Origin of the sequence: Pantoea sp. EKM21T (assembly GCF_011800405.1) — a bacterium.
Classification (GTDB): Bacteria; Pseudomonadota; Gammaproteobacteria; order Enterobacterales; family Enterobacteriaceae; genus Pantoea; species Pantoea agglomerans.
The window spans coordinates 230,687-288,357 of record NZ_JAALFV010000007.1 but is presented as its reverse complement, the minus strand read 5'-3'; the positions used below and the strand labels follow the sequence as shown (position 1 = coordinate 288,357).

Genomic DNA, 57,671 nt, shown 5'->3' with positions numbered 1-57,671 from the left:
TTCACCCGCACGATTTCGCCGTTGCTCGGGTTCTTCACCGCCAGATCCAGCGCGCTGATAATGGCGGTCGCCACCATCAGCACCACGATCAGATAGACAAACAGTAAAAACGGGTTGGGGACTTTATTCCCCACGCGCTCGATCCAGCTGAAGAGCCGGCCAGGACTGCGGTTCTCTGATGTTGCTTCCATGGTATTGGTTCTCGTCTTGTGTCCCTTTTATCGGCGGTCGCAAGGCCTGACGCCGGTCGCGTTGTGCGACAGGCGGTGAGTTCAGTTCCGGCACCGCTGAATCGGGGAAGTGTTTGCAATATTTTTTTATAGTGGTCCGCGTCAGAGACACGGCCGTTGGCTCATTCGGCCAGTTTTGTTGGTGTGATCCCCGCCGGGATCGGGCAGTGATAGGGCTGCGCGGCGCGTACCCGATCAAACTCGGCCCGGCAGCCAGCCAGCGCCTGCCGATCCGTTAACAGCGTTAACACCGTGGCCGCCATCACTTTGCCCGCCAGAAACATCCCCTTATGCCCGATACTGGTGCGTCCCTGCGCCACCAGTTGCCAGGTGTGCAGCGGCGTGCCGAAGGTAAAGCAGGGCGCAAAACACTGTGCAGTCGGCGTCACCCAGCTAACATCGCCGACGTCGGTGGAGCCATAAAGCAGTTCACGTGTGACCGCATAGGGCGCGACCTCATCCATAAACAGCTTGTCGCCCAGTTTTTCAGCCCAGGCGTGACCGGCTTCACCACCGGTTCGGGCGGCATTGAGCCGGGCATTGCGCAGATCGTCATCAGTGAGCGTGGCACGCAGTTCAGCCGCAAACGCGCGTTCTTCGTCGCTGTAGTCGGGCAAACCAAACTGATGCAAATAACGCTCCATGACCGCTTCCAGCGCGCGATTCGGGACGTAATCCGAGCAGGCTTTGTCAAAACGTACAGTCAGCGTGGTGTCGGTCATCAGCGCTGCACCCCTGGCGATATTGATCACCCGTTCATAAATCGCCTGCGCCTGTGGCAGTTCCGGGGCGCGGATCAGGTAGAGCACCTCCGCATCCGCCTGCACCACGTTTGGCGATACACCGCCGCTGTTGGTGATGGCGTAGTGCAGACGTGCCTCCTGAACAATATGCTCGCGCAGAAAGTTGGCCCCGGTATTCATCAGCGTGACGGCATCCAGGGCGCTTCGGCCCAGATGGGGAGAATTGGCCGCGTGCGCCGCAACCCCTTTGAAGCTGAACGCCGCCTGAATATTGGCGAGGGTGCGCAGATTGAACATGCCGCTGAACCCCTCCGGATGCCAGGTCACGGCGGCATCAACGTCGTCAAACAGCCCTTCGCGCACCATAAAAGTCTTGCCCGAACCGCCTTCTTCGCCAGGGCAGCCGTAAAAGCGAACCGTGCCACCCGTGTGATGCTGTTCCATCCAGGCTTTCACGGCGCAGGCCGCCGCAACACCTGCCGTGCCGAGCAGGTTGTGACCGCAGCCGTGTCCGTTGCCGTTGGCTTCCAGAGGTTGTGGCCGGGCGCAGCCCGCCTGCTGACTCAGGCCCGCCAGCGCATCGAACTCGCCAAGGATGGCAATCACCGGCTTGCCGCTGCCCGCACTGGCGATAAACGCTGTATCGATGCCACCCACGCCGCGTTCCACTCTGAATCCCTCTTCTGCCAGCGCATCAGAAAGCAGGGCTGACGAGCGGGTTTCAGCAAAGCGGGTCTCCGGTGTGTCCCAGATGGCGTCACTGAGCGTGCTGAAACGAAGCTGATGACGAGCGATATAGTCGGCAATAAAGTCTTCCATCATCGTGAGCCCCCATACTGCGCCTGGTTCAGCGCCAGCGTCGCCAGCAGCGTGATGGCGTCCGGCATCACCCGCTCATCAAAGTCGAATTTCGCATTGTGGTGACCCGCCGCCAGCTCACAGCCAAAAATGACGTAAGAGGCCTGACCGCCGCGCTGCTTTACCCGTTCCATCATGTAGGTCGCATCTTCCGAACCCGCCGCCTGCGCTTTACGATCGACCACGGAGTTGAAGATACCGAGCACGTCCGCCTGCTGATGGATGAAATCAACCCATGGCTGCGTCGGGGTACAGCTGCGCGCGGCCCCCATCAGCGAGACCTGCTGCTCAACGCCATACATCGCCGCCGCACCGGCAATCACCCGCAGCGCCTGCTGATAGATGTCGTCGTTGACCTGATTGGTCACGCCACGGGTTTCGACTTTCAGCAGGGCGCAGTCGGCTACCACGTTGCGGCCGGTTCCCGCCTGCAGCACGCCCACGTTGACCCGTGCCACGCCGCCGCTGTGCTGGGTTAAACCATGCAGCGCCAGCGTTGCCTGTGCGGCGGCCAGCAGGGCATTGCGCCCCTCTTCAGGACGACCGCCCGCATGGGCACCGACGCCGGTAAAGTGAACATCCAGCTTGGTAGTGGCGAGGAAGCTGTCGCTGCCGCACACCACTTCGCCTGCCGGCACGCCGGTGCCGATATGAATGGCGGTGAAGCGATCAACGTCATCGACCACGCCCGCCGCCACCATCGCTTTTGCGCCGCGCACACCCTCTTCGGCGGGCTGGAAGATCAGTTTAATCGTGCCGCTGAGCTGATCTTTCATCGCCATCAGCACCGAGGCGAGACCCAGCCCGATGGTGGTGTGGCCGTCATGTCCGCAGGCGTGCATCATGCCTGCGTTGCAGGAGGCGAACCCTTCACGCTGCGGCAGATGATCGTCAGCCTGGCTCTCGTTGAGATCCAGGGCATCCATATCGACGCGGAAGCCCATCACCGGGCCAGGACGGCCGGTCTCGAGCGTTGCCACGATGCCGCAGAATCCGCCGGAGAAGTGGCTGATCCACTGCGGCAGCGCGCCCTGTTGCAGCGCGCGCGCTTCCTGCTGCTTCAGCACCGCCTCGTCGGGCAAGCCCATCCGCGCGTCGGCGTCGATGACCTCACGGCCCAGCTTCAGTTGATAACCGAGCTTATGCAGCTCTTCAGCGACGAAGGTGGCGGTGCGGAACTCCAGCCAGCCCGATTCGGCATAGTGATGGAAGTCGCGACGCCACTGTTGCAGCTGTGGCAGCCGGGCACTGACGTGGTCTGAAAGGGGTTTCATCGGCTCTCTCCTCGTTGTTGATTTTTTATGCACTGTTCCGAATCTACACAATGGTATTGACCGGCATAAGATGCGAATATCTTGTGACTGATAAACAACGGTTATCGCAAAATTATGTCTGCCAATCTCAAGCTCCATCAGCTGCGCGCCTTCGTTGACGTGGCGCGACAGGGCAGTATCCGGGCGGCAAGCCGTCTTTCCGGGCTGTCACAACCGGCGTTAACCAAAGCGATTCAGGAACTGGAGCGCGAGCTGGGGGCAAAGCTGTTTATCCGCCGTCAGCAGGGCGTGGTGTTAACCGATATCGGTGATAACTTTTTTCGGCATGCCAGCCTGGTGCTGGCAGAACTGCGGGTCGCCGAAGAGGATATCCAGCAGCGGCTGGGACTGGGTGGCGGTCAGGTGAATATCGGCGTCGGTGGCAGCGTGGCGCGCACCATTATGCCGCAGGTGATTAACCAGTTTCATCGCGAATACCCGCTGGTGAAGGTGCGCATCGTCGAAGGCCAGCTGGTGTCGATGGTGCATGAACTGCGCCAGGGCGCGCTCGATTTCACCATTAATACCTACGATCAGAGCCATCTCGATCAGGAGCTGATGTATGAGCGGATGATGGAGCGCGAGTACAAGGTGGTGGTGCGCAAAGGCCATCCGCTGGAAAAGGCGCGTTCTCTGGCGGAGTTACAGCAGGCGGACTGGACGATGCCAACGCCTAAAGGCAGTTACTACCGCTTGTTGCACGATCTGTTTGGCGAGCGCGGCATGGCCCCGAAAATTGTGGTGACCTGTGAAACCTTTATGGCCTGCACCAGCCTGGTCGCGCAAAGCGATTTCATCAGTATTCTGTCGGTCGACGTCATTGACGACCCGATTCTGGGTCGGTCGCTGGTGGCGCTGACGCTCGACGAACCCCTGCCGAAAGCGATCTTCTATCTGATCCAGCGCAAAGACACGACGCTGACCCCAATGAGCAGTTATATGGCACAACTCTTTCGCCGTTATTGCCAGTAAAATCAGCGAGTAAAGTCGATCGTCTACACTGTTAAGGTACTGAAAAAAATCCACCCGACAAATATAGAGGTTACGATGCAAGTCAGTCCTTATCTGTTTCTCTATGGCCGTTGCGAAGAGGCTATCGACTTTTACCTGCAGGCGACCGGGGGAGAGTTGCTCTCTAAAATGAAATTCGGTGATATGCCGGATCAGGGTGAGCAGGTCGGCGATCAGTCTGCCGCGCCGCAGCCGCCAGAAAAGATCATGCATGCCCAGCTGCGTATTGGTGACGGTGAGCTAATGCTGAGCGATGGCAACACCGATCAGCCGCCAGCGTCTGAGCATGCCGGTTACGCGGTCAGTCTCTCAACTAACGATGTCGAAAAGGGTAAAGCCTGGTTTGAGAAACTGTCGGCAGGCGGCAAGGTGACAACTGAGTGGCAGGAGACGTTCTGGTCGAACGGATTCGCGATGTTCATTGATAAGTTCAACATTCCATGGCGCATCAACGTCGAGAAGCCGCAGGAATAATCGGGCCAGCCGGCGTCGCAATTTGCGGCGCCGTATTAATTAATGGCAACTGCCCGGATTAAAGCGCGGCGGCGCTATTCAGGCCGCCGCACGTAATCAGAAGTTATAACCCGCCACCAGGTAGTAACCCCAGCCAGTCGATTTCACTTCAAACGGCCCATTGCCGAAGTTCAGCTCCTGACCATCCGCCCACTGTCCGCCGTTGTGGAAGTAACGCGCCACCGCAGAGAAGTGCCAGTGATCGTAACCCAGTGACAGAATATGGCTGGAGGCGATGGAGTTGCTGGTGCGTGATGAACCGCCTTTATCGCGGAGATCGGAACCCCAGTCGAAGTTGGTGAAGCCCACATAGCCCAGATTACCGCCCCACAGCGTGGTGATTGGCACAAAGTATTTCACCTTGAAGCGATAGCCATCCCAGCTGTTTTCATTCGCCGCACCGTAGTTTTCCCACTGATATTTGGCGTAGACGTTCAGCGACAGGCCGACATCGCTGTGCGTATCGATATCGGTGCCCAGACCCATATACCAGGTGTTCTGGCGGCTATCGCTGTTGCGGCCCATGTCGTAGATGTAGTTGTTAGCGAAATACCACTCTTTGAACGGACCAAAGGCCAGGCTGGTGCCGGTCAGTTTGTCGATAGAGAAGCGCGGTTCAATCTCCATAAACATCGGTGAACCGTGATCAAAAATGCCGTTGGCGTTGCTGTTGCCTGCGCCGAAGAAGTTGGTCAGGTCGAGGTAGCCATAAAAATCGAACCAGTCCTTCTTCGCAAACGCTTCATATTCCAGATAAACGTCGTTGTTAAACTGCGGTCCGAAACGGGTGTGGTAGCTGCCTACCACGTTAACGCTCTGATGCCACCAGTCGGAGACATACTGCGGATCGCTTTCAGCGGCCTGCGCAGCGCCACTCAATGAACATGCCAGCACGGCACCTGCTATCAACGTTTTAAATTTCATTATTATCAGCCACATGCTTTTGACCGCCGCACAGCAGACGCAGTCAGAGAGAAATCGGTCCCTTGATGGGAATGAGGGTTTCACAGCAAATAACAGCCAGTTCTTCAGCCCGCGTAGCGTGCCTGTAACAGATCGATAGAAAATAGATTTTGCTCACGTTTGTCAAAAAGTGTTGCATTACAATTCAGCTAAAATGTGATGCGCTTCACAATAATGACCAGGATCGAACGGAACCAGGCAACCGTTTACGTTGTCTGGTTCGTGATCAAACGGGCGGGATCAGGGAAGGGTGACGCGAACCTGCAAACCACAAATGGCACCCTGTGGCGTCAGGCAATTGGAAAGGGCGACGTGAATCTGATGCTTCTGTGCGACGTTGCGCACAATGGATAATCCCAGCCCGCTGCCCTGGGCTTTAACGTCAGGCGAACGGGTAAAACGGTCAAACGCGCGTTCGATAAAGGATTCCGGCATGCCTGGCCCGTTATCGACAATATCGACCACTGTTTTACCTGCGACCCGATGCAGCAGCACATCGACCAGGCTGCCCTCCGGCGTGTGCAACATGGCGTTACCAATCAGGTTGTCGAACAGGCTGCGCAGCTCGGAACGGCTGGCCTGCAAACGATACTGCGTGGAGCCATTAAAGCCGATATCGATGCCGCGTTTATCTGCCACCACCATCAGCTGCTCAATGCTCTCTTTCAGCAGATCGTCCAGTTCGATATGCTCGACGCTGGCGACCACGCTCTGGTCATCCTGACGCGAGACATTGAGTAACTGCGTGACCAGATGACGGGTGCGTGTGACGCCCGCTTCCAGCTGGCTGAACTGTCGGCTCGCTTCGCCTGGCTGGATGTGCTGACGCAGATTTTCCAGCTGCAAGGTCACCGCCGTTACCGGCGTGCGCAGCTCATGCGCCGCATCTTCCAGGAACTGACGCTGCGACGACCAGGCATCACGCAGCTTACTCAGCAGCGAGTTGTAGGCGGCCACCAGCGGCAGGATCTCATCCGGCAAGCCTTCGGGTGAGACATTGTGCGGATGGTGCGTCTCCTGCGCGGCAATCTGACGCGAAGCGACCTGCAAATCCCGGGTGATCTTGCGCACCACCAGCCAGATCACCAGCAGTGAAAGCGGCATCATCAGGATCAACGGAATGATCGCTGACAGCGCCCGCTTGACCATCAATGCCTTCATGTAGCTGAGGTTGTGCATCACCTGGATAGTTTTTATCTCGCTGCCAGGTAAGCCGGGCCGGGTATAGATGCGCCATTCGCAGTCGTCGCACTGACCCACATGCACGTCGCGATAGCCCCGTTGATTTTGCAGCGGAGCCTGCAGCTCCGGCCATGAGCTGGCCCGTAACTGGCCCCGATCGTCCCACAGTTGCACCACAAAGGCGCTCTTCGCCTTGTCAGGCGCAATAAGCATCGGCATCAGGGCGGGCATCTGTTTATTAGTGGACCAGGCATCAGCGATTTTTGCCAGCTGATCGTCCTTCATGGTGCCGACCATATCGCCGTAGCAGCTGAAGAAATACCAGGTGACGCCGCCGATCATCAGCAGATGAATAATCAGCAGCGTAGAGAGTAATTTGTTGCGTAATGAACGCATAAAGGTGAAGGGTTTCATATTGCCGGTACCCGCCAGCCCAGTCCGCGCACATTGCGGATCACGTCGTTATCCAGCTTGCGGCGCATCCCGTGGATCAGAACATCCACCGCGTTGCTGCTGACTTCATCGCCCCAGCCATAGATGCGATTTTCCAGCTGCTCGCGCGACAGAATAGCGCCTGGCCGCTCCAGCAGGGCGTAGAGCAGGGCATATTCGCGCGCCGTAAGCTGCTCGCGCTGTCCTTTGTAGAGCACTTCGCGGGTCATCATATCCAGCTGCACATCGCCGCTGCCCAGCACTGAGTCTGCTGCGCCGTGGCTGCGTCGGGTAATCGCGCGCATCCGGGCCATGACTTCCTGTAAATCGAACGGTTTAAGCAGGTAGTCGTCAGCGCCGCTGTCGAGTCCCTGAATCCGCTGCGCCACCGTGTCGCGTGCGGTAAGAATCAGCACCGGCGTGGCGTCGCCGCGCCCGCGCGCCCGGCGCAGTACCTGCAGGCCATCATCGCGCGGTAAGCCGAGATCGAGCAGCACGCAGCTGTAGCCGCCTTCGCTCCAGGCATTCTGGGCATAGATGCCATCACGCACCCAGTCCACCGACCAGCCCGCGCCCTCCAGTGCCTGCTGCAGGTTCGCGCCGATCATTTCATCATCTTCAACCAGTAACACGCGCATGGCTGATCTCCTTCAGAAAGATGAGGGGAGTTTACTCACCAATTGTTAGGCCAGAATTATCCGCCGTCATACTTCGCACTGTGGCGGCGTTGGCTGCTTTTGCTCACCCCAGTCACTGACTTATGTCAGCTCCCGGGGACTCGCGCATTTGCCGCCTTGCCACAGCACGGATTATTTTGGCGGACTTCTGCCGTCATACTTCACACTAAAGCCCCGCTGGCCGCGCGATTCCGCCTCCGTTTCCGCCGTTGCTAATTCTGCGCTAATTTTCTGCTAATTAAGGGATAAATTTTAGCAGGTAGAGTGGCTCCACTGCACATCAGCATCAACAGGAGGAACCATGAATCAGCGCGAGTTTATTCGGAGTTTGCTGGACTGGATTGAGAACAACTTAGGACACGATCTGCATCTGGATGAGGTGGCGCGCCGCTCGGGCTATTCGCGCTGGCATCTGCAACGGCTGTTTCGCCAGCATACCGGCTTTTCACTGGCAGAATATATCCGTCAGCGCCGTTTAACCGAGTCTGCGCTCACGTTGCTGAGCAGCAACGAAGCGATACTGCAGGTGGCGATGAACTATGGCTTTGATACCCAGCAGGCCTATACCCGCACGTTTAAAAACTACTTTATGGTGACGCCTGGCCAGTTGCGCCGTCAGCGTCGCGTCGAGCCGGATCGGCTGCTATTCCCTCTGGCGATGGCCAGCTGATGCCTGATAAGACCTTCCCGTCACAGCCTGCGGACGGGAAGGTCGGCCCGCGCTTTGCGCTTCTCTCCACTTGTTCTTCGCCTCGCCTTTTTTTACCCATCAGCCACAGTGACCCCGCCCGAACGTGTTAGTTTGTTGCCAGCATCCCTTTACTGTCGGAGTCGGGAAACATGGAAAACGGCGCGAATTTAACCGCCATGTTGGTATTTGCACGGGTTGTGGAATTACAGAGTTTCAGTGAGGCGGCACGCGCACTCGGCTTGTCCAAATCCCATGTCAGCCGGGAGATTGCCCGTCTGGAGCTGCGGCTCGGTATCCGGCTGCTGCAACGCACCACCCGGCGGCTGGCGCTGACCGAGCTGGGCCAGGCGTACTATCCCTACTGTGTGCGGATGCTGGCCGAAGTGCAGCGCGCCGAAGCCTTTGTGCAGCAGGTGCATCAGCAGCCCGCCGGCCATGTCAGGCTGCAGGCACCCGTCACGTTCGGCTGCCAGTGCATAGTCCCTGTTCTTAATCGCTTTCTGCGTCGGCATCTGCATATCAATGTCGATCTTGATCTGACCGATCGCAGTCACGATCGGCTGGATGATCAGGCGGATCTGGCGATTGTGATCCGATCCCGATCGCCACAGCAGGGCAATTTTCGGGTACTGAGCGAAATCGAGTGGGGGCTCTATGCCGCGCCCGCCTACCTGGCGCAGCGACCCGCCATCACGCATCCTGAGATGCTGCCACGCCACGACCTGCTGATGTTTCATGGTCCGGCGCACACCGCCGCACTGCCGTTCCGCCGTGATAAACAGCGGCTGGCACTGGATGTACGTAGCCGTTTTCGCGCCAATAACAGCATGGCGCTGCTCAATGCGGCACTGGCAGGGAGCGGCATCGCCTATCTGCCCTCCTACATGGCCCAGGAGGCGATGGCGCGCGGGGATATTCAGCAACTGCTGCCGGAGTGGCAGATGGATCGTCTGCAAAGCTATCTGCTGCTGCACGACACGCCCGAACCGGCGTCGCCCGTGACGCTGCTGTGCGATGCCCTGGTTGCGGCGCTGAATACAGGCTGATTGTTGCCTGCTGACAACAATCAGCGCCACAGAGTAACTATCCCGCCGCGACTGTTGTTACTCCGCTACGCCGGTTAGCCTGTATCCCTGATTACTCACCGGATATCATCATGCAACAGTCACCCGAAACTGCAGAGTTTCAGCACTGGCGACGTAACTTAGGGGTCTGCGTCGTCGGCTCTTTTACCACTATCGTGGCGATGACGCTGCTGCTGCCGTTCCTGCCGCTCTATGTGCAGCAACTCGGCGTTGAGCAGCCTGCCGCTATTGCCCGCTGGTCCGGCCTTGCCTACGGCGCGACCTTTTTCAGCGCCGCACTGACGGCGCCGTTGTGGGGCAGGCTGGCTGACCGCTATGGTCGTAAGCTGATGCTGATTCGGGCCAGTCTCGGGATGGCGATTGCGATGTCGCTGATTGGCATGGCGACCGCGCCCTGGCAACTGGTGGCGCTGCGCCTGCTGGCGGGGCTGCTGGGCGGCTACGCATCGGGATCGACCATTCTGGTGGCGGCACAAACGCCGAAAGCGCAGACCGGCTGGGCGCTGGGGGTATTATCTTCCGGTATTATGGCCGGTAACGTGGTCGGGCCGCTGCTGGGCGGTGTGCTACCGCCACTGATCGGGATTCGTCAGACTTTCTGGCTGACCGGCGCCGTGATTTTTCTCGCCTTCCTCGCCACTACCTTTTTACTCAAAGAGCAGCCACGTGCTCCCGCTACATCGCGCGCCAGCCAGCAACCGCATCCTGAAGCCGGGCCGGTTAATCACAGCCTGATACGGCTGATGTGGCTCTCTGGCATGTTGCTGATCTTCGCCAGCATGTCGATTGAGCCGATTATTACGCTTTACGTGGGCGAGTTTGTGCAGGGCGACCACCAGATCACCCTGATAGCCGGACTGGTGATGTCCGCGGCGGCGCTGGGCACGGTCCTGGCGGCACCACGACTGGGTCGGCTGGCCGATCGGGTAGGGCACTGGCGGGTGCTGACCGGCGGTTTAGTCGTTAGCGGGCTGCTGCTGATACCCCAGGCATTTATCACGGCGGCCTGGCAACTGGTGCTGCTGCGTTTTCTGATGGGGATGGCGCTGGGCGGGTTGATGCCGTGCATCACGGCGATTATTCGTCATAACGTGCCGGGTTCTCAGGTTGGGCGGATGCTGGGATATTCGACATCGGCACAATATATCGGCCAGGTCAGCGGCCCGCTGTTTGGTGGGCTGGTGGGCGGTGCATTCGGGATGCGGCCGGTGTTTCTGGCAACCTGCGTGGTGATGCTGTTTTGCGCCTGGCTCAACTGGCGTGGCATGAAAAAGTAGTGCGATCAAAAAAGGCGGACCGGAGTCCGCCTTAGTTTATTCACAGCTGCGTGAATTACTTCTGGTCTGGCAGCGCGTAGGCAATCACATAATCGCCCAGCCTGGTACCAAACGAGCCGTGACCCCCTGCCGCGATGACAACGTACTGCTTGCCATCCACTTCATAGGTCATTGGTGTCGCCTGGCCGCCTGCTGGCAGACGTGCCTGCCATAACAGTTCGCCGGTATCAGTGCTGAAAGCACGCAGGTAGTTATCTGCGGTCGCACCAATGAAGAACACCTTACCTGCGGTGGTGATAGGACCACCCAGCATCGGCATACCCATTTTGAACGGCAGCGGAACCGGTGCGCTATCGCGAACGGTACCGATACGCTGTTTCCACACCACGTTGTTGGTCTTCAGATCCACCGCGGAGATGTAACCCCAGGCAGGCTGTTTGCATGGCAGACCAAACGGTGACAGGAACGGGTTCAGCTCGACGCCATACGGCACGCCATACTGTGGCTGAATACCGGTTTCAGTACCTGAACCACCTTCAGCGCCTTTCGGCGGCTCAATCGGGTTGCCTGGGCCACGTGGAATCAGCTTAGAGACAAACGGCAGCGCCATTGGGTTAGCAATCGCGATCTGACGATGAGGATCGACTGCGATGCCGCCCCATTCGAACATACCGAGGTTACCCGGGAACACCAGCGTACCCTGCTCAGATGGCGGGGTGAACGGACCTTCATAGCGCAGGCGCTTGAAGATCACGCGGCACACCAGCTGGTCAAACATCGTTGCGCCCCACATATCCTTGTCCGTGAGATTCTGTTTCGGACGGAAGGTCAGCTCAGAGTAGGGCTGAGTGGCGGCAACGTGATCGCCTTTAGCAGCACCCTGTGGCACTGGCGTTTCTGGCGCAGGCACGACTGGCTTGCCGGTACGGCGATCCAGTACAAAGATGTTGCCGGTTTTCGCTGGCGCGTAGACAACCGGTACGGTGTTGCCATCTTTGTCGGTGATGTCAGCCAGCGTAGGCTGCGACGGCAGGTCCATATCCCACAGATCGTGATGCACAGTCTGATAAGACCAGACCAGCTTACCGGTGGTGGCGTTCAGGGCCAGCACGCTGCTCGCATAACGCTCCTGCTCTGGTGTGCGGTTACCGCCCCAGATATCCGGTGTGCTCACGCCCATCGGCAGGTAAACGGTATCCAGTTTCGGATCGTAAACTGCCGGTGCCCATGAGTTCGGAGAGTTCATGGTGAAGGTGTGTTCATCAGCCGGAATGGCATTAGGATCTTTTGCGCCTGGATCAAACACCCACAGCAGTTTGCCGGTATTCACATCAAAGCCACGAATCACGCCTGACGGCTCGCGGGTTGAGTAGTTATCGGTAACCGCACCCGCCATCACGATGGTGGTGTTAGTAATCACCGGCGGTGAGGTCGGCTCATACTGACCCGCAGTGGTGACAGGCTGTTTGTGTTGCAGATCCAGCTCGCCGTTGACGCCAAATGCCGGGCAGCGTTCGCCGGTCTCTGCGTCCAGTGCAAACAGACGACCATCGTTGACCGGCAGATAGATACGACGTGAACACAGCGCAGGCTGAGTGTTCGCTGCATCGGCGGCTGCCGGCACTTCGTGGTAAGAAACACCGCGACAGGTCACGTGCTGGAAGGTCGGGTTGACCTTCATGCCCGGATCAAACTTCCACTTCTGCTTACCGGTGGCCGCATCCAGTGCAAACAGGATCTGGTGTGGCGAACAGAGGTAAAGCGTGTCGCGGATTTTAATCGGCGTGACTTCGTCGGTAATTTCACCCGGATCGTTAGGGGTTTTCATGTCGCCAGTCTGGAACTGCCAGGCAACCTGCAACTCTTTCACGTTCTGGTGATTAATCTGCTTCAGCGGAGAGAAACGGGTTCCCTGCTGATCACGCGCATAAGCGGGCCAGTCAGCGTCCGGGATGTTGCTCAGCGGCGCAGCCTGCGGGGCGTTGTCAGCGGTTTCTGGTACTGACCCGTTGATGACCTGCGGATCGTTGAATACCGCATAGGCCAGCACAATGGCACTGGCAATCAGCGCCACAGCCATGGTACCCAGCGCGGCTTTGCTGCCCGCGTTGAAGCTGCGATAAACAAACGGCAGGATCAGCCAGACACCGAAGATCACCAGCACATCGGTGCGTGGTGCCAGTGCCCAGAAGTCGGTGCCCACTTCCCATACACCCCAGATCAGGGTGCCGATCAGCAGCAGCGCATAGAGAACCAGCGCAGTGCTTTTACGACGGGAAAGCAGATAAGCGGTGATAAGCATCACCACACCGCCAAAAACGTAATACCAGGAACCACCAATGGCGGCTAACCAGCCACCGCCAATCAGCATAAACGCGCCCGTCAGCACTGCGAACAGCACCGTCAGGAAACGAATTACGCCAAAAGATGAGGAGTTTTTCCCCATAATATCGACCTCGTTTCGTTGCCATAAAACACACGAAAACAACCAGATAGGCTGTTTCCAGTTATCAAGTACAAATGATTAGGGTGTTCTGAAGTATCTCTTCCGTTAAGACAGACGATCCCTTTGTGTTAAATGTTATAGCAAAATCAGATCGAGGTTTGATTTTTTTGGCTTAAACCGCTTAACAACTGGAATAAAACGACATTTTATGGGGGATTAAAGGACGTTAAGCGCACCGCCGTGTGCCCTTAACGCCGGAAGGCAGGATTTGTGAATCAGCAGCTAATAAGATCGCCGTCCGAGCGTTGCTGTTGCCAGCCGCTGATATTTATCTCAGCAAACTGCTCAGCGGTTAAGGGCGGCGTATGACTTCGTACGATTACCTCTGCCCCTTTTTCACGAAACGTCGCCATAAAAAAGGGAAAGGTAAACTTCTCATAATTATCATTAAAGAAAGATTCGGTTAAAACAATTCCTGAAAAAGGAAAAGATTCCAGCAGTCGCCAGTCTGCACCCGGCGGCGCAAAATCATAAAGCCAGAAATCAAATTTCTTTGTTAATTCAAGCAGTGACGTACTGTGTGCTGCCAGACTGGAATAATTAATTCCAATCCGGACACGCGCATTTTGTAAATGCGTATAGGCATCCGGAACCGCGATCATTCCCCGTAATCGAATATCTTCCACCGGCACAACCATTAATGCTGCTTCAGTAGCAATTTGATTGTGTAATGAAATAATGTTGTTTGTATTAAGTATATTGCCGCTATCCTGGTTTTGCTGAAGATAAGGCACGCTATAGCAAATGCCAGTGACATTACGCTTAACGTGATGGATTGGTTCAGTAACATAGGGGTTATATAAACTGTTTTTCATTATCTCTATGAAATTCAATAGAAAGGATTTGTTGTTAATTAAGCATATAAAAAGTCGCATTTTTCTAAACGCGTGAATAAATATAGATCACATGCTTAATCCAAATCATCCTTTTGTTGCCTGAGAAAGTAAATAAACCTGTTAGCAAAGAAACGATAATTCCTTTGGCGTCTGATGATGTGCTGGAATATATTCAATAGTCGGGACCAATAGGCTGGTAATAATCATGAGGGGTCTGACGCGCCTCGGCCGGACAGGGACGCTGCTTATCGCGCAGGGAGGCTGCGCTGGAGCCGCAGGCCTTCTGCTCGCATCCGGTCTGCTATCGTGAAGCCGACAATCACCACACCAATAACACCGCGCAACGACGCGGGTTTCCTCACCTGATTTGGGATAAGACATGGGATTTATGGCATCGGCGGCGGAAGAGTCGCTGTGGCGACATCGGACATTTGTCGCCTTCTGGGTGGCGCGTACCTGCTCATCATTTGGTTTTCAGATGTTCTCGGTCGCAATCAGCTGGCAGATCTATGCGCTGACCAACAGCGCAATGGCGTTAGGGATGATTGGCTTAATGCAGTTTCTGCCGTCGGTGTTGCTGGCGCTGCCAGCGGGTCATCTGGCGGATCAATATGACCGGCGGCGGATCGTGCTGTTGGGTCAGCTGGTGGAATTTGCCGCACTGCTGGCATTAGTGGTGCTTACCTTATTCCATACCCCCGATAAGACCGCCTTGTGGGGGCTGGTGTTTATGATTGCGGTGGCGAAAGCGCTGGAGTGGCCTGCGATGTCTTCGATGCTGCCGTCGCTGGTGCCGCCTTCGATTCTGGCGCGTGCGATGGCGATGAACTCCGTGGGCGGTCAGGCAGCGGTTATCGTCGGGCCGACGATTGGCGGGCTGCTTTATGTCGCCGGGCCGCATGTGGTGTATGGCGTTTCCGGTCTATTTTATCTGGTTTCGCTGACGCTGGTGAGTCTGCTGCGTTATGAACGCCCGGTGCAGGCTCGTCTGCCGATGAATATGAAGAATCTGTTTGCCGGGATTCACTTTATCCGTGAGCGCAAAGATGTGCTTGGGGTAATTTCGCTCGATCTGTTTGCGGTGCTTTTGGGCGGTGCAACGGCGCTGCTGCCGATTTTTGCCAAAGATATTCTGCATACCGGGCCCTGGGGGTTGGGGATGTTGCGCGGCGCACCGTCGGTGGGAGCATTGCTGGTGGGCATCTGGCTGAGCCGTCACAAGCTGGAGAAGCATGTCGGGATGATTATGTTTGGCTCGGTGGCGGGCTTTGGCGTTGCGACGCTGGTGTTCGCGCTTTCCACGCAGTTATGGCTGTCGCTGGTGGCGCTCTGTGCATTGGGTGGCTTTGATATGGTGAGTATGGTGATCCGGGGTGCGCTGGTGCAGCTGGATACGCCGGATACCATGCGCGGTCGGGTGAATGCGGTTAACGCGATTTTCATTAATACGTCGAATCAACTGGGCGAGTTTGAGTCGGGGTTGCTGGCGGCCTGGATGGGTGCGGCACCGGCGGCGGCGATTGGCGGCATCGGTACGCTGGTGGTGGTGGCGCTGTGGATGAAGTTGTTTCCACATCTGCGACGTCGTCAGAAGCTGGAGAATGAGGTGGATCCGGTTTGAACAACCGATGCTGGTAAGGCAGATGCGGTTGTAGAATTGAGTGCAGTCTCAGGGAGCCTATGCCTTGCGCAAAAACGCAAAAGCGCCATCCATTCGCTGTGAGTATGTAAGTTGCCTCTGACTGAGACGCAAACCGGACGAACGCAAAGCTCCGGAACGCCTTTCAAAACGTTCCTGATTTACACGAAAACGCGTTCCTTGCTATAACTTATCTCTCATCGGCAGGCCTGTGGCCTCCTCAGTCAGCTTAAGCGCTTATAGAGGGTACCGTTATGAATCAGACTCACTCCATTCCGGAAATTTATAATCCTGATGTGCCGTATTCAGTAAAGTGCGAGATCGTGGCGCAGCTGTGCCGGGCGCTGGCTTCCCATAAAAACATCCCGGTTAGCGCCCTGAGAAAATATCTTCTGGAAAAAACGCACGTTGATTTCGAAAATCTGGAGGATAACCCGGTAGGAATGCTGCTGCTGTATGAATACCTTCACTCCCAGCGCCCCTCGGTCTGCGCCCGGAATGAAAAAAACCTTCATTAAGCGCTGCCTTCAGCTTAATCAAATACGCCTTCGGAGAAGAGGGCTGGAGAAGGGGCGGTTGAGTTGTCGCTGGCAACGGTTTCCCGAGCCAGCTCAACCTCAATATTGTCACTGGCCCGAATGCCAGTACAGGAAGTTACCAGTCATACTGCCATTAAAATCCTGGGGTCAGAGGGGGAGGCCGACCCGCAGGCTGGGGCCATCAGGCCCCGGTTTTTCCCAGGTTGGCGTCAAATGTTAGCCAGCTTTCACGCATGTCCACTACGCTGCGGGTTTTACGGGCCTCATCGATTTTAATTGCCGTGAGGCCCGCTTCCAGCGCGTCCACTACTGAAACTTTCAGCGGTGTTCCCTGTTTAATATGTTTAACGATCTCTTCAGCCATCAGCGCATCTGCGCCGTAATGGCCATCATACGCATTGCCGCTGTAGGCGGTATCGACCTCTTTCTCGCCGCTGCGTGCGTTGTGTACGCGGAAGTAGTTGCGCACGAAGTCGCCTTCCGCCATGCCGTCGGTGCCCATGACACAGAAACGGCGGAACTCATCCGGCACATTCAGATTGGCGTGGAAGGCCAGCGTCGCGCCGCCTTCGTACTCAATCAGGGCAGTCTGGTAGTCGACAATATCGGCATCGCTGTCGAACACCGCATCGGTGCTCGACCAGCCGCTGGGCTTCACGTGATAAAGTTCTGAGTCAGCGGTGATAGCTCCCTGCGGCGCATGAGCGGGAGTAAAGGATTTCCGGCCACCAAAGCTGGCGACGCGGATCGGGCGTTCCTGCAACAGCCCCTGATAGAGATCGATGTCGTGACAGCATTTTTCCAGAATGTACGGACCGGCATATTTCTCCAGACGTCGCCAGTCGCGCTGAAAGAATGCGCCGTGATAAGGCTTGATATGTTCTGTCGCCTCAATCGAGGTGATCTCACCCAACTGACCCGCATCGCGTGCCGCCAGCAGATCGTGATAGAGCGGGGAATAGCGCAGTACCAGGCCGACCAGAATGCGCGCTTCGCCATACTGACGCACCAGCTTCGCCATCTCCATGGTCTGCTCTTCATTGATCACCACCGGCTTTTCGGTAAACACCGTGTAACCCGCTGCCAGCGCCTGACCCACATGCTCCAGATGCAGAAAGTTGGGAGAGCCAACCAGCACGACATCCATTCCGCCATGTTCCAGCAGAGCATCGATTGACGCAAAGGCCTGGCCGGGCGCGATACCAAAGCTGTGCAGATTAGGCAGTCCGGCGGGTGCCGGATCGTAATAACCCACTACCGAGAAGGCGTCGTCGGCTTTGCTGAACTCTTTGATCACGTGGGACAGTCGAAAGCCGAGACCGATAATGCCTACTTTCATGTTAAACCCCTGCTCCTGAAATCGCATGATGCATAGCCCGCCTGTGATCGGGCGCGCCTGTTGATAATCTGACCACCAACTTATTACGACAGAAAAACTAATGTCAATAACGCACTGCGCTTTTTGCGAGGGGGTTTTTGTTATGACGATGTAAAATAACAAGAAAATTCAGATATGATTTTGCTATATTTATTTGTTATTGCGATTTAAGTTTTTTTATCCTATCGTTCGCTCATTATGGCTATAACCCTTAATCAGGGAAGGAAGCGCGTGCAACCACACTATCTTCTGGGCATTGATGGCGGCGGTACACAGTGTCGCGCGCGGTTAACCGACCTGCAGGGTCGCATGCTGGCGGAAGCCACCGGCGGGCCTGCCAACGTCTGGTCAGACTATGACGCGGCGCTGACCTGCGTCGGGCAGCTGATCGAACGGGTATTGTCACAGGCGGGATTAGCCCCGGAGGCGCTGACGCAAACCGCGCTGGTGGCCGGATTAGCCGGTGCGAATGTCACCTCGGTACAGGCGCGGCTCGCCAGCTGGCAACCTGCCTGCGCGGCGTTACAGGTGGTCAGCGATGTGGAGATCGCCTGTGCAGGCGCCCATGGCGGCGCACCGGGCGCCGTCTTTATCATTGGCACCGGCAGTCAGGGCGCCGCCTGGGATGGCGAACAGTTTACGCTGCTTGGCGGCTGGGGCTTTGCCTTGTCTGACCAGGGATCGGGCGCTGAGCTGGGCCGTCGTGCGCTGCGGCTGGCGCTGCTGGCCCATGAAGCGATTATTACCCCGAGCGCTCTTACCCGGCAGTTGATGGCGCAGTTCGACCACAGTCCGGAAACCATGCTGCTCTGGACGCGCTCAGCGACGCCTGCAGACTGGGCCCGCGTGGTGCCACAGATTTTTGCGGCCGCCGACGCGGGCGATGGTCATGCACAGGATCTGCTGCATCAGACCGCAGCCGATACCGGCCTGATGGTCTGCCGTCTGACTGCCCTGAGCAGCGGTCCCGTGGCGCTGATGGGGGGACTGGCCACGCCGATTCAGCGCTGGCTGGATGACGATATTCAGGCCCGGCTGGTGACGCCGCAGGGCGATGCCCTGAGCGGGGCGCTGATACTGGCGCAGCAGCTGACGCCTGCCCGATTACCGATCTGAAGCTGGCTGAGTATCCTCAGCCAGATAACCCGAGGAATTTATGACCGCTCCCAACGTAACCGCGCGCATTCTGCGGTTGATTGTTGAAAATGCGCCGATCAGCCAGTCAGACCTGAAAGTTCGTAGCGGACTGAGCATGTCGACCGTGTCGCAGGCGACTAATCGCCTGCTGGCGCAGGAAATCGTGCAGGAGCTGGGGCTGCGTCGCGTGTCGATGGGGCGGCCAAAAACGCTGCTTGGGCTCAATCCCGATCGCGCCAGCGTGATTGGCATTCAGCTCAATGCGGAACGCAACCTGATCGTCATGACCGATCTCAGCGGCAATCTGCTGGGCGAACAGCAGATGCCGAAAGGCACGCTGACACCGCGCCAGCTCGGCGATGCGCTGGCGAAATTCCTGCGCGGCGTTGAGGAGAAGCGGGTGGGCGCCATTGGCCTGGCCCTGTCGGGACTGGTCGATGCCGAAAACGGCTACTGTATCCGATCCAAAGTGCTCGACTGGGACAACGTCCCGATTGCGCGCCTGCTGGAAGAGCGTTTCTCGCTGCCGGTGTTTATCGAGAATGACGCCAACGCCATGGCAATGGCGGCGCTGGTATTTGGTCAGCTCGGCAACGCGCAGTCGGCGGTGATCGCCACCTACGGCAAAGGGATCGGGGCGGGCATCATCCTGAATCGTCATCTCTACCGCGGTCGTCACGGCAAGGCGGGGGAGATTGGCAACGGGCTGGTGGGCGACGGCTCACTGCGTCTGCTGGAAGATGTCGCCTCATCGCGTGCCATTCTGCAACGGCTTGCTGACCAGGAGCCGGTGGAAGGCCTCACGTTGCAGGCGCTGGATCAGCGGCCAACGCCCGAGGTGCTGGCGGTGCTGGAAGAGGCAGGACGCGAGCTGGGAATTTCACTGGCGAACCTGTCGGTGGCTTACGATCCGGATGTGGTTTATCTGGCGATGGAGCCGCACATGGCGTCACGCATTCTGCTCGATCACATCACCCAGAGCTTCCAGGCCTACCGGCTTAAACTGACGCCGCACATGACGCCGCTGCAGTTCCTGACTGAATCGAACCGCATGTGGGCGCTGGGCGCGGCGGGTTTTGCCGTCAACCGGCTGCTTGATCTGCTGGCGGCGCAGGCCGATGAAGAGCCGGTCACCTGAGTTATCCCTCCAATAAAAACGGGCGCCGCGGCGCCCGTTTTTGTTTCCGCGCTTCCCTTAGCGCAGGCGCATCCCCTGTTCATCAAACAGCAGGCAGTGCGCAGCAGAAAAGCCCAGTTCAACCTGCGTTCCCAGATCGCGCGTGGTTGCTTCGCGCTCTTCCACCACCAGCATCTCTTCACGCCCGATGTCCAGGTAGAGGTAGTTGGTGTGGCCCAGCATCTCGCCATAGGCCAGCTCGCCGTGAAAGCGCAATGCCTCCGGCGTCTGCGCGGCAGGCTGAAAATGCTCGGGACGAATCCCCAGCGTCACGGTTTGCCCCTCGCGGCAGTCGGCGGCGATTTTCAGCACCAGCCCCTCAATCTTCAGTTCCGGCACCCGCAGCTGCACTTCACCCTCGCCCGTGGCGCTGATTTCCGCCCGCAGGAAGTTCATTTTTGGCGAGCCGATAAAACCGGCGACAAACAGGTTATCCGGGTCGTGATAGAGCGTCAGCGGTGCGCCGACCTGCTCAATGCGGCCCTGACGCAGCACGACGATGCGGTCAGCCAGCGTCATCGCTTCCAGCTGATCGTGGGTGACATAAATCATGGTATTGCCGAGCGAGGCGTGCAGCCGCGCAATCTCAATCCGCATCTGCAAACGCAGCTCGGCATCGAGGTTAGAGAGCGGCTCATCGAACAGGAAGATACGCGGATGACGGATAATTGCCCGGCCAATCGCCACGCGCTGCCGCTGTCCGCCAGAGAGCGCGCGCGGCAGGCGGTCGAGCAGTTCGGTGAGATGCAGGCGGGCGGCCGTCCGGGCAATCGCCTCATTGATCTCCGCCTTAGACTTCTTCATTACCTCCAGCGGATAGGCCAGGTTGCCGCGCACCGTCATGTTGGGGTAGAGCGCATAAGACTGAAACACCATAGCAATGCCGCGCTCGGTGGCGGGCTGCTGCGTCATGTCCTGCTCCTCAATCAGCAACTGCCCGCTGCTGATCTCCTCCAGCCCGGCGATCATCCGCAGCAGCGTCGATTTGCCGCAGCCGGATGGCCCGACAAACACCACAAATTCGCCGCTGTTGATCGTCAGATCGATGCCATGAATGACATTAACGTGTTCATAAGACTTCTTCACATTCTGCAAGCGCAGGCTGGTCATCGGCTACCTCACTCAGAGTAACTGGCCCATGTAGATGGCATTGCTGCGCAGGATTGGGGTGAACCCCATGCGCTGATAAAAGGCACAGACCTGCTCATTCTGCAGGCTGACGCCAAGATGGACACCGCTGACACCGGCAGCGCGCAGCGCCGCCAGCTCATGCTCAATCATCCGGCGACCCCAGCCGCCTTTCTGTGCCGCCGGCAGCAGGTTGATATGCAGATGAGCGGGCCACTGCGTCACCAGCGTGTCAGCGGCCTGGTCAGGATGGCGTATTGCGTCGAGCACTTTGCTGTCGAGCGGCGCGCTGGCGCTGCGATCACGATATTTCTCCTGCAGCTGCGGCCACCATTCGGCCTGTAGCTGCGCTTCAAACGCGCGGGTATCGGGCGCGGCGACCACATAACCCTGCACCTCACCGTCCCGCTCCAGCACAAAAGCAAAGTCAGGCGCGAAACGCGCATAAGGCACAGCAAAACGCTGGCCGGGATAGTCAGGATCGGAATAGAGCGCGCGGGCATCGCCACCTGCATCGGCTGTTTCCAGGCAGATGCGGTAGAGCGCCGGGTAGTCCGCCGGGGTGGCCGGACGAATGACACCTTGATTCGCCATGGTGAATTCTCGTGAGTGAGTGAATCGGTCAGGGATTGAACAGATCCGCAGATAAAAGTTACGTTAATGAAAGTGGACTTAGTTTTCAAGATAGAATAATTACCTTATCTCACTAACACGGGCGCTTCGGCAATGTTTACCGGCATCGGGATGCACAACTGTGATCGCCAACACGCCCGGATCATGGCGGCTGGCAGCAGATTCACGGCCAGTGAAAGGGGAAAAGTGTGAGCGTGATAGGATTTTCGTATGTTTTATCAGGAGGTTATTTTGCGATGATTGCACTGGCATCTCCTGCTGCAGAAAAAGTAGCTGGCGACGCACCGCCACGGTTAATCGCGTAAATACCAGCGCAGTGTGCTGAATTTCACGCCATGCCGCTGTTTATTTGCGCGTGCTCACAGCGTTGTAATTCCCCGCGCAGGCTGTTTGACTTTATTTTTTTATTAAAGTAAGTATGAGTGAGTGCGTTTGTGTGCGGCTGCAGCCTGCAGGATGTCAGGCGGTGAGATGAAAGGATGCCGATCCTGGTCTGAAGAAGGTGAGCATAATGTCTGTTTCCTCCGTTCGTTCGTTCCGAATTCGCAATGTGGGTCGGCTGCTGGCAGCGGGCCTGCTGGCGGGCAGCGTCTCGCATGCCGCCCACGCCGCCGTTACCCTGAATGAGTGGGATATCTACAACTACCCGGAGCAGACTGCCGCGGTAGATGAAGGGATTAAAGAGTTTTCCCAGCAGAATCCCGGCATTGTGATTAACCGCTCGGTTCACTCCTTTGAAGATACCCGTATTCCCCTGAAGCTGGCGCTGACCGCCGGTGATGGCCCGCAGATCGCTCAGGTCAACCAGGGCGGCGGTGATATGGGCTCGCTGGTTAAAGATAAGCTGCTGCTGCCGCTCGACAGCTACGCCGCCAGCAACGGCTGGACCACACGCTTCCCGGACTCGATTCTGAAACGTAACCGCTGGTCAGACAGCGGCGAGTTTGGCAGCGGCAAACTCTATGGCGTCGCCAGCCTGGGCGAGATGGTCGGGCTCTATTACAACAAAGCGCTGCTGGATAAAGCAGGTATTGCCGTGCCGAAAACGCTGGCTGAGCTGGAAAGCGCGATGGCGAAACTGAAGCAGCAGGGCACCGCGCCGATGATGCTCGGTCTGCTGGATGGCAACATGGGCCAGCAACTGCTCAGCACCCTGTGGCAGGCGCAGATTGAGAGCCACGACCGCAAGACGCTGGATAATCTGATTTACGATGTGGGCGGCACCTTCAAAGACAGCAAGCTGGTCAATGCCGCCTCTATGATGAAGAGCTGGACCGACAAAGGGTACTTCTTCCCTGGCTTCCAGGGCATCGGTCACGACGATGCGGCGACGCTGTTCCAGAACGGCCAGGCTGCGTTCCTGGTCAGCGGCACCTGGTATCTCGGCCAGTTTAAAGACAACAAAGATATTCACTTTGCCGCGATGCCTGCCGGTGAAGGCGTGAAGCAACCGCTGATGGTGGGCGGTACCGATCTGGCGTTCTCCATCACCAGCACTGCCAAAGGCAAAGACCAGCAGGAAGGTGCGGCGAAGTTCATCAACTATATGGTCTCTGATGCCATGGCGAACCGCTGGCTGAAGGTGGGCTTCCTGCCTGCCAGCACCAACAAAGCGGCGAAAATGCCAGCGGACAATCCGCTGCTGGCCGAGGCGTATCAGGTCTGGCTGACGCTCAATGATTACGACGGTTTAGGCCACTACGTGGACTGGGCGACACCCACCATGAACGCCGAGCTGAATCAGAACGTTCAGCTGCTGCTGGCGGGCCGTCAGACACCCGATCAGATGGTAGTTAATTTTGATAACAACTATCAGCGTTACCTGAAAACACTGAAGCATTAAGCCGGAGGCCCGGCGAACAGCCGGGCCTGAGCCTCGTTCTGAACCACGAGTAGAGTTATGTTGAATTTAAGTGGCTGGCGTAATTTTCTCTATGTTCTGCCTGCGGTGCTGGTCTATGCGGTGTTTCTGCTGTTCCCGCTACTGGCCTCGCTGGGCATCAGTTTTACCGAATGGGACGGCACCTCGCTGCCGGTGTTTAGCGGCGTCAGCAACTATCTGCGGATGTTCAGCGATCCGGTGTTCTGGATTGCACTGGGCAATAACGCCATCCTGATGCTGTTCTATACCCTGTTGCCGATTGGCGTCGGCCTGCTGCTCTGCAGCTTTCTGTATGACACGCGCAACAACAGCGAACGCAGCGTGCTGCGCATTCTCTTTTTCCTGCCCTACATCATGCCGATGGCGGTGCTGGGCGTGGTGTGGCGCTGGCTCTATAACCCGGCGTTTGGTCCGATCGACCAGATATTACGCGCAATAGGATTGCCCCAGCTGGCACTCTCCTGGCTGGGTGATTTTACCTGGGCGCTGCCCGCCGTGGGTCTGGTCGCCACCTGGTACTTCTTCGGCTTCTGTCTGGTTCTGTTTATGGCGGGCCTGCAGCGCATGGATCCCTCACTGCTGGAAGCGGCCGATCTCGATGGCTCGTCGCGTCGCCAGAAGTTTATGCGCATTACGCTGCCAGGCCTGCGACCCGAGCTGCGGATTGCCCTGCTGCTGACGGTGATCGCCAGCCTGAAAGCCTTTGACCTGGTCTATGTGATGACGCAGGGCGGCCCGGGCACCTCCACCATGGTGACCAACATCTTTATGTATAAGCAGGGCTTTGATCTGCACTACTTTGGCTACGCCTCGTCGGTGGCGGTGTTCAGCATGGTCATTGTTTTAGGGATTAACTATCTGATCCATCTGGCCTTAAAGGAGCGTTACTGATGCGAAGCACGCCGGTGATTTCACGCGCGCTGATCTGGATCGTGGCGCTGATGACGATTCTGCCGTTCCTGATGGCGCTGATGACGTCGTTCAAAACCCAGATGGAGCTGTTTCAGGGGGTCTTCACGCTGCCCGCCTCGCTGAATTTCAAAAACTACCTGACCGCGTGGCAACAGGGACACTTCAACGTCTACTTCCTCAACTCGGTGCTGGTGGTGATTCCGGTGGTGCTGTTCAGCGTGCTGCTGGGCATTCTGGCCGGGTTCGGTTTCGCGTGGCTGAAAATCCCTGGTAAAAAAGTCATCGGAGCGATGCTGGCGCTGGGGATGGTATTGCCGAGTGAAGCCTTTATCATTCCGCTCTATCACGAGCTGCGCTGGATGGGGCTGACCAACACCTATCTGGCGCTGATCCTGCCGCAAATCGCCCTGTCGCTGCCCTTTACCACGCTGATGATCGCCAGTGCTTTCCAGCAGGTGCCGAAAGAACTGGTGGAAGCGGCGGTAATGGATGGGGCATCGCGGGTCAAAATTCTGTGGGGCATTCTGGTGCCCGCTATCTGGCCGACCCTCTCAACGCTGGGGCTGCTGCTGTTTATCTGGACCTGGAATGAGTTCCTGATCCCGCTGATTCTGGTCAACAAGGATGAGTTACGCACACTGCCAATTGGCATGATGTTTTTCCAGAACAAAAACACCATCGACATTCCGGTGCTGATGGCGGGCGCGATGATTGTGATTATGCCGCTGATCGTGGTGTTCCTGATTTTCCAGCGCAAGTTCATCAGCGGCGTCACCGAAGGGGCCGTGAAGTAATCTGTGATAGCCCGCACGAAACGGCGCACTGGCGGCCAGACAAAGGTTTGCCGCGCCGTATCGTGCTGCAATTCCTCCTCCTCAATCCTGCGGGAGACGCATGATGCACCTTTCCCTTGCTGATTTTCACCCTGTCGCCGATGGCGAAACCCCGGACACGGCCGTGCTGCAACGCGCTATGGATCAGATTGCGGCGGCGGGTGGTGGCCGTCTGACCCTGCCTGCCGGGCGTTATCGCAGCGGCTGCCTGAATCTGCCCTCTGATTTTGAACTCCATCTTGAAGCGGGCGCGGTGCTGATCGCCAGTCAGCGGCTGGCTGATTACCAGGCGGTACAGGCGCTGAGCTGTGCTGAGAAGTCCCACAATGTGCTGCTCTATGCGCTGGGCCAGCGCAATATCACCATCAGCGGCACCGGCCGTATAGACGGTGACGGTGAAGCCTGGTTTGCCGCTGAGCGTGACGAGCAGGGCTATCGCCTGCCGCGTGCGGACCGGCCGCGGATCATTGTGTTTGAAGATTGTGAGCAGGTAACGCTGACCGCTTTTACCATCGTGCAGGCGCCGATGTGGACGGTGCATCTGGTGAGCTGTCGCCATGTGCATATCGACCACCTCACCATCGACAATGCCATGACCATGCCGAATACCGATGCGCTCGATATCGACAGCTGCGAAGCGGTGTTTGTCAGCAATAGCTATCTCAGTGCTGCCGATGATGCCATCTGCATCAAAACCACCCATAAACCGGCCGCGCTGCGGCGTCCGGCGCGGCAGATTATGATCACCAACTGCCTGCTGCGTAGCTACAGCTGCGCCTTTAAAATCGGCACTGAAACCTGGGATGATGTGGAAGATGTCACGGTGACCGGCTGCACCATTTTTGATTCCAACCGTGGCATCGGCATTCTGTCGCGTGACGGTGGCGCGATGCGGCGTCTGCTGTTCAGTAATCTGACTTTTGCCTGTCACCATGCGCCGCCCTGTCACTGGGGAAAAGCCGATCCGCTGCATATTTCGGTGCGCAGTCGCGATCCCGCCATTACGCCAGGCATCGTAGAGCAGGTGCAGTTCAGTAACGTTACGGGCGTGGCGGAAGGGGCGATTAACCTGCATGCGGCAGAACCGGGCTGGATACGCGATGTGGTCATCAGCCAGCTGCAGATGCGGCAGACCGTGGCACCGGTTGCACAGGGACACTATGACGTACGGCCGCCCTGTAACCCGGCCTCCCCGACCGGCATGGGGCTGGATAACGCCTACAAACTTGACCCGAAAACCGGAGAAGCTTTTGGCGTAGAGCGCTATCCCGGCGGGCTGCCGGGCCTGTTCGCACGCGGGGTGGAGAACCTGCAACTGCACAGCCTGACGATAATACGGCCGGAACCGTTACCGCCAGGCTGGCACCCCGAGTGCGTGGTGCAGTTGCCGGACTAAATCACAGCGCGGCGGCGATGGCCATACCGAGCTGTTCGGTGCTGGCGCTGCCGCCGAGATCGCGCGTCAGGTGCTCACCCGCTGCCAGCGTGCGTTCAATCGCGTCTAACACCGCATCACCTGCCGCTTTGTAGCCGAGGTGCTCCAGCATCATCGCGCCACACCAGATCTGTCCGATGGGATTGGCGACGCCTTTACCGGCGATATCGGGCGCAGAACCGTGAACCGGTTCAAACAGGCTGGGGAACAGGCTTTCCGGATTGATATTGGCCGAAGGGGCGATGCCGATGGTGCCGGTACAGGCCGGGCCGAGATCGGAGAGGATATCGCCAAACAGATTGCTGGCGACCACCACATCAAACCAGTCCGGATGCAGCACGAAGTTAGCGGTGAGAATATCGATGTGATACTTATCGACACGAACATCGGGGAACTGACCGGCCATGGCTTCAACGCGGCTATCCCAGTAGGGCATGGTGATGGCAATGCCGTTCGATTTGGTAGCGGAGGTCAGGTGTTTCTTCGGCCGACTCTGCGCCAGCTGATAGGCAAACTTCAGGATGCGATCGACGCCGGTGCGCGTCATCACCGTCTCCTGAATCACCACTTCACGTTCGGTGCCGGGGAACATGGTGCCGCCGACGCTGGAGTATTCACCCTCAGTGTTTTCGCGTACCACATAGAAGTCGATATCGCCGGGCTGACGATTCGCCAGCGGCGCTTTAACACCTGGCATCAGTCGCACCGGACGCAGATTCACATATTGATCGAACTCCCGGCGGAACTGCAGCAGCGAGCCCCACAGTGAAACGTGGTCGGGCACCACATCGGGCCAGCCGACCGCGCCAAAATAGATCGCATCAAAGGCTTTCAGCTGTGGAAACCAGTCGTCAGGCAACATTTTGCCATGCTGCTGCCAGTAGTCGGCACTGGCGTAATCGAACCACTCCCAGCGCAGCGGAATGTTAAATTTCTCTGCGGCCGCATTCATTACACGGACGCCTTCAGGCATCACTTCTTTGCCGATGCCGTCGCCAGGGATCACGGCAACAGAGTGAATTTTGTCAGTCACAGGGTACCTTTCCGGTTGATGTTCGAATTGTGTACGCAGTATAACTGTCGCTTCCGGGGAAATAATGAGCCTGAAAGGCAATCCAGTGTTGAATAAAAGTAGAGAATCCCGCACCTCCACCGATGATTTAGCCTTCTTTGTTCGCCTGGCTGCGCTGGATAGCCTGACTGCGGCGGCGCGCGAACTGGGATTGTCACTGGCGGCGGTCAGCAAACGTCTGAGCCAGCTGGAACAGCGGCTTGGTGTGCAACTCCTGCGCCGCACCACGCGACGACTGGAGCTGACGCCGGAAGGGCGCCGTTATCTGGCGGGTGCGCGTCCGTTGCTGGATCAGCTGGCGGCACTGGAAGAGGCGGTCAGCGGCGAAACCGCTCAGCTGCGCGGCACACTTAACATCAACGCCTCATTTGGCTTTGGCCGTCGGCATATTGCGCCCTGCGTTTCGGCTTTTGCCGCGCTGCACCCGGAACTCTCGCTGTCGCTGCAGCTCAGCAGCCAGCCACTTAATTTTCTTGATGCCCACATGGATATTGATATCCGCGTCGGGGAACCGCCCGACTCACGGCTGGTGGCGCGCAAACTGCGTACCAATCCGCGCATTCTCTGCTGCTCACCCGCCTATGCCGCCCGGCACGGTCTGCCGGAGACAGTGCGCGATCTGGCACAACACAACTGCATTTTACTGCGCCAGCACGACAGCGATTTTACCCTGTGGCGACTGACCAGCGGCGAACAGAGCATCAATCAGAAAGTCCGCGGCAGTCTGATCACCAACGATGGCGAAGTGGCGATGCGGCTGGCGATGGATGGGCATGGCATCTTGCTGCGTTCCTGGTGGGATGCGCAGCACAGTCTGGCGACGGGCGAACTGCTGCCGGTGTTACCCGACTGGCAGGCACCGGATGGCGATATTTTTGCGGTATGGCAGGCGCAGCGTCAGCTTCCGGCGCGTATTACCGCATTTGTGGGGTTTCTGCAGAGCAATCTGCAATCGGTTGATTAGCCAGGCTTTTAAAGGCAGTTTCTGGCGCGGCCAGACGCCTGCGGACAATAAACATACCGCATTAAGCTGATTCGGTTGCGTCATCATGCCGCTGCGTTTACAGCGTTTTAGCGGCTGCGTATGATTCTTATTCTTTTTATTTCCTGCCTGTCCTCTGCGTTGTGGCCAGCCGGGAGCAGCAGGCAGATAGGGGAGTTAAGTATGAAAGCGTTGTTCAGTCCGCGTACAGCGGCACTTACACTGGCGATGGTGACCACCTTCAGCCTGACGGCGTGCCAGATGCCGGCGAAAAAAGTGGATGCCAGTGCGCCGGTGGTGATGCAGCCCTCCAGCCCGGATAACCTGATTCAGCGCGAGCTGGGTGAAGGTTTGTATGAGATGGCCTATCTGCCAGCAAAAAATGCCCTCTATGTCGCCAGCGCGCAGGGATTTAAAGATATCAGCGGCGGCATGATCTACCGTCTTGATGCTTCCACGCTGCAGAGCACCGGCGCGGGACACTTCGACCTGAAAAACTTTGGTCTGATCAGTGCGCCTGACGGCAGCGCACTCTACGCCACCAACACGCTGGATGGCGGTATCTCTAAAATCGATCCTGATAACGGTAAAGTGCTGAAGCGCCTGATGTTTGACGAGAAAAACGAGAAAGGCATGCCCTATGGCACGCGTGAAATCTTTCTGCATGACGGGCTGCTCTATGTCGGCGGCGTGGGCGATCCGGGCGTGATCTGGGTGGTTGATGCCAAAACCCTGACGCTGAAAACCCGGATAAAAAATGCCGGGAAGTGGGTCACAGGCATCATCTTCTCGCCGGTCAGCGACCGGATTTATGCGGCGAACGGCAGCGGAGAAATCCTGGTGATCAATCCGCGCAATAACAAAATCGAGCAGCGCCTGACGGCGGGTGACGGGCAGGAGTATCTGTTCCTGAATATGGCCGAGGATCCGGCAACCGGTCGTCTGTTTGTTACGGATAATTCAAAAGCGAAAAATACGCTGGTGTTTGATGAGCGCAGCGGCAAGGTCATTAAGCGTCTGAATCCGGGCGACTCACTGGGGATTAAGTTTAATGGCAAGCGCAATGAGATTTATATCAGCCAGCGCGAATCGAAGAAGGTGCTGCAGCTGGACGGCACCACCTATGAGGTGAAAAACAGCTGGTCATTTGATAGCCACCCCAACAGTCTGCTGGTCTCACCGGACGGGCAGACCCTGTTCGTCACCCTGAAGCAGGGCTTCAATGACGATCACAGCAGTCAGGGGCTGGATGGCGTAGCGCGTATCACACTGCAATAAAAAAAGGCGGCATCGCTGCCGCCTGAATCTTTACTTAGCCACACCTTCTACCAGCACCACGCGATAGTTCGCGCCTTTCAGACGGTGCGCTTTGGCAGCCTGATATTCCGGGCTGTCATACCAGGCATGTGCGGCTTCGCGGCTCGCGAATTCCAGAATCACCACGCCTTCTGCTTCCTGTCCTTCCAGCGTTTCCAGTTCGCCATAAAAGGCGAGAGGATTGATCTGATGATCGCCGCGAGCCTCGCCCGCTTTCTCGGCATAGATCGCCATTTCGTCCTGGTTCAGGGTGTTATCACGAATAAATACAACATATGCACTCACAGGTCTCTCCTTAAGCTTTTTTATCCTGGGTTTTGGTATCGAAGTCAGCGGCATCATGACGCTCGTGCAGCTGATCGGCCGGGTCGCCCATGACACGATTGACCTTACGGCCACGAATCACAGCAGGACGCAGCGCGATCTCTTTCGCCCAGCGCACTACATTTTTATAGGACTGCACATCCAGGAATTCGGCACCGCCATACTGATCATTCAGCACCATGTTGCCGTACCACGGCCAGGTGGCGATATCAGCGATGGTGTAGTCATCACCGGCCAGATAGCGGTTATCTGCCAGCTGACGATCCAGCACGTCGAGCTGACGCTTCGCTTCCAGCGTGAAGCGGTTAATGGCGTACTCAATTTTTTCTGGCGCGTAGTGATAGAAATGACCGAAACCACCGCCCAGGTAAGGCGCTGAGCCCTGTAACCAGAAGAGCCAGTTCAGGGTTTCGGTGCGGCCAGCGATATCTTTCGGCAGGAAGTAGCCATACTTCTCCGCCAGATAGAGCAGGATATTGCCCGATTCAAATACCCGAATCGGCGGCGTTGCCGAGTGGTCGCTCAGCGCCGGGATTTTCGAGTTCGGGTTTACGTCGACAAAACCGCTGGAGAACTGATCGCCTTCGCCGATACGGATCAGCCAGGCATCATATTCCGCATCGTTGACGTTAAGCGCCAGCAGCTCTTCCAGCAGGATGGTCACTTTCTGGCCGTTAGGCGTGCCAAGCGAATAGAGCTGTAAAGGATGCTTGCCGACCGGCAACGCTTTTTCATGGGTGGGACCAGCGAACGGACGATTAGTTTTAGCGCCGTTACCTTTGGCTTCAGGGTCCCAGGTCCAGACTTTTGCGGGCTGATATGCATTTTCCGACATAATGAAAGTTCGCCTTATGGTGTGGTATTGGTCTGGAGTGTAGCAGGTGCTGCGAAGGGGGTTTAACTCTGCTGGCTGCGCAAGGCCGTGCTGCAGGGGGCTGATGTCAGGCGGGCAGCGGCACTGGAGAAAAGTGAATAAAAGTGTGTCAGGCAGGTGGTTCGTTATCCTGAGCGGAGGTGGCCGTGCAGTCAGCAGCGACTGCACGGCAGGCAGGGTTATAGCAGTTCACGCTCAATCAGTTCGCGGGTTTCTACCGCCTGAACCTTCATCTTTTCCGGGTAGCCAAACAGAGACGCCGCGATGATCGGTTCACCGCCGACTTTATAACTGCGGGTGGCAAAGCCGGTGTCGCGCAGCGTTTTAAACAGGGTGTCGAAGTCCACTTCGCCTTCGCCCACGCCGACATGCTGGTGAATGGTGGCATCCACCCCTGGCGGGTTAACGATGTAGCGACAGTGTTTTGTATGGTTCATGGTGTCGGCGATCAGCATGTGTGACAGATCGTCACCGGCATACTCCAGCATCGGTTTCACATCACCTTTGCCTTTGTCATAAAAGAAAGTGTGTGGCGCGCTGTAGATATACTTCACATTATCGCTGCGAAACGACTTCACGATATCCACAGTTTCGTTGTTCTCTTCGCAGAAATCCCACGGATGGGCCTGGATTTCGACGCGGATGCCTTCACGTTCGATGATCGGCAGCAGCTCTTCCATGGAGCGATAGAACATCTCTTCACAGATTTCCGGCTCGTTAGGCGTGCCGGAGAGTTCGGTGTTGATCACCTGCACACCCATCTCAACCGCGATCTCGATCATCCGCTTCCAGTTCTTCACCGCCGCCTGACGACGCAGCTCATCCGGGCCGGACCAGCGATAGACCACGATAAACGAGGAGATCTCCAGCCCGGTGGCGTTTAACGCATTCTTATACTCGGTGATGATTTCACGGCTGGCTTTAGGATGTTTATAAAACGGGTTGATCTGCGGATGCGGCGACTGTTCGATATATTTGTATCCCCAGTCGGCCACCTGATGAACCATACGGGTGATGCCTAAATCTTTAATCACATCCACATCAAAAGCGATTTTCATCTTTCTGCTCCGGGCACATTAAGGTTGCTGTTCTTCATTGAAGGTCACGCCAATCTGCTGCCTGACGTTGTCCATCGTGGCCAGGGTGGTAATCGCCTGGTCAAGCGAATGGATGGGTGAATCGATCCGGTTCTGACCGATACACCAGGCGAAATGGTTAATTTCATGACAGAGCTGTTCATAGCGGCTGGCAGGCTCCTGCCACTGCAGGCGATGACGCCGATCGCTGGAGGTCAGGGTGAAGTTACCAGGCGCATAGAACTGGCCCGCCAGTTCCAGCGTGGCCTCGCGTCCGGCGATCACCGCGCCGCCTGGCGTGTTGCTGAACAGGGTGGTATTCAGCACCGAATGCATGCCGTGCTGATGGGTAAACAGCATCGACGTCTGACCGTTTACACGCCCAGCCGGGACGGGCTGGCCCCGGGCGACGATCGTGTCAGGCGCACCGCCGCCAACAAACACGCTAAGCGCCACCAGATAGCTGCCCAGATCCAGCATCGGGCCGCCCGCCAGATCGGCGTTGAAGATGCGATGGTCTGGTGTGAAAAACTCGCCATGATCGGCAATCAGGGTGTGAACATCGCCGAGCACGCCATCCTCCAGCAGCTGACGGATAACGTCATATTTCGGTGTGAAGTTGCACCACATCGCCTCCATACAGAGCAGGTTCGCGGCAGCGGCGGCCAGTTTAAGCTGTGTCGCCTGCTGAGCATTCAGCGCCAGCGGCTTTTCAATCAGCAGATGCTTTCCGGCGGCAATCGCGCGCAGACCATCGGGAAAATGGTGGTTGTGGGGCGTAGCGATATAGACCGCATCAACATCCTCCCGCGCCAGCAGCACGTCGATACTGCCCGTGGCATGGCTGATTGACCATTTGTCGGCAAAGGCCTGTGCTTTTGCCGGGTCACGCGCAGCCACCGCCGTGATCTGCTGGTGGGTATGCTTGCGCAGTGCATGGGCAAAATGGTCGGCGATCCAGCCCGGCCCGATAATGCCCCAGCGCAACTGTGGTACCTGGCTGGCAGCGGTCAGGCGTGGAACCGGAAGCGTTGAAGGGAACATAACTTTTCCTTTTATACGTGCAGGCAGGTGCTGCTCAGGGCTCCACTATAGAAAGCCCGCCGTCGTCGCTCTAACCTTTTAATGATGTGATCCCATCAACCCGATCGGCGCAGGATTTTTATCCGTTTTAGCAAATGGGCGTTTTAAAGAGAATGCAGAAAGAAATGAATGTTTCATTTTGCGAGGACGATCAAGATTAACGCTGACTTTCTATCAAATAAATGAGAGGAAATGGCTGTGCCGCGATAGAGTGTTGATGTCTCAGACAACAGAATATATAGGCGTAGCCGTCAGCCAGCGCTACAGAGAGCAGAAGCAGGGAGAAGGATGATGTCAAAAGTGACGATGACCGCTATTGCGCAGGCGGCGGGCGTGGGCGTGGCCACCGTGGATCGGGTGCTGAATGGACGCGCGCCGGTGCGCAGCGTGACCGAGCAGAAAGTGCTGGCTGCGGCCCGCGAGCTGGGCTATCACCTGACGCAGGCACACATCCGGACAACATCGCCGCTCGCTGCGGCAACAGTTCGCGTGAGCTTTATCCTGCTGCCTGCCCGTTATTCGTTTTATCAGCAGCTAGGCGAGGTGCTGAAACAGCAGCTGAAGGCGCAGCAGCCACAGGGCAGCGAACCTGAATTCTGCTGGCATGATATTCATGAAGTGGAGGCGGTGGCGCACTCGCTGCGTCTGCTGGCACAGCGCAGTGATGTGATTGCGCTGGTGGCGCTGGATCATCCGCTGATTCGTCACGCGATTCAGGATGTGTCCCGACTGGGCGTGCGGGTTTACGCGCTCTTTTCTGATTTCTCGCCCTGTGAGCATGCGGGGTTTATCGGCATTGATAATCAGAAAGCGGGACGTACGGCGGCCTGGATGGCACAGCATCTGCTGCGTCAGCCGGGATGCGTTGGGGTGCTGCTGGGCGATCACCGCTTTACCTGCCAGGAGAGCAGCGAGATCAGTTTCCGCTCTTACCTGCGCGAGTCAGGCATCAGCCAGCGGGTACTGGAACCGTTAAAAACGCATGAGTCGGGTGAAGGAGGCTATCAGGCGACCCGGCAGTTGCTGGACACCCATGATGATCTGGTGATGATTTATGCGCCCTGCGGCGGCATAGAGGGCGTGGTGCAGGCGCTGCGTGACAGCGGACGCAGGCAGATCGATCTGCTGTGCCACGGTCCGCTGCCCGGCGATGAGCTGGCGCTGATTGATGGCACCATTACGCTGATGTTGCGCCATCGTATTGATGCCATGGCTGCGGCGGTGATCGCCACCTGCCTCAACAGCCGGATGGAACAGCGCGACCATTTTGCTCAGGTGACCGTACCCTTTGAAATCGTGACGCGTGAAAACCTGTAGAAAGAGCAGGTTAGCGGGTATTTGATAGAAAACTATCATATAAAGAAATATTTAAACGCGATCTCTATCAAAAAATGAAACTTTCATTGTTGTCTGAGATGAAATTTTCATTTGATACTGCCAGCAGTTCTCACTGCACAGGCAGATATCATGACCTTTCACATTGCTAATGCGCCCTGTAGCTGGGGCGTCGACGATCCCGCTAATCCCTGGCTGCCGCCATGGCAGAAAGTCCTGACCGAGGCCGCTCAGGCTGGCTATCCCAGTATTGAATTTGGCCCCTGGGGCTATCTGCCAGCGGATGCAGCCGAACTGACCCGGCAGCTTAATGCGCATCAGCTTTCGCTGGTGGCGGGTACGATTTTTGATGATTTGGTCAGTGAAGCGCATTTCCCTGAACTGGTCACGCTCACCCACAACCTGTGCCGTACCCTGGCCAGCGTACCAGCCGCCGTCAAAACGCCCGGCGCCAGCGCGCCTTATCTGGTGATCATCGACTTCGGGAATCCGGAGCGGGCGAAATATGCCGGTCAGTCAGAAAAAGCGCCACGGCTCTCCGCTGACGACTGGCAGCGCATGATGCGACACATCACCATTCTCAGTGAGATTGCCTGGCAGGAGTATGGCGTGCGACCGGTGATCCATCCGCATGCGGGCGGCTGCATTGAGTTTGCCGATGAGCTTGCGCGGCTGGTCAGTGATATTCCGCATCAGGTGGCTGGTTTATGTCTGGATACCGGCCATCTCTATTACGCCGGGATGGATCCGGTCGCTTCACTGCAACAGTACTGGACCCGCATCGATTACCTCCACTTCAAAGACGTTAACCAGCGGGTCTGGCGAGACGCCCTCTCTCGCGGACTCGACTTTTTCACTGCCTGCGCGCAGGGGGTGATGTGTCCGCTGGGGCAGGGCGCAATTGACTATCCGGCGGTGCGCACGCTGCTGACTGAGCGTAACTATCAGGGCTGGATCACCATCGAACAGGAGCGTGATCCGCGCCATGCCGACACCAGTCTGCGGGATGTTAAAGCCAGCCTGGACTATCTCCGATCAACAGGATTCTGAGGACAACAGCATGATTAACGGTAAAAAAGCGGCTAATCGCTCGCTGCGCTGGGGCATGATCGGCGGCGGCGGCACCAGCCAGATTGGTTATATCCATCGCTCTGCAGCACAGCGTGACGGAAACTTTGTGCTGCTGGCGGGGGCGTTTGATATTGATGCCGCACGCGGGCGTGAGTTTGGTCAGGCGCTGGGTGTGGCACCGGACCGCTGTTATCCCGATTATGCCAGCCTGTTCGCCGGGGAAGCCGCGCGTGAAGATGGCATTGAGGCGGTGTCTGTCGCCACGCCTAATAATACTCATTTCGCCATTTGCCGCGCGGCGCTTAATGCCGGGCTGCATGTGGTGTGCGAGAAGCCCCTCTGTTTTACGGTCGAAGAGGCGGATGAGCTGGAGCAGCTGAGCCGGGAGAAGCAGAAGGTTGTTGGCGTCACCTACGGTTACGCCGGGCATCAGCTGGTTCATCAGGCCAGGGAAATGATCGCCGAAGGGGCTTTGGGTGAGATCCGCATCGTTAACATGCAGTTTGCCCACGGCTTCCATAATGAGGCGGTGGAGTTGCAGAGTGAAAGCACCCGCTGGCGGGTTGATCCGCGCTTTGTCGGCCCGAGTTACGTGTTAGGCGACCTGGCGACGCATCCGTTATTTATCGCAGAAACGATGTTGCCACAGCTGAAAGTGACGCGTCTGCTCTGTTCGCGTCAGAGCTTTGTCGCGTCGCGTGCGCCGCTGGAGGACAACGCCTTTGTGATGATGGAGTATGACAACGGCGCGATCGGCACGTTATGGGCGTCGGCGGTGAATGCCGGATCGATGCACGGGCAGAAGATTCGGGTCGTCGGATCGAAAGCCAGTCTGGAGTGGTGGGATGAGCAGCCGAACCAGTTGCGCTATGAAGTGCAGGGCGAGCCGGTGCGCATTCTGGAGCGCGGCATGGGCTATCTTAATCCGCGCGCGCTGGAAGAGGACCGCATTGGCGGAGGGCATACCGAGGGTTTATTTGAAGCCTGGTCCAATCTTTATCGTCGCTTCGCGCTGGCGATGGATGCCACCGATCGCCGTGACACCGACTTCCTGCAGGATTTCTGGTATCCCGACGTGCATGCCGGATTAATGGGCGTGCGCTGGGTCGCGCAGTGCGTGAAATCGGCGGATGCCGGTGCAGTGTGGGTGGCGTGCTGAAGCAGAGGGCGAGCCACAGGATGTGGCGAGTGTATCGAACCTTCGATAACGGGTTCGTTCCACAAAAGCAAAAAACCCGCCAGAGGCGGGTTCTTTAAATATGGTGCCCGAACCCGGACAAAAATGCCGGGAGCATTTTTGCATCGCGCGGCTTCGCGCGACCCGGAGGGTGAGCCACAGGATGTGGCGAGTGTATCGAACCTTCGATAACGGGTTCGCTCCACAAAAGCAAAAAACCCGCCAGAGGCAAGCTGCCGCCGCTATGGCTCCGGAAATCACGCCCCTTGCGTCGCAAGCGCCGTAAAACCCGCTCACCGGGGTTAAAAGGGGTGTCGTGAGCTGTTATCATTGCTGTGACCATGCTGGCTGTTCAGGTAAAGGCATGATATAGAGCAATTTATATGTCTGTAATCGGCTACGTCGGGCATAAGGCGCTGTTTCGCGTCTGCGCCAGCTAAAGGGATTGATTGAATGCGTAACCGTGTATGTTGTTTTCCTTTTGGAACTTAATTGAGCCGCTCGTCTTAGCCAAATAATACGGGAGTTTATATTTTAAGAAAATATAAACTCCGCAACATACTTTAGGCGCATATGTATTCAATTAGCCCGTAGAAAATGGCTTATGCGCCTTTTTCGGTTGGATCAAGTTCGAACCTAAATGGCATCCTGTCATGTGGAGTTCAGTACGCCACTTTCTTTTTGGCGCGATACCATGAGATATACAAATTCAACGTACCCCCCCAGAATATACCATCCAACAACCCGCTTAACAGACCGAAAAGTAAATTGTAATGTAACGAATTAAAGAGCACTGGCCATATGGCCAGAGAAGCCGTAAGAGCAAATTTTACAATAAACAGCAGTACAATAAAAATTAACGTCAGTGGTGTACCTGCTCGTATTATCGTGTTTTCCTCTGCCCCATTTCGCAGTCTGGGCTGCGAATTCCACAGAAGCCATCCTATGCCAATGCCTACAATCAGCCCGACCAGCATAAACATTAGGGATGCATCTGATGCCGCCGTTTCATGGATCACGCTATAGATGCCCCAGACAAGAAATACTAGTGGCAATATAAATAGCCGTTCTATGCGCATTTCGCGCTCGGAGAGCGCGGTTATTCCACGTTTAATCAGAAAAATAAGTAAGATCCAGACCCAGATGGGCGTATCTTTAATAATCTGAGCAACAGTCATATTATTTTCCTCGGTTATCTTGGTATGGAAAAGAGGTGGCAGAAGATTGAAAACGTTTTCTGTAGTGATCACGCATTATCTTTGGGAAATAATGTGAAGCCAGAAGTGCCAGTATAACTAGAGATAAAGATACAAGCCTAAGATTTAGTGACCAGCTATAGTGAAAATTCAGCGCGCAGTTGATAATGAAAACTCCCAGCCAGACCATCGTGATATTTCGATTAATTAGGTAAAATATTATATGGCGCTTCTTGTCTTCCGGCAAAGAATCCCCTGCAAACTTTATAGTAAAGGGTTGTTTTAGAATTAGACTACCCCCAGCAACTAGCGCCAGTAATAGATAACATAGGCTGGCCGGATAGCGCAGTAGCAGCGGTATCAGATTAAACTGATAGTTCACGAAAATAAAAACAAAGCTGAATAGGTTCGCGAGTGTAATTGCCTCTCCTTGCAGCAATAGATGGCGGTTAATTGTGACAATAAAGATAAATAGCAAGCACCACAGTGTAAACTTATCGCGAAAGGATAATGATGTATTCATCACCCATGAGTAAACGCTCCACGGAACAAAAGACAGGACGACTTTAAACAGACGATTCATAACGGCACCTTTTTATAACAAATAACTGCCACTGACATGACGTTCACCTTTCTCAGCGGTAATGATAAAGGTGTTCGTCTGAGAGCCCTCAGCCGAGCCGAGCGTCAGGCGATATATTGTTTCAGGAAGAACTGCTCTGAGGAATTTTACCTTTTTCAGTTTTAAGGTCTGTCGCTCAGTAGGGTGTAGCAGTGTTGAGAGCAGTAAGTCTATCAGAAGTGAGCCTGGGCACACCGGGTTGCCTGTGAAGTGCTCGCTAAATAAAGGGTTGCTACCATTGAGTCGGAATTCGCAGTACTTCGTATTTTGACTAAGGATCTCCCATAACGGAATCGCCGAATCTTCTGCAGCAGGCGAGGTGAACTTTATTGGCAGTGATACAGGATGAACAATGATTGCAGCCTCAGCCACCATCCGATCGCGGCTGTTATCCGACCAGGCACGGCAAATAACACGCACGCTAACGTGCTGAATCTCAATATCGCCTTCCAGCACTAACTGCTCTTCAGTCAATTCCGTTTCACTCTCAAAATATTCTATCATTGCTGGCAAATATCGCTGCGCAGGCGTGCATGGGTATTGTGAGGTTGCGTAACGTACAGCGAACTGATGTATTGCTTCCAGCAATAGGCTAACGCTCTGATGGTTTTTATAGCCTTTCCAGTGCGTTAGCTTTGCGCTCGCGGTAGCTGCTGAATCAAGCGGTGAACATATTGTTAGGAACTTGTTATCCATATCGTCCCTTATAGCCAGTGTTTTGGCAGCGCTTTGTACTTGTCGCGTAATTCACTGGAACTCATACCAAACGAGTGCGTGTGATAACGCAAACGGTAGTGCCCCAGCAATATCGGTACTCGACAAACGAAGAAGACCAGCACTGCAACCTCAGGGGCTACGTGCCACCGACTGCAGGCACTACCTATCAGGTAATCTACATTTGGGTTAACGCCGCTCTGTGCACTGATATGCTCTGACAAGGCCTGATACTTGCCAAATCCATGCGTGTAGTGCTCGAAGAACGCATCGACGCGAGTATCGCGCGGCATCACCGGATGCCCAAATCCCGGCCAAGGACGGTTGGCACAGTAAACCTCAGCGGCTGCACTCACACTTTGCTCCAGTGTATCGCCTAGAGAGCTTAGCAACGTCGTCACACGCTGGCAGGCGCCCAGATGAGCAGGACCAGCGGCGCAAAGTGCGCCAACCAACGCATAATTCAGGCTATTTTTTGTGCTTGCAATAAATCGTACCGTTGCTGTTGTTGGTGCAACGATGCCAAACCCCCCCAGCAGCAGTGACATCATATAGCTGATATCGTTCTCCTGTGGCTGGCATTCGCTGAGTGTACTGCTGAACCAGCGACTGTAAGCCTGACAGCTACTAAGCGTGGGCAGCAAACATACTTTCTGCGGGTTGCGGGCCAGTTCTATAAGCCAGGGAAGCAAAAGTACGGTGGTCAATTCATGCTGCAGCCTATCCGCTTCACAGCTATATGATATGTCGGCAACATGTGGCTCGCTTTGCATTATTAGCAGCATAAAGCGCTGAATGACGTCCAGCTGGATCACGTTCTGAAGTGACTTCCACGTTGACGCAATTCGCGCCACACGCTCCTGTTGACGCAGCGCTTCGCTGGCGATCGCAACGCGACTGTCCATCTCTGTCAGAGACAGTACCTCGCCGCTAAGTGTAAACCATACATTTTGCAAATAGTGAAGGCTGTGCGCCAACTGCAATATGTTTTCCTCGCGAATGAACAGTGTATTATTGTCAAGGTCGTAGCGGTCAAGCACATCATTTTCCATGGGTAACTCCCGAAAGTGGTGTGAATTGATAGGATTGGAGATTAACGTTATCGCGCGCCTCCCCTCCGAGACGAAATGCTTCGAACCCTGCAGGTGTTGTGAAAGCCTGGTTATAAAGGAAATTAGGGGTGCGTTCAATGACCGTAACCTCGCGGTTAGCAGTGGCCAGAATCGCGGCATAAACGTTTTCCTTATTAAGGATGGAAGCAGAAATCACAATCACATCCATATTACGGTAGTCCACCTCTTCCCCAGGCAGGGTAAGAAAATTCGCACGATCAGCCGGAATATTTTTGGTATGACGCCACTGTTCAAATACTACCTTTGCGCAGGCAATTGCTTGCCCGTCAAAATCTATCGCCGTTATATTAGCCGCGGTGTATTTCATCCACATCAGGATAGACGCTGGCATTGGCCCACAGCCAACATGGCAAAGGTGCTGCGGATCTTTCGTCAGCAGCCTGCGTTCAGCAAAATAGAGCGAGCGATAAAGCTCAATAAAGGTTTCTTTACTCTGCAGTGCTTCCTCTAAAGCCTCATCGCTCAACTGGGACTGACCGCTCATCAGTTGAGATATAGTGGTTTCATGCTGCTTTTCATAAGTAATGATCTTTTCATCTAACTGGCGAAAAGCTTCCTCGTTCTGACGTAAGAAATCCTGGCATTCGGTGACATTAGTTTTATACATTACCAAAAGGTCTTGGCGTATCGCTTTCACTCGGTAGTAGAAATCCGTGGACAATCCATTACTGTCGCTCATCGACCAGTGAATAGCTTCATAAATGCGGGACAAAATTGTATCGAACATTGGTTTATTCTCTCTCATCAACAACAAACTGATGCTTTCCTCTGGCTGACAGAACGAACGCATTTTCAGCAACCGAATGCACTTCCAGCCTGCCTCGCTGCTTTTGATAGACCTCGGCCAGTTCCGGACGAGCGCGAAGCTTCTGCGCTATAAGCTCTAATTGCTGCGTTTGAAGATTCTTCCCGGCTACATTAACCAGCAGTAATTCCTGCTGCCCCTTTTCCGAACGAATAACGAGTTGGATGAAGCTCTCAGGTATACTTTCCGCCACAGTTGCGGCAATACTCTCAACGCTTATCAGATTGCCGACAAAATTAAACAACAGGTCTTTGCGAGCCATGATTCGCATTTTCAGTTGTTTGTTATGGAATGTCAGTTCAACACCATCACCGGTTGGATAGCGTATCAGTCGGTTTTTTGCAGAGGGATCTAAGGAGGTCACCAGAAGCCCGTGTACAGGGTCCTGCTCAAAAAAGAAGTCATCATTGAATAGTGTATACTCATCGCAGTCTTGCGCATCCGTCAGGCCAAGAAATCCGCACTCGGATAAGCCATACAGACCCACAATCGATAATGTTCTCCCAAGTCTGCTGCGCAGCCACTCAGCCTGGCTTGGCCGCAAAGTTTCTCCGGTAAACACTATTTTCTTAATACCAATCGGCACCTTATTGCTGAGCATAGCTTCGACAAACTGGATGATGGTAGCGGGAACACCGAACAGCACGCTGAGCTCCACTTCCTGCAGGAACAGAAAATGATCTCGGGTCAGCATCGCAATATCGCCCACCGGCACGATGCTGCCTTGGCAGTATTTGACGATATCACAGGCTGACTGGTGCAGAGTGGAGAATAAATTAATGGTAAACAAGTTACCTACCACGTCTTGCGGGAAGAACACCCGACGCTCGCGCAAATGATAAATAAAGTTGCGCTCGCTTGCAGAAACCGAGCAACCGCCATTTTTTAACTGGATGCGTACAGGCTTCATTTTTCCGCTGGTGCCACTGGTGGCACCAATAAGCGAGGGCAGGTTTGCGCTACTGTCGTCACCCTGTTTTCCTTCTACTTCATGCATTCTCACTAGCTTGCTAATGGGCACTGAACGGGCAAAATGTTCATAGTCACGGAATGTACTACCGCTGATGATGGAAATTCTATTGTGTTGTTCGACGAATGTCGGCTGATGGTCGTAACTTCTCATCAGTTTCTCCTGCGTATCAGAATTTCGCATCCAAGAGCTGCTATCCCGCTGCCCGGCAGAACAAGATAATCGATCTCTTCCGACTCACAAGCCTTCATCAGTTGATTAATCTGCGACAAGGTATATTTTTCATCCGTGGTCATTTCACCTATACCATATTTGAGGCGCGCACTATTAAATGTCTGCAGTGCAGCTTTCTCTGCATCGGCCAATGGTTCATGGATAATAACGATACCGCCTTTGTCTAATACCCGGCATAATTCCTGTAATCCTTTTTCCGGCTCAGCCCAGTGATGAATAACTGAACGAGCATAAATAAGCGAAAAGCTACGGTTCCCATAAGGCAGAGCGCTGACATTCCCTTCCAGTACAGTAATTTTCGTATCATTCTTCCAGGCAGATATTTTTTTCTGACAAAATTCAACCATGCGCGGGTCCACGTCGACACCGTGAAAATGGAATTTTCTAAGCTCTTCGTTGTTAAGAAGATCAAAAAGCATATGGCCAGTTCCCATACCCACATCCAACAATGTTTTTTTATCTGATGTAATGCCAGGGACTTCCTCAAGAATTCTTTGTTTAAGATAGATGTTCCACGGTGATGTCGCTTCTACTGCAAATGTTTCATAACGTTCGGGTTCAATATCAACGAGTAAGTCTTTCATTTTTTTCCTTAACAAAGTGAGAAAAATCAATTAATTTAAATAGAACGTTTTTTCTTCCCAACGACGAAAAAGTATAAAAATGGTGCATAATAAAAGATGAAGCTTGAAGAGGAAAATAACCCGCCAATGAGTAGAATACCTAAATTATTTTGAGCGTGTTTGCCAACATTATTACTGATAGCTAACGGAATCACGCCAGAAATAAAGGCGATAGAGGTCATTAATACCGGTCTGACTCTATTATCGAGTGCCAATTGGATCACATCGCAGATGTTATAGCCTTTACGAGCAGTCAGCCGGTTCATCTCATCAACCAGCATCACAGCGTTACGGATAGTTAAGCCCATGGTGACCAGCACGGACAGATGAAGGTAGATATCATTCTCCGCGCGGCTTATCCACGCTGTCAGCAGCACGCCGGAAACTCCTAATGGCGCACAGAGAAGAACAATCAATGGTGTTTTCCAGCTTTCATAAAGGGCTGCGAGTGCCAGCCAGATAACCAGTAGAGAGAGTAGTATCAGTTCAAGAATATGCTGGCCGGCCTGCTGCTCCTGCAATGACTGACTGGTCCATTGTAAAACAATACCAGCTGGCAACGTATGTGCCAGTTGGTTAATCCGCTGCATCGCTTCACCTGTGGTATGCCCTTCGGTAGCCTCACCCAGTAACTCTATTGCTGGAAAGCCATTATAGCGCTCCAGCAACTTGGCAGCTTTCCCCCAATGCAGATCAGTCAGAGTAGAAACCGGCACCATCTGATTGTTACTGTTACGTACATACCACTGACCGATATTCTGAGGCAGCATCCGCCAGCGGGCGTCCCCCATCACAATGATTTTTTTATTGTGTCCTTGTTGTGATGTCTGGGCAATCCAACTGCCGCTCATTGCTGTCTGTATGGTTGACGTGATGTCCTCTATTTTCACGCCACTGCTCAGTGCGATAAGATTTTTGATGGAAAGTTTTTCGACCGGCTCATCCTCCTCACCCGCTGGACGCACGGCGCTGAACAATTCAGGCTCTCGATACATCATCCACAAAAGCTGATTGCGAGCTTTTAATAGCGCCTCATGTCCAAGATTTTCCTCATCCACCAACTCAAAAGCGAATCCGGAGGCGCTGCCAAGGCCTGGGATAGGAGGATTATTAAATGCGAGGATGAAGGCGTCAGGAATGGTGGAAAAGTAACGGCGGCTGCGCTGTATAACCGCCTGTACTGAATCCTGCTCACCTGAGCGTTTTTCCCAAGCTTTTAAGCTTACAAAGACGAATCCCATATTTTGCCCGAGACTATTAAATCCCATCCCGCTTACGGTGAAGACATCTTTAACCCGTGAACGCTCCTGTGTCAGATAGTAATTGCTGACGCGTCGCATCACTCTTGCTGTATTTTCTTCTGATGAACCTGGCGGCAGCTTCACCATTACCATCATTGATCCCTGATCTTCATCGGGTACAAAAGAGGCGGGAAGATAAAACCAGCCCAGCACGACCAGCATAAACAGCACCAAGAGAAGTGCGCCATACAAAAACCGTTGCTGCAGCATTCGCGCCACAATAGCGGAAATTCTCAGGCTGAGCCACGCAAGTAGATGCTGCTGGCGCGGTGCATGAGTCTGATGCCAGGGTAAGATATTCAGCAGAACAGGGACGAGAAGCAGTGATACCAGCAGCGAGAGAACTATGGCGATAATCATGCTCGCAGCAAACTGTTGATAAATCACGCCCGCCGAATTATGCGTAAATAGCATAGGCAAAAAAATCGTTGTCAGCACAAGCGTTATAGCCAACAGCAATGGAGCAATTTCTCTTGTGGCGCGTACAATGGCTAAGTCCAGAGGCAAGCGCTCTCGGACGGCCAGTGCATCAACTTTATCAATAATAACTATACTATCATCAACAATTATACCGATTGCCAGTATCAGCCCAAAAAGGGTCAGCAGATTCAAACTGAAACCCAGCACAAACAGAATAGATACGGTCGCCAGTAATACAAGCGGGATCACTAATGCTGGAATAAAGATTAACGGATTGGTGCGAAAAAATATAAACAGGATGATAACAGTAATTGCTACGGCCTCACACATTGTCACGCCGAGTGCATTTAGCGACGTTTTCACGTAAGGCACGCTATTCCATGGATAAGAAATTACAACGCCTGCAGGTATAGAACGTTTTAAACTGCTGATAAAGGAAAAGATAAGCTGGCCTGTCTTAAGTGCATTCGCTCCTGGCTTCAACTTTATACCGATGCCCGTAGCAGGCTGGCCGTTAAGATGTACACCCACATTGTAGCTTTCACTTCCATATTCAACGCGCGCGACATCGCGCAAATGGACCATTGCTCCCTGCTGATTTCCTGATAACACGATATTACCGAGGTCGTGTCTGTTAGTTGAATGATCGCTATAGACCAGTGGATAACTCATCACCGCCCATGTCGTCGATGGCAGGCCGCCCAATTGACCTGTCGCAATCATTGCCGTCTTATTAGCAATCGCCCGTTTGACATCGTTAACTGTTAATTTGTAAGACTGCAATTTGAAGGGATCGAGCCAGATGCGCCAAGCGTGTTCAGTTCCAAACAGCGCCACAGAGCCCACGCCGTCGATCATCCTGATTCGGTCGATAACATTATTATTAATATAATCGGAGATATCAACCTGACTGATTGCAGGGTCCTCTGCAGCAAAGCCGACAATCATCATCCAGCTACCGCTAGAGTTCGTGATTTTTATTCCCTGCTTTACCGTATCAGTGGGTAACCGAGGTGTTGCCTGCTGTACCGATTTCTGCACCTGAACCTGAGCAATATCCATATTCGTCTGCGGTGCAAAGGTCAATGTAATGGTAATATGCCCACTGTTGTCGGTAGCAGAATTAATAAACATCATATTGTCGAGGTTTGTCATATTCTCTTCTAGCACCTGGGTTACCGTATCTTCAGCCATCCGAGCATCTGCTCCGACGCTGACCGCCGTTACCTCAATGGTTGGCGGAGTAATAAGCGGAAAGAGCGCTACCGGCATCTTTTTAATTGCAATAAGCGAAAATAATATAATTGCAAAACATGAAACAACAACCAGTACAGGTCTGGCCAGTAGTGCTTTCATCATAATTTATCTGAGTGATTTAAAAGTCAAAGTGAAACAACCTGAAAGTTCATAAACGTTGTCGCAACGACAGTGTCTTCGTGTAGATAATATCGACAATTGATAAGTCTACCGACTATTTCCTCCTGTATCCCAACGTAATTAAATACGCAAGAGTTACCAGAAATTTGCTCAAGATGATAATCATTGACAGAGAATGTCATTGGCCACCATGCAGACAGTGTTTTATAAATACTTTCCATACAGCAAAACACAATGGTGGACAGTAACAATGGAGAAGCCGCCCAGTCCCGCGCACAACTACTGTGCTCTAGATAATTAATCATAAAAGGACGTATGCGACGTGATACGTCTACTTTTTCTGTATCTACGCCGCAGCTGAAAACTTTTGGGCAGTAGCTTGCCAGCAACACTGTATCATCCCTAGAGTGGCTGACACTGAATACTCCCCGGCTTTCAACAAAACCCCTACATTCTGCCAGCCGTGCCATATGCTTAATAGCTCGCTGTTTTGCCGCCGTCCGCAGTATTTGTTTCTCGCTGGCGCCTTTAGGTAAAATCTCAATAATCGGATCATTCGGCCGCAGTTGAGCGGCGGTCTGCTTGTGGCTGAACATACAAAGGAAAATCGTTTTATCAAGATTGCTATATATCGTTTCCATCCTTCAGTTCTGCTCTACTTTAATTTTACCGGTGTGGGTTGTAGGTATCGTAACAACCGTTCTGATGGCAAAAGTGTAACGATGCCACGAGTCTGAAAGTAATTGTGAAATCCTCCCTGTTATCTCGTGACCGTGCTCAGATTCAATATGAAGATTGATAATGCCTTCCGAACCTTTACTAAATGCGTGTCGAAGAGCACCAAACTCACGCATAAGATGGTCAGAAATTGCTTGCACTGGGACAAACTTACCGTTTATTTTTATTTCGTTTTTTTCACGTGCTATCCAGAAATATACGTCGTGCAGGCCTTTTTCGAAAAGGTCGCCAGAGTACATCCACTCTCCTCGCGGGATTAGGGCAAGATGCTCATCGACATAACCATCTGCAGCATAGGGGCTGCGGTATAACATCCGGCAGGCACCATCTGGCGATTCGTCGCGTGTGTGTAGTTGAATACTAATGCTATCGTTCATCACAAAGCCCGGTGCAACAACATTGTTGAGGCTATATTTTGCAATCTCGCTAAGTGTCTCCAGTTTAAGACAAAACAAACGTGGACCGGATTCTGTCTGGCCAAAATTATTCCAGAGAACATCACAGCTCGGCATGATATTTTCTGCCTGTACGCTCAAAAGGCGATCAGAAGCATTCAGCACTCGTTTCAGTCGTATGCTACTAAGCGCTAATATCTTGCTCAATGGGAGCATCCAGTCACCGATTACCGGTAGTGTAGTAATATGGTGATAACGTAGCATTTCACTGACTCTACTAAGCGAAAACTGCTCGAATACCAGATTCCCTTGGCAGATTAAAGTGGTCAACATCGTCGACAGACCATACATATACTGTACAGGAAAGAAGCAAAGAATATTATCGTCTGGAGCCAGTGACAGATATCGGCTAACTTCTACCGCATTGCCAATGAGCATTTTCTCCTGGTATTGAACGAGCTTTGGCCTGCCTGTTGTGCCAGAGGTCATAAAGTAGAAATAGGCGCCTGAAAACGGAGAAAACGCTGCCACAGAAACACCTTTAAACGCTGTACTCTGAGCAAAATGAATCAACAAAGTTTTACTGCTCAATACCGGCAATCCTCCCTCCTGATTGCAAATATAGGCGGCAACTATATCCTCTTTTAGCAGTGAATTAATTGTTTCCACATCACGGACATTTACGATTGCCGCCTTCACCTTCAGAAGAGACGCGACAAAATAACAGAGCATTCCCTCAAAATTATTTCTGCTTATAAAGATAAACAAACCTTCAGGATTAATACGCTGATTAACACAGTGCAGCACAATCTGTGCCGCAATATGGTGAGCAATTAGTGAAACTTCAGCAGGCTTCCAGCTTCTATTTTTCCAGCTTAGTCGCCACAAATTGTGAAGCAGAGAGGCTATTCTTATCACAGCGACACTCCCTGCAGGTTATGAGGTTTAGCAACAACCAAACTGGCCGCACTGCCTCCCATTCCAAATGAGTTTTTCAAAGCGTAGCGTAGTGGTTGCTGCCTGTTGTGCTGAACCAAAGTCACATACTCCACCAGTTCAGGATCTGGTTGCTCAAGGTTAAGAATTCCTGGCAGGAAATCGTGCTGGAAAGAAGTAATTACTGTTAGCAATTCCATCGCACCTGCTGCTGCGATTAAGTGCCCGTGATGGCCTTTAGTCGCTGTAACTGCAGGTTTGTGCGCACCAAACACGCTGGCAATTGCGCGTGACTCATGAAAGTCATTCTGACGTGTTGAGGTGCCGTGTGCGCTCACAAAGTCTATACTGTCCCGCGAAATGCCAGCGTCTTGCAGCGCACGCTCCATTGATAGTTTCATTTCAAGGTCATCTTGGTGCGGCGCTACGATATTTTCGGCACACAGTGAGCTGCCATAGCCCAAGAGAGTAAGTAAAGGCTGATCTCCACGCGACAGAACCGTTGATTGCTTTTCAATGGTAAATAACACTGCGCCTTCAGACAGCATGAAACCACTTCGTTGGCGATCAAAGGGCCGCGAACGCTGATGGCCCTCATAAGTGTTGTCAGTGGTCACTACCCCCATACCCTCGAGACGCGCCAAATTCACTGGCGTAACTTTGGCTGACACGCCGCCAACTATCGCAGCACTGATTTCGCCGCTATGTATGGCTCGCATCGCCAGGCCAATACTTTGTGTGGAAGCAGAACAAAGACCCATGTGCACGAAGCTGACACCGGCATAGGGCAAAATGGTATGAATCGCTTTAAGTACTGCACCACTTTCAAGATCGAGAAGGTCGCTGACTTTGAAATGATCAATGGCCTTTTCAATGAGCTCTTGTCGATGAGGGTGATCACTGAGCTGGCGGGTAAACGCGATACACTGCTCAACATCAATGGCCGGTTCGTCAGAACCTATAATGCAACCAATTTCATTGGCCGGATAAAGCGCGCTAATATTCAAGCGATGAGCTAAATCTTTGGCTGCTTTTTCAGCATAAAAAATTTCGCCGTTTCGAAAACGGTTTTTCTTCGGCCAACGAATATACTCATTGCCTTCGGCCGGTATTCCAGCAAATGATGAACCCAGCGAATGGTGATCGAATTTCTTTATCTCTGTGATACCACTTACTCCATTAAAAAGGTTAGCAGTGATCTCTTCCAGAGTATTTCCTAATGGTGTAATGGCACCGTATGCACTGATGCAAAGCGGCTCATAATCACAGGTATTTTTCATACTTAGGCATCCCGCTTGATTAATAGTATGCAACCTAACCCGTAATTTATTCCAGTGCCGTTAAGCAGTACGCGACTACCCGGTTTGATTTCTGTATCATTTAGGCAGCAAAGAATATCTATCAGGTTATTAGACTTGCCGGTGTATCCGATTAATGTCTTGTAATTAACCGTTTTGACTTCAGGAAATACCTCATCCAGCGCATCACTTTCAGCTTTCGCCTGTTCAACAATACCATTGTCATACCTAACAATAACATCTGGCGTGCCATGCTGGCTTTTTTGTTCTATCAGCAAACTAAGCCAATCTTCTTTTTCAAAGCGTACTTTCGGGCGGTATTTAATCTTTACCTCAACAAGTTCAGCAAGAGCCTTTTCTGGCCGATCATCAAGATGTAAAAACACACTGCCCCACCCAGGCAAAATGCCGGAGTGCTGATGTCCTTCATATCGAACTTCATTTAACTTTCCAAATACAGTTAAGCTATCGAAGCTCAACATATTTGCGCTGCTGAATATCAGGGCCCCTGCGGAGTTGCGACCAGAAGCCACATCTCGGCGAGCCATTTTAAGGGCGCTCATGCCGCTAAGCGAGGCGGTACGTAGCGGTACCCCCTCATGATGATTCTGTAATATTTTCGATATGTGATAGAGTGTATTGGTTGGCAACAGCCGTAACATATCGAGCGGATTGCTTAGTTGATTAAAGTCCGAAACATTTCTCCAGAAGTTTTCGGGGTCCTTGTGCACGACCTCTCTAAAAGTTTCAAAACTGTGCTCCTCGCTATCACAAGCGGAATAGAGCATTACCTGCGAAAGTGAATTTTGATCCATTTTCTCCAGTAAATCAGCCAGAGCACTGACCGCCATTTTCGAGATGGTATTCATTACAGCCCTATCTTCCCGTTTGATCAGATCCCGACGCGTCACGTCAATGTCGGCACTGACATACCTTTGAGCGGAAGTTATTGAGGCTGGTTTTCTGCAACATACTACCTCCAGCAGATTAGAGGTACTTTTGGCATGTTGGCTGTATATTCCAAAATTTTTTATATAAGTCCTGCCCATAGTTTAATTATCCGCACTGGTAAGCGAAGCGATTCTGGAATTAACATATGTAAGCGTGAAATAATCATATAACTCTTTTAGTTCTACCGATCTGTCGGTCACCGCTGGTTTATCAGAAAAACTTAGCACTTGGTTAAGTTTTTCCAGACCTACGGATGTCCACTGTTTTTCTTGTAAGGAGTAGTACTCTTCGCTTGTAGCCATTTTATTTACCGGCCATAGCTCATCCGGGTCAATATCAACACTAAATTTTTTCTTCAGTTCAAAGGCGAAGTCAATGAAATCTATCGACGTCATATCATAATGCAGGAAAAGCGATTTATTGATGTCTAGTTCATCACTGTCATTGAAGTACATAATATCTTTAAATAACTGTTTTACCTCAGAGATAGCCATGTTATATAAACCCCTCACCATGTCCTAAAGTTAAAGTCACACCAGTAGTGACGATCTGATTGTTAGTAAAACAACGGATTGTGTTAACCACATCTTGGGGGCTGAGCATTTTTCTCATGGGAATTTTCTTCTCGATATCCCTTAAAGTTATTCCCTTTTTTTCACAATACTCATCCAACATTCTTGTTTTGATATATCCGGGGCTTACAGATAGAGTCCTGACATTAAACCTCGCCATTTCAAAAGCAACGCCAGACAGATAGCGCTCCATAGCCAATTTGGTAGCTCCATAAAGGCTGTTACCAATGCTCACTTTCTGCGCCGCAACCGAGCTGATATAAACCAAGCATGTACCAGCATCCTTATGCGCCTTCATCTTTTTTACGATTGCATTGAAAATAAGGGTGGCTGAAATGAAGTTTACCCTGCTTATTGAGGTCAGCATGCTTGGCTCGATTTCATCACACAGTGCAGCTGGATTGATTCCAGCACAATATATAGTGGTATTGATATAGCGGGTTGATAATCCTTTACAAAAAGCAGTTACGCTATCTTCACAACTTAAATCTAAGCGAATAGCTTCGATACTACCTCGATGTTTCTGCAGCAGATTTAATGCTCTGGGCTCATTTTTCCACCATGTGAAAATAACTTTATACTTTTGATTAACAAGATCATCGATAATACTAGCACCCAGTTCTGAACTCCCAGCAAGGACTAATGCGGTACGCGAATATGAATCAACTGGGACGGATTTATCACTTTGCGAATTCATGATCATTTCCCTTGTATCAACAATAGTAATTAACAGGCTGTTAGTTGCTAGCTTCCTTACAAAAATACAAAATGCATTAAGTTACTTAATTCGTGAGGCTCTTGATAATGAGCTGATTATTAAATAAGCATATATTTTTGTCAAAAAACAGCAGGATTTGATGAATCAAAGTAAATTTTTGTAAGATTGTATTTCTTTGGTACAAGCGGAATATCAAATGAATTTATTTAAATAAGGCTAATGAATAATTAATTCATATAAAACCTCATTAACAGAAAAATGACCTTTTTTATATAAAAAAACCATTTGTAATTAACAAAGAAAAATAGGCTTTAATAAAACATTCAAGTATTTTCCGTTCTAAACAAATAATTTTTTATTGAGTGTGATTTTTTAGTTCATGTGTTTTTCTTGATATGGAAAGATTAAGCTGCAAAAACTATGCGCCGAGAGGTTAGGTTTTTATTTTCCTCAATCAATCATTATTGATGCCTATCCTACCAAATAATTATTACAAGAAGGAATGAGTCATTTTTTATTGATAAAGTCTGAGTGTAAACTACCCGCCAGAGTAACTGGATCTGGAATAAGTGATTATATTCGATCACCCGGCATGTCTGCTGCGTGCTCAGATGGCCAGACAACTGGACTCCGTATTTTTGGACAGAATCCATGTGTTACTAATAGCAATAATGTTGCGAGTTAGTGACATACCCACGGATATGCCAAATCTCGTAAGCATGCCTGAAGAACTGGATTTAGACGCTGAAAAGTCTAAACGGGCTGCCCATTTGAAAGGTGCTGCAAAAGAAGTTCCTGCGTTAAAACAATTCTGAACACAAGGACAAAGGCTGGTTCACTCTCTTTTTTGTGATGGTATTTAATCACCACGTAATGCTAGATATAATATAAGGGCTCATTTTTCGGTTTGCCTTCAAGGCTGCTCCCATATTTTACTCTCAGGCATCTATAACATTTAGCTTGTAAATGGATCTAATAACGATCTAACATTCTCGTCGTTGTACCGTTGCTTTAGCAACACGCCAATGTCCCGGCAATCTGAGAGGGGCGCCTTCGGGTGATTGCACTGCCAAAACCGTCATGACCTGAGAGACGGAGCCTTCGGGCGGTAAACCCGTCAGCCTTTGAAAATGGGGATCGCGACTAGCGCGATAAAGGATTTACTTTCACCTTCGTCTGATTCGTCAGCACTTCTTTCAGGCCCTTGAGCCTGTTTTATTACGTCTCCTCACGTCTGATGACGTCTGCATCCGTTGCGAACTTTGCGTTGAGGGTATGACCATTTGGAACATTTGGGCATCTTCCACAACCGCATTGAAAGCAGAGGAGCGCGGCGTCACTTGCGTACGAGTGAAACGAGTAACAAGTGACGCGCGCAGCGCATAACGGTCAGCGCTTACGCACTGTACCTTCAACGACAGGTTTACCAACTGACTAACACGTATTAAAGGGTTTCTGACGTCCTGAATACATTTTTCATCTCAATACTGATCAACTTTCAACCTAACGTTCATTCGTTTTTTAAAAGTTTGAACGCCACTTAATAAGGAGAAATCGGCACGACATCGATGGCGACACCAGACAACTGGTGTGTGGAGGCAGACTGATTCATTTCAGCCCGGCGAAAGCCGCAAACAGGTCAGAGACCTGGGGAGCCTCGCAATAACTCAACATTTCGCCGCCCCGATGCACAGATGTCTGCAGAGCCGCAGGAAGCGCAAAATGAACCGTGCCGTCGGGGTGAAATTTCATCGTCTGTAATTGTTGTGCAGTCGGTGACAAAGCTTTTCCGTTCACACGGACGGAAAAGCTTTGTCACCTCATTGATTGGAGAATGGTCTGTGGCAAAGCTGAATAAAAACTTAAAAACCCTTGCCCGTCAGGCGGGTGGAAGTTTTAAAACCGTATCTGACCGTACTAAAATTGCTGATCGATTTGCAGACCGAATGGTCAGTCTTAACATTCAAATTCGTGACATTAAAAACATAAAGACTAGCCACATAGAAACTTACATTCGAAGTCGCCTGGGCGAAAATATTTCCAAGCGTACACTTCAAAATGAAATGGCGGCGATACGCGCAATACTACGTGTGTCAGGTAAAACCTTCATGGCTGATCCAACTCATCCGAAACTTAACAATGATGCTTTGAATATTTCTGGAACCAGCCGTGACGGAACTAAGGTTGCGATAACTGATGACTATTTCAAACAGGTCTTTTCATCTGTTAATGAAAAGGATGAAGGAGTGGCCTGTGCAATGAAACTTTCACGGCTTTTAGGTTTGAGAACGGAAGAAACGGTTCAGTCTGTAAAATCACTTCAGACCTGGAAAAAAGCGCTGCATAATGGAGATGAAAAGGTTCGCGTTGTTTTCGGTACGAAAGGAGGGCGGCCGAGGGATACCACAATAATAAATCGAACTGAAACTATTGAAGCCATTAACAGAGCCATCAATTATTCTGCTGAGAATAACGGAAAGCTTATAGATAAGCCTTCCATTCATTTGGCAATCGAGCGGTACAGGAATATCGTAAGGAATGCAGGACTTGTTGGAGAATTTGCCCCTCATAGTCTGAGGTACGCGTATACTCAGGATGTACTTCAGTTTCATAAAGACAAAGGTTTCAGTCAGAAAGAGGCGGAGGCCCTCACCTCGATGGACTTAGGCCACGGTGACGGTCGAGGGCACTATGTAGCTCGTGTATATAATAAGACTAATTAATACTATCCGAATTAACTTTAAATAAAGTGTTTTAGAGCTAATTGGAATGCTTGTACCGAAAACCAGCCTATAACCCCGGTCAGAGCGGAAAAGTTGCCCTGGGAATTCATGTCTTCAGTATATTCCGCAATGTCGCGACGCAGCGCTTCGACAATCAAATATTCTTCATCGACTTGCTTATCAATACTTCTGAAGTTGATATCATCAATTTTATCGTCAGTTACGCGAAAAAAAACTATGCATGGCATATCAATTTGTTCTTCAACGCCCAACGCCTCCATGAAACGCTTGTTAAAAGCGCTAGCGTGTGACTCAGCGGCCGCAGCATGCAGGTAAAAAAGAGTTATATCTTTACCCGTCTCCGCATTAAGTATTTCAAATCCCCGAGCCGTTTTCAGTGCGCTTCTGACTGGACCATGCTCCATGTCATAAAAAATAAACGCAAAGGCCTTAGCACGTTTGTCTTTCATGTGCTCCTGGCAGATCGTATCAAAAGTCTTGATGAAGTCGCTGTATCCCATGCCTGTGGCTCGGGCACCTTTATCTTTTGCGTCTAAATATACCGTATACATAAATTTCCTCACCTATAAACTATCGGCCCTATGATGCTATGTATTCTAGGATACTTCGTCTGTTCCCGGTGTCCGTTTAAAATCAAAATATGAAAATCTTTTTTGGGCTTGCTGGGTTATAAATCATACAGTAGGATGTTCATGCTAACTGTTGTCTCCATGACAACTGCCAATGTTCCAGTGATTCGAGAGGAACGCCTTCGGGTAATCACACGCCAATGTCATCATTACCTGAGAGATGACGCTTTCGGGCGGTAACAAATCTGTTAACCTTTGAAAACAGAGACCCCTGCGGTTAAGGTCCTTTTTACTTCGCGTCACACACCCCTAAACCTGTTTTTACTCATCTGGCATTTTTGGCCTGATTCTTACCCCTGAGGGATACTTTCCCTTCGGGACGGTTCCCTTTTTTTTCAAAAAGGAGTCGTCCCCGTGCATTACACAAAAATGTTCAATTACCGTACGTTACTCCATTGTGACTCTCCGGCTTCGGCAAAAATTATTTTGGATTACGTCAAAACTCAACTTAAAGCCCGTTTGGATTACAGGCTCATGGTCGACGCCGATCCGCAGGCTTATGCTGACGGCCTTCCTGACTACCTGACTTTTCTCAGGTATGTCGGCTATACAGTGGGCTATGTAACTGAGCATGGCTACATCAGACATGCCTTTATCGAAGATGCAGTGAGCGAGCTCACTCTTCTGGGGACGGCAGTTCACAGTCGTCACTGGAATGGAGCTTTTCAGCAGGGCGTTATCAGTTCCCGGGAGGACACAGAGCTGGACAACGCTATAGAACAATCGCGTGCAGAGTTTTATCAGAGTGCTGATGCTTTTGACATCGACTGACTGCCTTATTAACCGAACGATTTTTCACCCTGACGGGACTTCTGTCCCCGCCAGGGCAGGGTTCCTCAATTCTTTAAGGAATCCGATATGAACGATTTAACTTTTACACAGGATTTTCATATCAGCGCTCGCGAGCAGACAGCTCACAAAGCCGCCCTGGCTAAGGCTGAAGGTGACCTGTTAATTATTGCCGCACATCGTCGCATGGGATTTAACACCAATACCGATGAAGACGGCTTTCCACACTACGTCTGGGAAATGGCTGACGTTGCCCGGGACCTGGCGGAACTGTCTGTACGTCAACTCGTGCCAGCATCCTGGCAGCCTTTCTTTGAAAGTCTCTGCCATATGGCCAGAAACATTGATGAAGCAGCCTGGACGTTTTTTTTCGGCGGTGCCGTTAAGGACGAAGAGGGGCTGATGCACGAAGAACGTGAATGCCAGCGTTATGGCGAAAACTGAGCGGACTGGCATCTTTCTGGTCTGACTTACCCATGCGGGGATTTATCTCCCCGCGGAGAGAAGTCCTCTTTTAAACCTGAAGAGGACTGACCTATGGATAACTTAAATTTCGAACCTTTATTACTTGTTAAGCACAACAGCGATGAGAGGCACCGTATGTGGGACAGGCTTGCGCAGCATAAGTCAAACTGCTCATTTCCGGACCCGTCTGCTGCTGATAATGGCGGTGAAGTCTGGGAATACATGGAGACGGTGGAAACGCGTTTCCTGTGGTTCGGAAAACGCTACCTTCACTGTTTACGACATCGTTATCACCCTGCTACTAACGGCCGCATCATGATAAAAATTCCGGCGGATTCTGCCTTCAGTCCGGATGATTCGGATAACGCTTACTATCACGATTTTGGTTAGTGATTAACCACCGGCCTGCGTCAGTTTTGACAAAGGCTTTAACCCGCGCGGGGACAACCTCCCCGCCACAGCGGCGATGGTTTTCTCCGTGCTTAGTCAGGAGAAAACCATGAGCAGTATAATGCTTTCACTTATCACCCGCCTTTCAGGCGCACTCAACCGGCTTGCCGGCGCTCTGCAGCAACAGCAGGCCGAGTGGTTTACCAACCGCAGCGGCCGCTGCAGCTTTAAGGCAGATGTTGTGCCGACAGAGAACGGGTTCATGCCCGTCATATCCCGTCGCACCGGCTTCACTCCGCGCGACTGGCGTGTTGACCAGTTGCCGGGTGC

General features: G+C 53.2%; 54 protein-coding genes (2 of these 54 running past the window's edge). 22 read left to right on the top strand and 32 right to left on the bottom strand.

What is annotated here, in order from left to right; genetic code table 11:
- The 3 genes from abgT to HFD87_RS16315 all read right to left on the bottom strand — a co-directional run.
- Nucleotides 1-191, bottom strand: partial view of a p-aminobenzoyl-glutamate transporter gene (abgT, locus tag HFD87_RS16325; protein ID WP_010252101.1) — the 5' end (the start) only. 1,327 nt of this gene lie to the left of the window's left edge; only the first 191 of its 1,518 coding nucleotides appear in the window; its start codon is at nucleotides 189-191; its stop codon lies beyond the left edge, outside the window.
- Nucleotides 192-352: 161 nt separating this feature from the next.
- Nucleotides 353-1,795 carry a M20 family metallopeptidase gene (locus tag HFD87_RS16320; protein ID WP_033769461.1) on the bottom strand — a complete coding sequence of 481 codons (1,443 nt, stop codon included), beginning with the start codon at nucleotides 1,793-1,795 and terminating at the stop codon, nucleotides 353-355.
- Nucleotides 1,792-3,105 (bottom strand): M20 family metallo-hydrolase, encoded by a 1,314-nt coding sequence (locus HFD87_RS16315; RefSeq protein WP_167423680.1) that lies wholly within the window; start codon nucleotides 3,103-3,105, stop codon nucleotides 1,792-1,794. The genes HFD87_RS16320 and HFD87_RS16315 overlap by 4 nt, the downstream gene beginning before the upstream one ends.
- Nucleotides 3,106-3,219: 114 nt before the next feature.
- Between HFD87_RS16315 and HFD87_RS16310 the strand changes: the two genes are divergently transcribed.
- Together HFD87_RS16310 and yjdN are read left to right on the top strand one after the other, a co-directional pair.
- Entirely contained in the window at nucleotides 3,220-4,116 is an 897-nt protein-coding gene (locus HFD87_RS16310; RefSeq protein WP_010252093.1) for a LysR family transcriptional regulator, read from the top strand.
- Between the two features lie 75 nt (nucleotides 4,117-4,191).
- Complete coding sequence (gene yjdN / locus HFD87_RS16305; RefSeq protein WP_022625240.1) at nucleotides 4,192-4,629, top strand: VOC family metalloprotein YjdN; 438 nt, start codon at nucleotides 4,192-4,194, stop codon at nucleotides 4,627-4,629.
- Between the two features lie 96 nt (nucleotides 4,630-4,725).
- Here the strand turns inward: yjdN and HFD87_RS16300 are convergent, their stop codons facing one another.
- The 3 genes from HFD87_RS16300 to HFD87_RS16290 form a co-directional block, all read right to left on the bottom strand.
- The gene (locus tag HFD87_RS16300; protein ID WP_010252090.1) at nucleotides 4,726-5,592 is read right to left on the bottom strand and encodes a nucleoside-specific channel-forming protein Tsx; all 867 of its coding nucleotides are present in this window, start codon (nucleotides 5,590-5,592) and stop codon (nucleotides 4,726-4,728) included.
- A 279-nt stretch (nucleotides 5,593-5,871) separates the two neighbouring features.
- Nucleotides 5,872-7,227: a HAMP domain-containing sensor histidine kinase gene (locus HFD87_RS16295; protein WP_167423679.1), complete on the bottom strand. Its 1,356-nt coding sequence runs from the start codon at nucleotides 7,225-7,227 to the stop codon at nucleotides 5,872-5,874.
- Nucleotides 7,224-7,883, bottom strand: coding sequence for a response regulator (locus HFD87_RS16290; protein ID WP_010252086.1), 660 nt, complete (start codon nucleotides 7,881-7,883; stop codon nucleotides 7,224-7,226). The genes HFD87_RS16295 and HFD87_RS16290 overlap by 4 nt, the downstream gene beginning before the upstream one ends.
- Before the next feature lie 340 nt (nucleotides 7,884-8,223).
- Here HFD87_RS16290 and HFD87_RS16285 point away from each other — a divergent pair, with 340 nt between their 5' ends.
- The 3 genes from HFD87_RS16285 to HFD87_RS16275 all read left to right on the top strand — a co-directional run bounded on the left by HFD87_RS16285 (nucleotide 8,224) and on the right by HFD87_RS16275 (nucleotide 10,975).
- A complete protein-coding gene (locus tag HFD87_RS16285; protein ID WP_009092546.1) occupies nucleotides 8,224-8,592 on the top strand; it encodes a helix-turn-helix domain-containing protein in 369 nt (122 codons plus the stop codon).
- A gap of 170 nt (nucleotides 8,593-8,762) precedes the next feature.
- The gene (locus tag HFD87_RS16280) at nucleotides 8,763-9,659 is read left to right on the top strand and encodes a LysR family transcriptional regulator (RefSeq protein ID WP_132499352.1); all 897 of its coding nucleotides are present in this window, start codon (nucleotides 8,763-8,765) and stop codon (nucleotides 9,657-9,659) included.
- 110 nt (nucleotides 9,660-9,769) lie between these two features.
- On the top strand, nucleotides 9,770-10,975 hold the full coding sequence (locus tag HFD87_RS16275; RefSeq protein WP_010252067.1) for an MFS transporter: 1,206 nt from the start codon (nucleotides 9,770-9,772) through the stop codon (nucleotides 10,973-10,975).
- Between the two features lie 55 nt (nucleotides 10,976-11,030).
- Here HFD87_RS16275 and HFD87_RS16270 read toward each other — a convergent pair whose 3' ends face one another.
- Nucleotides 11,031-13,421, bottom strand: coding sequence for a glucose/quinate/shikimate family membrane-bound PQQ-dependent dehydrogenase (locus tag HFD87_RS16270; RefSeq protein WP_010252065.1), 2,391 nt, complete (start codon nucleotides 13,419-13,421; stop codon nucleotides 11,031-11,033).
- 275 nt (nucleotides 13,422-13,696) lie between these two features.
- On the bottom strand, nucleotides 13,697-14,296 hold the full coding sequence (locus HFD87_RS16265; protein ID WP_029519503.1) for a hypothetical protein: 600 nt from the start codon (nucleotides 14,294-14,296) through the stop codon (nucleotides 13,697-13,699).
- Nucleotides 14,297-14,696: 400 nt separating this feature from the next.
- Here HFD87_RS16265 and HFD87_RS16260 point away from each other — a divergent pair, with 400 nt between their 5' ends.
- A complete protein-coding gene (locus HFD87_RS16260) occupies nucleotides 14,697-15,938 on the top strand; it encodes an MFS transporter (RefSeq protein ID WP_010252060.1) in 1,242 nt (413 codons plus the stop codon).
- A gap of 323 nt (nucleotides 15,939-16,261) precedes the next feature.
- On the opposite strand, the gene HFD87_RS16255 is transcribed toward HFD87_RS16260, so the two are convergent.
- Both HFD87_RS16255 and HFD87_RS16250 read right to left on the bottom strand, forming a co-directional pair.
- The gene (locus HFD87_RS16255) at nucleotides 16,262-16,471 is read right to left on the bottom strand and encodes a hypothetical protein (protein WP_158149639.1); all 210 of its coding nucleotides are present in this window, start codon (nucleotides 16,469-16,471) and stop codon (nucleotides 16,262-16,264) included.
- A 205-nt stretch (nucleotides 16,472-16,676) separates the two neighbouring features.
- A complete protein-coding gene (locus HFD87_RS16250; protein WP_010252054.1) occupies nucleotides 16,677-17,834 on the bottom strand; it encodes a Gfo/Idh/MocA family protein in 1,158 nt (385 codons plus the stop codon).
- A gap of 270 nt (nucleotides 17,835-18,104) precedes the next feature.
- Between HFD87_RS16250 and HFD87_RS16245 the strand changes: the two genes are divergently transcribed.
- Both HFD87_RS16245 and HFD87_RS16240 read left to right on the top strand, forming a co-directional pair.
- On the top strand, nucleotides 18,105-18,989 hold the full coding sequence (locus HFD87_RS16245) for a BadF/BadG/BcrA/BcrD ATPase family protein (protein WP_167423678.1): 885 nt from the start codon (nucleotides 18,105-18,107) through the stop codon (nucleotides 18,987-18,989).
- Between the two features lie 40 nt (nucleotides 18,990-19,029).
- On the top strand, nucleotides 19,030-20,148 hold the full coding sequence (locus tag HFD87_RS16240) for an ROK family transcriptional regulator (RefSeq protein WP_167423677.1): 1,119 nt from the start codon (nucleotides 19,030-19,032) through the stop codon (nucleotides 20,146-20,148).
- A gap of 57 nt (nucleotides 20,149-20,205) precedes the next feature.
- On the opposite strand, the gene HFD87_RS16235 is transcribed toward HFD87_RS16240, so the two are convergent.
- Both HFD87_RS16235 and HFD87_RS16230 read right to left on the bottom strand, forming a co-directional pair.
- Entirely contained in the window at nucleotides 20,206-21,297 is a 1,092-nt protein-coding gene (locus HFD87_RS16235; protein WP_010252048.1) for an ABC transporter ATP-binding protein, read from the bottom strand.
- 12 nt (nucleotides 21,298-21,309) lie between these two features.
- Nucleotides 21,310-21,909: a GNAT family N-acetyltransferase gene (locus tag HFD87_RS16230; protein WP_061901841.1), complete on the bottom strand. Its 600-nt coding sequence runs from the start codon at nucleotides 21,907-21,909 to the stop codon at nucleotides 21,310-21,312.
- 550 nt (nucleotides 21,910-22,459) lie between these two features.
- Between HFD87_RS16230 and HFD87_RS16225 the strand changes: the two genes are divergently transcribed.
- From HFD87_RS16225 to HFD87_RS16210, 4 genes are all read left to right on the top strand, one after another.
- Entirely contained in the window at nucleotides 22,460-23,791 is a 1,332-nt protein-coding gene (locus tag HFD87_RS16225) for an extracellular solute-binding protein (RefSeq protein WP_010252044.1), read from the top strand.
- Nucleotides 23,792-23,848: 57 nt separating this feature from the next.
- The gene (locus HFD87_RS16220) at nucleotides 23,849-24,721 is read left to right on the top strand and encodes a carbohydrate ABC transporter permease (RefSeq protein WP_010252041.1); all 873 of its coding nucleotides are present in this window, start codon (nucleotides 23,849-23,851) and stop codon (nucleotides 24,719-24,721) included.
- On the top strand, nucleotides 24,721-25,536 hold the full coding sequence (locus HFD87_RS16215) for a carbohydrate ABC transporter permease (RefSeq protein ID WP_010252038.1): 816 nt from the start codon (nucleotides 24,721-24,723) through the stop codon (nucleotides 25,534-25,536). The genes HFD87_RS16220 and HFD87_RS16215 overlap by 1 nt, the downstream gene beginning before the upstream one ends.
- A gap of 103 nt (nucleotides 25,537-25,639) precedes the next feature.
- Nucleotides 25,640-26,971 carry a glycoside hydrolase family 28 protein gene (locus HFD87_RS16210; protein WP_124890434.1) on the top strand — a complete coding sequence of 444 codons (1,332 nt, stop codon included), beginning with the start codon at nucleotides 25,640-25,642 and terminating at the stop codon, nucleotides 26,969-26,971.
- A gap of 1 nt (nucleotide 26,972) precedes the next feature.
- On the opposite strand, the gene HFD87_RS16205 is transcribed toward HFD87_RS16210, so the two are convergent.
- A complete protein-coding gene (locus tag HFD87_RS16205; protein WP_167423676.1) occupies nucleotides 26,973-28,043 on the bottom strand; it encodes a tartrate dehydrogenase in 1,071 nt (356 codons plus the stop codon).
- Between the two features lie 64 nt (nucleotides 28,044-28,107).
- On the opposite strand from HFD87_RS16205, the gene HFD87_RS16200 reads away from it, so the two are divergent.
- Both HFD87_RS16200 and HFD87_RS16195 read left to right on the top strand, forming a co-directional pair.
- Nucleotides 28,108-29,046, top strand: a complete 939-nt coding sequence (locus HFD87_RS16200) for a LysR family transcriptional regulator (protein WP_033769472.1) — start codon at nucleotides 28,108-28,110, stop codon at nucleotides 29,044-29,046.
- A 201-nt stretch (nucleotides 29,047-29,247) separates the two neighbouring features.
- On the top strand, nucleotides 29,248-30,342 hold the full coding sequence (locus tag HFD87_RS16195) for a YncE family protein (RefSeq protein ID WP_022625249.1): 1,095 nt from the start codon (nucleotides 29,248-29,250) through the stop codon (nucleotides 30,340-30,342).
- Nucleotides 30,343-30,372: 30 nt separating this feature from the next.
- On the opposite strand, the gene HFD87_RS16190 is transcribed toward HFD87_RS16195, so the two are convergent.
- The 4 genes from HFD87_RS16190 to HFD87_RS16175 form a co-directional block, all read right to left on the bottom strand.
- Nucleotides 30,373-30,666: a DUF1330 domain-containing protein gene (locus HFD87_RS16190; RefSeq protein WP_010252030.1), complete on the bottom strand. Its 294-nt coding sequence runs from the start codon at nucleotides 30,664-30,666 to the stop codon at nucleotides 30,373-30,375.
- 10 nt (nucleotides 30,667-30,676) lie between these two features.
- Nucleotides 30,677-31,540 carry a glutathione-dependent disulfide-bond oxidoreductase gene (gene yghU / locus HFD87_RS16185; protein WP_010252027.1) on the bottom strand — a complete coding sequence of 288 codons (864 nt, stop codon included), beginning with the start codon at nucleotides 31,538-31,540 and terminating at the stop codon, nucleotides 30,677-30,679.
- 218 nt (nucleotides 31,541-31,758) lie between these two features.
- On the bottom strand, nucleotides 31,759-32,637 hold the full coding sequence (locus tag HFD87_RS16180; protein ID WP_010252025.1) for a sugar phosphate isomerase/epimerase family protein: 879 nt from the start codon (nucleotides 32,635-32,637) through the stop codon (nucleotides 31,759-31,761).
- An 18-nt stretch (nucleotides 32,638-32,655) separates the two neighbouring features.
- Nucleotides 32,656-33,699 (bottom strand): Gfo/Idh/MocA family protein, encoded by a 1,044-nt coding sequence (locus HFD87_RS16175; RefSeq protein WP_010672024.1) that lies wholly within the window; start codon nucleotides 33,697-33,699, stop codon nucleotides 32,656-32,658.
- Nucleotides 33,700-34,029: 330 nt separating this feature from the next.
- On the opposite strand from HFD87_RS16175, the gene HFD87_RS16170 reads away from it, so the two are divergent.
- From HFD87_RS16170 to HFD87_RS16160, 3 genes are all read left to right on the top strand, one after another.
- Complete coding sequence (locus HFD87_RS16170; protein WP_010252022.1) at nucleotides 34,030-35,055, top strand: LacI family DNA-binding transcriptional regulator; 1,026 nt, start codon at nucleotides 34,030-34,032, stop codon at nucleotides 35,053-35,055.
- Between the two features lie 150 nt (nucleotides 35,056-35,205).
- Nucleotides 35,206-36,123 (top strand): TIM barrel protein, encoded by a 918-nt coding sequence (locus tag HFD87_RS16165; RefSeq protein ID WP_167423675.1) that lies wholly within the window; start codon nucleotides 35,206-35,208, stop codon nucleotides 36,121-36,123.
- 10 nt (nucleotides 36,124-36,133) lie between these two features.
- A complete protein-coding gene (locus tag HFD87_RS16160; protein ID WP_167423674.1) occupies nucleotides 36,134-37,303 on the top strand; it encodes a Gfo/Idh/MocA family protein in 1,170 nt (389 codons plus the stop codon).
- Nucleotides 37,304-37,983: 680 nt separating this feature from the next.
- Here HFD87_RS16160 and HFD87_RS16155 read toward each other — a convergent pair.
- The 14 genes from HFD87_RS16155 to HFD87_RS16090 form a co-directional block, all read right to left on the bottom strand.
- Entirely contained in the window at nucleotides 37,984-38,499 is a 516-nt protein-coding gene (locus HFD87_RS16155) for a DUF6622 family protein (RefSeq protein ID WP_167423673.1), read from the bottom strand.
- Between the two features lies 1 nt (nucleotide 38,500).
- Nucleotides 38,501-39,100, bottom strand: a complete 600-nt coding sequence (locus HFD87_RS16150) for a hypothetical protein (protein WP_050491328.1) — start codon at nucleotides 39,098-39,100, stop codon at nucleotides 38,501-38,503.
- Nucleotides 39,101-39,112: 12 nt separating this feature from the next.
- On the bottom strand, nucleotides 39,113-39,835 hold the full coding sequence (locus HFD87_RS16145; protein ID WP_167423672.1) for a hypothetical protein: 723 nt from the start codon (nucleotides 39,833-39,835) through the stop codon (nucleotides 39,113-39,115).
- 8 nt (nucleotides 39,836-39,843) lie between these two features.
- Complete coding sequence (locus HFD87_RS16140; protein ID WP_167423671.1) at nucleotides 39,844-40,905, bottom strand: citrate/2-methylcitrate synthase; 1,062 nt, start codon at nucleotides 40,903-40,905, stop codon at nucleotides 39,844-39,846.
- On the bottom strand, nucleotides 40,895-41,713 hold the full coding sequence (locus tag HFD87_RS16135) for a hypothetical protein (protein WP_167423670.1): 819 nt from the start codon (nucleotides 41,711-41,713) through the stop codon (nucleotides 40,895-40,897). Before HFD87_RS16135 ends, HFD87_RS16140 begins: the two co-directional genes overlap by 11 nt.
- Before the next feature lie 4 nt (nucleotides 41,714-41,717).
- Complete coding sequence (locus HFD87_RS16130; RefSeq protein ID WP_167423669.1) at nucleotides 41,718-42,914, bottom strand: AMP-binding protein; 1,197 nt, start codon at nucleotides 42,912-42,914, stop codon at nucleotides 41,718-41,720.
- Nucleotides 42,914-43,579, bottom strand: coding sequence for a class I SAM-dependent methyltransferase (locus HFD87_RS16125; protein WP_031591949.1), 666 nt, complete (start codon nucleotides 43,577-43,579; stop codon nucleotides 42,914-42,916). Before HFD87_RS16125 ends, HFD87_RS16130 begins: the two co-directional genes overlap by 1 nt.
- A gap of 35 nt (nucleotides 43,580-43,614) precedes the next feature.
- The gene (locus HFD87_RS16120; RefSeq protein WP_167423668.1) at nucleotides 43,615-46,698 is read right to left on the bottom strand and encodes an efflux RND transporter permease subunit; all 3,084 of its coding nucleotides are present in this window, start codon (nucleotides 46,696-46,698) and stop codon (nucleotides 43,615-43,617) included.
- Between the two features lie 23 nt (nucleotides 46,699-46,721).
- Nucleotides 46,722-47,357, bottom strand: coding sequence for a hypothetical protein (locus HFD87_RS16115; RefSeq protein ID WP_167423667.1), 636 nt, complete (start codon nucleotides 47,355-47,357; stop codon nucleotides 46,722-46,724).
- A gap of 3 nt (nucleotides 47,358-47,360) precedes the next feature.
- A complete protein-coding gene (locus tag HFD87_RS16110; protein WP_167423666.1) occupies nucleotides 47,361-48,767 on the bottom strand; it encodes an AMP-binding protein in 1,407 nt (468 codons plus the stop codon).
- Complete coding sequence (locus HFD87_RS16105) at nucleotides 48,764-50,065, bottom strand: beta-ketoacyl-[acyl-carrier-protein] synthase family protein (protein WP_050491330.1); 1,302 nt, start codon at nucleotides 50,063-50,065, stop codon at nucleotides 48,764-48,766. The genes HFD87_RS16110 and HFD87_RS16105 overlap by 4 nt, the downstream gene beginning before the upstream one ends.
- 2 nt (nucleotides 50,066-50,067) lie before the next feature.
- Nucleotides 50,068-50,952 carry a hypothetical protein gene (locus HFD87_RS16100; RefSeq protein WP_128084799.1) on the bottom strand — a complete coding sequence of 295 codons (885 nt, stop codon included), beginning with the start codon at nucleotides 50,950-50,952 and terminating at the stop codon, nucleotides 50,068-50,070.
- A 183-nt stretch (nucleotides 50,953-51,135) separates the two neighbouring features.
- The gene (locus tag HFD87_RS16095) at nucleotides 51,136-51,528 is read right to left on the bottom strand and encodes an acyl carrier protein (protein WP_167423665.1); all 393 of its coding nucleotides are present in this window, start codon (nucleotides 51,526-51,528) and stop codon (nucleotides 51,136-51,138) included.
- 1 nt (nucleotide 51,529) lies between these two features.
- The gene (locus HFD87_RS16090) at nucleotides 51,530-52,303 is read right to left on the bottom strand and encodes an SDR family oxidoreductase (RefSeq protein ID WP_167423664.1); all 774 of its coding nucleotides are present in this window, start codon (nucleotides 52,301-52,303) and stop codon (nucleotides 51,530-51,532) included.
- Between the two features lie 1,862 nt (nucleotides 52,304-54,165).
- On the opposite strand from HFD87_RS16090, the gene HFD87_RS16085 reads away from it, so the two are divergent.
- Nucleotides 54,166-55,047 carry an integrase domain-containing protein gene (locus HFD87_RS16085; RefSeq protein ID WP_167423698.1) on the top strand — a complete coding sequence of 294 codons (882 nt, stop codon included), beginning with the start codon at nucleotides 54,166-54,168 and terminating at the stop codon, nucleotides 55,045-55,047.
- A 17-nt stretch (nucleotides 55,048-55,064) separates the two neighbouring features.
- Here HFD87_RS16085 and HFD87_RS16080 read toward each other — a convergent pair whose 3' ends face one another.
- Entirely contained in the window at nucleotides 55,065-55,619 is a 555-nt protein-coding gene (locus HFD87_RS16080) for a hypothetical protein (protein WP_207712410.1), read from the bottom strand.
- Between the two features lie 432 nt (nucleotides 55,620-56,051).
- Here HFD87_RS16080 and HFD87_RS16075 point away from each other — a divergent pair, with 432 nt between their 5' ends.
- The 4 genes from HFD87_RS16075 to HFD87_RS16060 all read left to right on the top strand — a co-directional run.
- A complete protein-coding gene (locus HFD87_RS16075) occupies nucleotides 56,052-56,468 on the top strand; it encodes a hypothetical protein (RefSeq protein ID WP_031591960.1) in 417 nt (138 codons plus the stop codon).
- 87 nt (nucleotides 56,469-56,555) lie between these two features.
- Entirely contained in the window at nucleotides 56,556-56,930 is a 375-nt protein-coding gene (locus HFD87_RS16070; protein WP_167423663.1) for a hypothetical protein, read from the top strand.
- Between the two features lie 93 nt (nucleotides 56,931-57,023).
- Entirely contained in the window at nucleotides 57,024-57,341 is a 318-nt protein-coding gene (locus HFD87_RS16065) for a hypothetical protein (protein ID WP_167423662.1), read from the top strand.
- A gap of 109 nt (nucleotides 57,342-57,450) precedes the next feature.
- Nucleotides 57,451-57,671 carry the 5' portion of a hypothetical protein gene (locus tag HFD87_RS16060; protein ID WP_167423661.1) on the top strand. 88 nt of this gene lie beyond the right edge of the window, so 221 of the gene's 309 nt are visible here — the first part of the coding sequence; the start codon lies at nucleotides 57,451-57,453; its stop codon lies off the right edge, out of view.

Coding starts and splice junctions, on each gene's coding strand:
- HFD87_RS16320 (WP_033769461.1), bottom strand. CDS start 1,795: ATGATGGAAGACTTTATTGCCGACTATATCGCTCGTCATCAGCTTCGT.
- HFD87_RS16315 (WP_167423680.1), bottom strand. CDS start 3,105: ATGAAACCCCTTTCAGACCACGTCAGTGCCCGGCTGCCACAGCTGCAA.
- HFD87_RS16310 (WP_010252093.1), top strand. CDS start 3,220: ATGTCTGCCAATCTCAAGCTCCATCAGCTGCGCGCCTTCGTTGACGTG.
- yjdN (WP_022625240.1), top strand. CDS start 4,192: ATGCAAGTCAGTCCTTATCTGTTTCTCTATGGCCGTTGCGAAGAGGCT.
- HFD87_RS16300 (WP_010252090.1), bottom strand. CDS start 5,592: ATGAAATTTAAAACGTTGATAGCAGGTGCCGTGCTGGCATGTTCATTG.
- HFD87_RS16295 (WP_167423679.1), bottom strand. CDS start 7,227: ATGAAACCCTTCACCTTTATGCGTTCATTACGCAACAAATTACTCTCT.
- HFD87_RS16290 (WP_010252086.1), bottom strand. CDS start 7,883: ATGCGCGTGTTACTGGTTGAAGATGATGAAATGATCGGCGCGAACCTG.
- HFD87_RS16285 (WP_009092546.1), top strand. CDS start 8,224: ATGAATCAGCGCGAGTTTATTCGGAGTTTGCTGGACTGGATTGAGAAC.
- HFD87_RS16280 (WP_132499352.1), top strand. CDS start 8,763: ATGGAAAACGGCGCGAATTTAACCGCCATGTTGGTATTTGCACGGGTT.
- HFD87_RS16275 (WP_010252067.1), top strand. CDS start 9,770: ATGCAACAGTCACCCGAAACTGCAGAGTTTCAGCACTGGCGACGTAAC.
- HFD87_RS16270 (WP_010252065.1), bottom strand. CDS start 13,421: ATGGGGAAAAACTCCTCATCTTTTGGCGTAATTCGTTTCCTGACGGTG.
- HFD87_RS16265 (WP_029519503.1), bottom strand. CDS start 14,296: ATGAAAAACAGTTTATATAACCCCTATGTTACTGAACCAATCCATCAC.
- HFD87_RS16260 (WP_010252060.1), top strand. CDS start 14,697: ATGGGATTTATGGCATCGGCGGCGGAAGAGTCGCTGTGGCGACATCGG.
- HFD87_RS16255 (WP_158149639.1), bottom strand. CDS start 16,471: ATGAAGGTTTTTTTCATTCCGGGCGCAGACCGAGGGGCGCTGGGAGTG.
- HFD87_RS16250 (WP_010252054.1), bottom strand. CDS start 17,834: ATGAAAGTAGGCATTATCGGTCTCGGCTTTCGACTGTCCCACGTGATC.
- HFD87_RS16240 (WP_167423677.1), top strand. CDS start 19,030: ATGACCGCTCCCAACGTAACCGCGCGCATTCTGCGGTTGATTGTTGAA.
- HFD87_RS16235 (WP_010252048.1), bottom strand. CDS start 21,297: ATGACCAGCCTGCGCTTGCAGAATGTGAAGAAGTCTTATGAACACGTT.
- HFD87_RS16230 (WP_061901841.1), bottom strand. CDS start 21,909: ATGGCGAATCAAGGTGTCATTCGTCCGGCCACCCCGGCGGACTACCCG.
- HFD87_RS16225 (WP_010252044.1), top strand. CDS start 22,460: ATGTCTGTTTCCTCCGTTCGTTCGTTCCGAATTCGCAATGTGGGTCGG.
- HFD87_RS16220 (WP_010252041.1), top strand. CDS start 23,849: ATGTTGAATTTAAGTGGCTGGCGTAATTTTCTCTATGTTCTGCCTGCG.
- HFD87_RS16215 (WP_010252038.1), top strand. CDS start 24,721: ATGCGAAGCACGCCGGTGATTTCACGCGCGCTGATCTGGATCGTGGCG.
- HFD87_RS16210 (WP_124890434.1), top strand. CDS start 25,640: ATGCACCTTTCCCTTGCTGATTTTCACCCTGTCGCCGATGGCGAAACC.
- HFD87_RS16200 (WP_033769472.1), top strand. CDS start 28,108: ATGAGCCTGAAAGGCAATCCAGTGTTGAATAAAAGTAGAGAATCCCGC.
- HFD87_RS16195 (WP_022625249.1), top strand. CDS start 29,248: ATGAAAGCGTTGTTCAGTCCGCGTACAGCGGCACTTACACTGGCGATG.
- yghU (WP_010252027.1), bottom strand. CDS start 31,540: ATGTCGGAAAATGCATATCAGCCCGCAAAAGTCTGGACCTGGGACCCT.
- HFD87_RS16180 (WP_010252025.1), bottom strand. CDS start 32,637: ATGAAAATCGCTTTTGATGTGGATGTGATTAAAGATTTAGGCATCACC.
- HFD87_RS16175 (WP_010672024.1), bottom strand. CDS start 33,699: ATGTTCCCTTCAACGCTTCCGGTTCCACGCCTGACCGCTGCCAGCCAG.
- HFD87_RS16170 (WP_010252022.1), top strand. CDS start 34,030: ATGTCAAAAGTGACGATGACCGCTATTGCGCAGGCGGCGGGCGTGGGC.
- HFD87_RS16165 (WP_167423675.1), top strand. CDS start 35,206: ATGACCTTTCACATTGCTAATGCGCCCTGTAGCTGGGGCGTCGACGAT.
- HFD87_RS16160 (WP_167423674.1), top strand. CDS start 36,134: ATGATTAACGGTAAAAAAGCGGCTAATCGCTCGCTGCGCTGGGGCATG.
- HFD87_RS16155 (WP_167423673.1), bottom strand. CDS start 38,499: ATGACTGTTGCTCAGATTATTAAAGATACGCCCATCTGGGTCTGGATC.
- HFD87_RS16150 (WP_050491328.1), bottom strand. CDS start 39,100: ATGAATCGTCTGTTTAAAGTCGTCCTGTCTTTTGTTCCGTGGAGCGTT.
- HFD87_RS16145 (WP_167423672.1), bottom strand. CDS start 39,835: ATGGATAACAAGTTCCTAACAATATGTTCACCGCTTGATTCAGCAGCT.
- HFD87_RS16140 (WP_167423671.1), bottom strand. CDS start 40,905: ATGGAAAATGATGTGCTTGACCGCTACGACCTTGACAATAATACACTG.
- HFD87_RS16135 (WP_167423670.1), bottom strand. CDS start 41,713: ATGTTCGATACAATTTTGTCCCGCATTTATGAAGCTATTCACTGGTCG.
- HFD87_RS16130 (WP_167423669.1), bottom strand. CDS start 42,914: ATGAGAAGTTACGACCATCAGCCGACATTCGTCGAACAACACAATAGA.
- HFD87_RS16125 (WP_031591949.1), bottom strand. CDS start 43,579: ATGAAAGACTTACTCGTTGATATTGAACCCGAACGTTATGAAACATTT.
- HFD87_RS16120 (WP_167423668.1), bottom strand. CDS start 46,698: ATGATGAAAGCACTACTGGCCAGACCTGTACTGGTTGTTGTTTCATGT.
- HFD87_RS16115 (WP_167423667.1), bottom strand. CDS start 47,357: ATGGAAACGATATATAGCAATCTTGATAAAACGATTTTCCTTTGTATG.
- HFD87_RS16105 (WP_050491330.1), bottom strand. CDS start 50,065: ATGAAAAATACCTGTGATTATGAGCCGCTTTGCATCAGTGCATACGGT.
- HFD87_RS16100 (WP_128084799.1), bottom strand. CDS start 50,952: ATGAATACCATCTCGAAAATGGCGGTCAGTGCTCTGGCTGATTTACTG.
- HFD87_RS16095 (WP_167423665.1), bottom strand. CDS start 51,528: ATGGCTATCTCTGAGGTAAAACAGTTATTTAAAGATATTATGTACTTC.
- HFD87_RS16090 (WP_167423664.1), bottom strand. CDS start 52,303: ATGAATTCGCAAAGTGATAAATCCGTCCCAGTTGATTCATATTCGCGT.
- HFD87_RS16080 (WP_207712410.1), bottom strand. CDS start 55,619: ATGTATACGGTATATTTAGACGCAAAAGATAAAGGTGCCCGAGCCACA.
- HFD87_RS16070 (WP_167423663.1), top strand. CDS start 56,556: ATGAACGATTTAACTTTTACACAGGATTTTCATATCAGCGCTCGCGAG.
- HFD87_RS16065 (WP_167423662.1), top strand. CDS start 57,024: ATGGATAACTTAAATTTCGAACCTTTATTACTTGTTAAGCACAACAGC.